Origin of the sequence: Cellulomonas sp. PhB150 (genome assembly GCF_003755175.1) — a bacterium.
In the GTDB taxonomy this organism is placed as follows: Bacteria; Actinomycetota; Actinomycetes; order Actinomycetales; family Cellulomonadaceae; genus Cellulomonas.
On record NZ_RKHX01000001.1, the window covers coordinates 1 to 55,501 of the forward strand.

58 protein-coding genes (1 of these 58 cut by a window edge) are annotated in these 55,501 nt (G+C 72.9%); 39 read left to right on the plus strand and 19 right to left on the minus strand.

The window, feature by feature from the left end:
• Window positions 1–2,313: 2,313 nt before the first annotated feature.
• The 12 genes from EDF34_RS00005 to EDF34_RS00060 all read left to right on the plus strand — a co-directional run bounded on the left by EDF34_RS00005 (window position 2,314) and on the right by EDF34_RS00060 (window position 15,062).
• Window positions 2,314–3,111, plus strand: coding sequence for a hypothetical protein (locus tag EDF34_RS00005; RefSeq protein WP_233575105.1), 798 nt, complete (start codon window positions 2,314–2,316; stop codon window positions 3,109–3,111).
• Window positions 3,108–4,133, plus strand: a complete 1,026-nt coding sequence (locus EDF34_RS00010) for an HAD-IIA family hydrolase (RefSeq protein ID WP_123369357.1) — start codon at window positions 3,108–3,110, stop codon at window positions 4,131–4,133. The genes EDF34_RS00005 and EDF34_RS00010 overlap by 4 nt, the downstream gene beginning before the upstream one ends.
• Window positions 4,134–4,218: 85 nt before the next feature.
• Window positions 4,219–4,428 (plus strand): hypothetical protein, encoded by a 210-nt coding sequence (locus EDF34_RS00015; protein ID WP_233575106.1) that lies wholly within the window; start codon window positions 4,219–4,221, stop codon window positions 4,426–4,428.
• A 21-nt stretch (window positions 4,429–4,449) separates the two neighbouring features.
• Window positions 4,450–5,319 (plus strand): TlyA family RNA methyltransferase, encoded by an 870-nt coding sequence (locus tag EDF34_RS00020; RefSeq protein WP_123370574.1) that lies wholly within the window; start codon window positions 4,450–4,452, stop codon window positions 5,317–5,319.
• Window positions 5,316–6,188, plus strand: coding sequence for an NAD kinase (locus EDF34_RS00025; RefSeq protein ID WP_123369359.1), 873 nt, complete (start codon window positions 5,316–5,318; stop codon window positions 6,186–6,188). The genes EDF34_RS00020 and EDF34_RS00025 overlap by 4 nt, the downstream gene beginning before the upstream one ends.
• The gene (recN, locus tag EDF34_RS00030) at window positions 6,185–7,927 is read left to right on the plus strand and encodes a DNA repair protein RecN (RefSeq protein ID WP_123369360.1); all 1,743 of its coding nucleotides are present in this window, start codon (window positions 6,185–6,187) and stop codon (window positions 7,925–7,927) included. The genes EDF34_RS00025 and recN overlap by 4 nt, the downstream gene beginning before the upstream one ends.
• 6 nt (window positions 7,928–7,933) lie before the next feature.
• The gene (gene steA, locus EDF34_RS00035) at window positions 7,934–9,121 is read left to right on the plus strand and encodes a putative cytokinetic ring protein SteA (protein ID WP_123369361.1); all 1,188 of its coding nucleotides are present in this window, start codon (window positions 7,934–7,936) and stop codon (window positions 9,119–9,121) included.
• A 49-nt stretch (window positions 9,122–9,170) separates the two neighbouring features.
• Window positions 9,171–10,193 (plus strand): copper transporter, encoded by a 1,023-nt coding sequence (locus EDF34_RS00040; protein WP_123369362.1) that lies wholly within the window; start codon window positions 9,171–9,173, stop codon window positions 10,191–10,193.
• Window positions 10,194–10,195: 2 nt separating this feature from the next.
• Window positions 10,196–11,062, plus strand: a complete 867-nt coding sequence (locus EDF34_RS00045) for a hypothetical protein (RefSeq protein ID WP_123369363.1) — start codon at window positions 10,196–10,198, stop codon at window positions 11,060–11,062.
• Entirely contained in the window at window positions 11,059–12,672 is a 1,614-nt protein-coding gene (murJ, locus tag EDF34_RS00050; protein ID WP_123369364.1) for a murein biosynthesis integral membrane protein MurJ, read from the plus strand. The genes EDF34_RS00045 and murJ overlap by 4 nt, the downstream gene beginning before the upstream one ends.
• Window positions 12,673–12,744: 72 nt before the next feature.
• Window positions 12,745–14,415, plus strand: a complete 1,671-nt coding sequence (locus EDF34_RS00055; protein ID WP_123369365.1) for a CTP synthase — start codon at window positions 12,745–12,747, stop codon at window positions 14,413–14,415.
• A complete protein-coding gene (locus EDF34_RS00060) occupies window positions 14,415–15,062 on the plus strand; it encodes an NUDIX hydrolase (RefSeq protein WP_123369366.1) in 648 nt (215 codons plus the stop codon). Before EDF34_RS00055 ends, EDF34_RS00060 begins: the two co-directional genes overlap by 1 nt.
• 71 nt (window positions 15,063–15,133) lie before the next feature.
• On the opposite strand, the gene EDF34_RS00065 is transcribed toward EDF34_RS00060, so the two are convergent.
• From EDF34_RS00065 to EDF34_RS00090, 6 genes are all read right to left on the minus strand, one after another.
• Complete coding sequence (locus EDF34_RS00065) at window positions 15,134–15,730, minus strand: superinfection immunity protein (protein WP_123370575.1); 597 nt, start codon at window positions 15,728–15,730, stop codon at window positions 15,134–15,136.
• A 58-nt stretch (window positions 15,731–15,788) separates the two neighbouring features.
• Entirely contained in the window at window positions 15,789–16,601 is an 813-nt protein-coding gene (locus EDF34_RS00070) for an ABC transporter permease (RefSeq protein ID WP_123369367.1), read from the minus strand.
• Window positions 16,601–17,605, minus strand: coding sequence for an ATP-binding cassette domain-containing protein (locus EDF34_RS00075; RefSeq protein ID WP_123369368.1), 1,005 nt, complete (start codon window positions 17,603–17,605; stop codon window positions 16,601–16,603). Before EDF34_RS00075 ends, EDF34_RS00070 begins: the two co-directional genes overlap by 1 nt.
• 67 nt (window positions 17,606–17,672) lie before the next feature.
• Window positions 17,673–18,632 carry a heme A synthase gene (locus EDF34_RS00080; RefSeq protein WP_123369369.1) on the minus strand — a complete coding sequence of 320 codons (960 nt, stop codon included), beginning with the start codon at window positions 18,630–18,632 and terminating at the stop codon, window positions 17,673–17,675.
• 81 nt (window positions 18,633–18,713) lie between these two features.
• A complete protein-coding gene (locus EDF34_RS00085) occupies window positions 18,714–19,478 on the minus strand; it encodes an ABC transporter permease (RefSeq protein ID WP_123369370.1) in 765 nt (254 codons plus the stop codon).
• Window positions 19,475–20,389 (minus strand): ABC transporter ATP-binding protein, encoded by a 915-nt coding sequence (locus EDF34_RS00090; protein WP_123369371.1) that lies wholly within the window; start codon window positions 20,387–20,389, stop codon window positions 19,475–19,477. The genes EDF34_RS00085 and EDF34_RS00090 overlap by 4 nt, the downstream gene beginning before the upstream one ends.
• 191 nt (window positions 20,390–20,580) lie before the next feature.
• On the opposite strand from EDF34_RS00090, the gene EDF34_RS00095 reads away from it, so the two are divergent.
• The 10 genes from EDF34_RS00095 (at window position 20,581) to EDF34_RS00140 (ending at window position 28,231) form a co-directional block, all read left to right on the plus strand.
• Complete coding sequence (locus EDF34_RS00095; RefSeq protein ID WP_123369372.1) at window positions 20,581–21,330, plus strand: metalloregulator ArsR/SmtB family transcription factor; 750 nt, start codon at window positions 20,581–20,583, stop codon at window positions 21,328–21,330.
• On the plus strand, window positions 21,327–22,766 hold the full coding sequence (sufB, locus tag EDF34_RS00100) for a Fe-S cluster assembly protein SufB (RefSeq protein WP_123369373.1): 1,440 nt from the start codon (window positions 21,327–21,329) through the stop codon (window positions 22,764–22,766). Before EDF34_RS00095 ends, sufB begins: the two co-directional genes overlap by 4 nt.
• Complete coding sequence (gene sufD / locus EDF34_RS00105) at window positions 22,766–24,061, plus strand: Fe-S cluster assembly protein SufD (protein ID WP_123369374.1); 1,296 nt, start codon at window positions 22,766–22,768, stop codon at window positions 24,059–24,061. The genes sufB and sufD overlap by 1 nt, the downstream gene beginning before the upstream one ends.
• The gene (locus EDF34_RS00110) at window positions 24,058–24,390 is read left to right on the plus strand and encodes a non-heme iron oxygenase ferredoxin subunit (RefSeq protein WP_118767315.1); all 333 of its coding nucleotides are present in this window, start codon (window positions 24,058–24,060) and stop codon (window positions 24,388–24,390) included. Before sufD ends, EDF34_RS00110 begins: the two co-directional genes overlap by 4 nt.
• Window positions 24,391–24,404: 14 nt before the next feature.
• Entirely contained in the window at window positions 24,405–25,166 is a 762-nt protein-coding gene (gene sufC, locus EDF34_RS00115; RefSeq protein WP_123369375.1) for a Fe-S cluster assembly ATPase SufC, read from the plus strand.
• Between the two features lie 106 nt (window positions 25,167–25,272).
• Window positions 25,273–26,571 (plus strand): SufS family cysteine desulfurase, encoded by a 1,299-nt coding sequence (locus tag EDF34_RS00120; RefSeq protein ID WP_123370576.1) that lies wholly within the window; start codon window positions 25,273–25,275, stop codon window positions 26,569–26,571.
• Window positions 26,568–27,056: a Fe-S cluster assembly sulfur transfer protein SufU gene (gene sufU / locus EDF34_RS00125; RefSeq protein ID WP_123369376.1), complete on the plus strand. Its 489-nt coding sequence runs from the start codon at window positions 26,568–26,570 to the stop codon at window positions 27,054–27,056. The genes EDF34_RS00120 and sufU overlap by 4 nt, the downstream gene beginning before the upstream one ends.
• On the plus strand, window positions 27,053–27,364 hold the full coding sequence (locus tag EDF34_RS00130) for a metal-sulfur cluster assembly factor (RefSeq protein ID WP_123369377.1): 312 nt from the start codon (window positions 27,053–27,055) through the stop codon (window positions 27,362–27,364). Before sufU ends, EDF34_RS00130 begins: the two co-directional genes overlap by 4 nt.
• A 97-nt stretch (window positions 27,365–27,461) precedes the next feature.
• Window positions 27,462–27,884 (plus strand): NUDIX hydrolase, encoded by a 423-nt coding sequence (locus EDF34_RS00135; protein WP_123369378.1) that lies wholly within the window; start codon window positions 27,462–27,464, stop codon window positions 27,882–27,884.
• Window positions 27,881–28,231, plus strand: coding sequence for a DNA polymerase ligase N-terminal domain-containing protein (locus EDF34_RS00140; RefSeq protein ID WP_123369379.1), 351 nt, complete (start codon window positions 27,881–27,883; stop codon window positions 28,229–28,231). The genes EDF34_RS00135 and EDF34_RS00140 overlap by 4 nt, the downstream gene beginning before the upstream one ends.
• Before the next feature lie 9 nt (window positions 28,232–28,240).
• Here EDF34_RS00140 and EDF34_RS00145 read toward each other — a convergent pair whose 3' ends face one another.
• The 4 genes from EDF34_RS00145 to EDF34_RS00160 are packed head-to-tail and all read right to left on the minus strand — an operon-like array spanning window position 28,241 to window position 31,122.
• On the minus strand, window positions 28,241–29,113 hold the full coding sequence (locus EDF34_RS00145; RefSeq protein ID WP_123369380.1) for a neutral zinc metallopeptidase: 873 nt from the start codon (window positions 29,111–29,113) through the stop codon (window positions 28,241–28,243).
• Window positions 29,114–29,157: 44 nt separating this feature from the next.
• Window positions 29,158–29,790, minus strand: a complete 633-nt coding sequence (locus tag EDF34_RS00150; protein ID WP_123369381.1) for an energy-coupling factor transporter transmembrane protein EcfT — start codon at window positions 29,788–29,790, stop codon at window positions 29,158–29,160.
• On the minus strand, window positions 29,787–30,503 hold the full coding sequence (locus EDF34_RS00155; RefSeq protein WP_123369382.1) for an energy-coupling factor ABC transporter ATP-binding protein: 717 nt from the start codon (window positions 30,501–30,503) through the stop codon (window positions 29,787–29,789). The genes EDF34_RS00150 and EDF34_RS00155 overlap by 4 nt, the downstream gene beginning before the upstream one ends.
• A gap of 1 nt (window position 30,504) precedes the next feature.
• Window positions 30,505–31,122 (minus strand): biotin transporter BioY, encoded by a 618-nt coding sequence (locus tag EDF34_RS00160; protein ID WP_123369383.1) that lies wholly within the window; start codon window positions 31,120–31,122, stop codon window positions 30,505–30,507.
• A gap of 191 nt (window positions 31,123–31,313) precedes the next feature.
• Between EDF34_RS00160 and EDF34_RS00165 the strand changes: the two genes are divergently transcribed.
• Window positions 31,314–32,912 (plus strand): ABC-F family ATP-binding cassette domain-containing protein, encoded by a 1,599-nt coding sequence (locus EDF34_RS00165; protein WP_123369384.1) that lies wholly within the window; start codon window positions 31,314–31,316, stop codon window positions 32,910–32,912.
• A 4-nt stretch (window positions 32,913–32,916) separates the two neighbouring features.
• On the opposite strand, the gene EDF34_RS00170 is transcribed toward EDF34_RS00165, so the two are convergent.
• From EDF34_RS00170 to EDF34_RS00180, 3 genes are read right to left on the minus strand one after another with little or no spacing between them, the layout of a single operon-like run.
• Entirely contained in the window at window positions 32,917–33,831 is a 915-nt protein-coding gene (locus EDF34_RS00170) for an SURF1 family protein (protein WP_123369385.1), read from the minus strand.
• Window positions 33,828–34,064 (minus strand): hypothetical protein, encoded by a 237-nt coding sequence (locus EDF34_RS00175; RefSeq protein WP_123369386.1) that lies wholly within the window; start codon window positions 34,062–34,064, stop codon window positions 33,828–33,830. The genes EDF34_RS00170 and EDF34_RS00175 overlap by 4 nt, the downstream gene beginning before the upstream one ends.
• The gene (locus EDF34_RS00180) at window positions 34,061–34,393 is read right to left on the minus strand and encodes a DUF3099 domain-containing protein (RefSeq protein ID WP_123369387.1); all 333 of its coding nucleotides are present in this window, start codon (window positions 34,391–34,393) and stop codon (window positions 34,061–34,063) included. The genes EDF34_RS00175 and EDF34_RS00180 overlap by 4 nt, the downstream gene beginning before the upstream one ends.
• A gap of 112 nt (window positions 34,394–34,505) precedes the next feature.
• Between EDF34_RS00180 and EDF34_RS00185 the strand changes: the two genes are divergently transcribed.
• From EDF34_RS00185 to EDF34_RS00195, 3 genes are read left to right on the plus strand one after another with little or no spacing between them, the layout of a single operon-like run.
• Window positions 34,506–35,243 carry a beta-ketoacyl-ACP reductase gene (locus EDF34_RS00185; protein ID WP_123369388.1) on the plus strand — a complete coding sequence of 246 codons (738 nt, stop codon included), beginning with the start codon at window positions 34,506–34,508 and terminating at the stop codon, window positions 35,241–35,243.
• A gap of 35 nt (window positions 35,244–35,278) precedes the next feature.
• Window positions 35,279–36,049 carry an enoyl-ACP reductase FabI gene (gene fabI / locus EDF34_RS00190; RefSeq protein ID WP_123369389.1) on the plus strand — a complete coding sequence of 257 codons (771 nt, stop codon included), beginning with the start codon at window positions 35,279–35,281 and terminating at the stop codon, window positions 36,047–36,049.
• 15 nt (window positions 36,050–36,064) lie between these two features.
• The gene (locus EDF34_RS00195) at window positions 36,065–36,583 is read left to right on the plus strand and encodes a histidine phosphatase family protein (RefSeq protein WP_123369390.1); all 519 of its coding nucleotides are present in this window, start codon (window positions 36,065–36,067) and stop codon (window positions 36,581–36,583) included.
• Between the two features lie 4 nt (window positions 36,584–36,587).
• Here EDF34_RS00195 and serB read toward each other — a convergent pair whose 3' ends face one another.
• Both serB and glgC read right to left on the minus strand, forming a co-directional pair.
• Entirely contained in the window at window positions 36,588–37,223 is a 636-nt protein-coding gene (gene serB / locus EDF34_RS00200; RefSeq protein WP_305038116.1) for a phosphoserine phosphatase SerB, read from the minus strand.
• Window positions 37,224–37,277: 54 nt separating this feature from the next.
• Complete coding sequence (glgC, locus tag EDF34_RS00205; protein ID WP_123369391.1) at window positions 37,278–38,519, minus strand: glucose-1-phosphate adenylyltransferase; 1,242 nt, start codon at window positions 38,517–38,519, stop codon at window positions 37,278–37,280.
• Between the two features lie 110 nt (window positions 38,520–38,629).
• Between glgC and glgA the strand changes: the two genes are divergently transcribed.
• Window positions 38,630–39,856 (plus strand): glycogen synthase, encoded by a 1,227-nt coding sequence (gene glgA, locus EDF34_RS00210; protein WP_123369392.1) that lies wholly within the window; start codon window positions 38,630–38,632, stop codon window positions 39,854–39,856.
• A 4-nt stretch (window positions 39,857–39,860) separates the two neighbouring features.
• Here glgA and EDF34_RS00215 read toward each other — a convergent pair whose 3' ends face one another.
• Window positions 39,861–40,634: a hypothetical protein gene (locus tag EDF34_RS00215; protein ID WP_123369393.1), complete on the minus strand. Its 774-nt coding sequence runs from the start codon at window positions 40,632–40,634 to the stop codon at window positions 39,861–39,863.
• Window positions 40,635–40,731: 97 nt separating this feature from the next.
• Between EDF34_RS00215 and EDF34_RS00220 the strand changes: the two genes are divergently transcribed.
• The 11 genes from EDF34_RS00220 (at window position 40,732) to EDF34_RS00270 (ending at window position 53,858) form a co-directional block, all read left to right on the plus strand.
• Window positions 40,732–41,517, plus strand: coding sequence for an ABC transporter ATP-binding protein (locus EDF34_RS00220; protein WP_123369394.1), 786 nt, complete (start codon window positions 40,732–40,734; stop codon window positions 41,515–41,517).
• A gap of 94 nt (window positions 41,518–41,611) precedes the next feature.
• Window positions 41,612–42,043: an NfeD family protein gene (locus tag EDF34_RS00225; protein ID WP_123369395.1), complete on the plus strand. Its 432-nt coding sequence runs from the start codon at window positions 41,612–41,614 to the stop codon at window positions 42,041–42,043.
• A gap of 54 nt (window positions 42,044–42,097) precedes the next feature.
• Window positions 42,098–43,273, plus strand: a complete 1,176-nt coding sequence (locus tag EDF34_RS00230) for an SPFH domain-containing protein (RefSeq protein ID WP_123369396.1) — start codon at window positions 42,098–42,100, stop codon at window positions 43,271–43,273.
• Window positions 43,274–43,312: 39 nt separating this feature from the next.
• Window positions 43,313–44,002 (plus strand): TetR/AcrR family transcriptional regulator, encoded by a 690-nt coding sequence (locus tag EDF34_RS00235; protein ID WP_123369397.1) that lies wholly within the window; start codon window positions 43,313–43,315, stop codon window positions 44,000–44,002.
• Window positions 44,002–45,744: an ABC transporter ATP-binding protein gene (locus EDF34_RS00240; protein WP_123370578.1), complete on the plus strand. Its 1,743-nt coding sequence runs from the start codon at window positions 44,002–44,004 to the stop codon at window positions 45,742–45,744. The genes EDF34_RS00235 and EDF34_RS00240 overlap by 1 nt, the downstream gene beginning before the upstream one ends.
• Window positions 45,741–47,714: an ABC transporter ATP-binding protein gene (locus EDF34_RS00245; protein ID WP_123369398.1), complete on the plus strand. Its 1,974-nt coding sequence runs from the start codon at window positions 45,741–45,743 to the stop codon at window positions 47,712–47,714. Before EDF34_RS00240 ends, EDF34_RS00245 begins: the two co-directional genes overlap by 4 nt.
• An 82-nt stretch (window positions 47,715–47,796) precedes the next feature.
• Window positions 47,797–50,676, plus strand: a complete 2,880-nt coding sequence (locus EDF34_RS00250; protein WP_123369399.1) for a hypothetical protein — start codon at window positions 47,797–47,799, stop codon at window positions 50,674–50,676.
• 18 nt (window positions 50,677–50,694) lie between these two features.
• Entirely contained in the window at window positions 50,695–51,999 is a 1,305-nt protein-coding gene (locus tag EDF34_RS00255; protein WP_123369400.1) for a sugar MFS transporter, read from the plus strand.
• Between the two features lie 23 nt (window positions 52,000–52,022).
• Complete coding sequence (locus tag EDF34_RS00260; RefSeq protein WP_233575228.1) at window positions 52,023–52,832, plus strand: RNA methyltransferase; 810 nt, start codon at window positions 52,023–52,025, stop codon at window positions 52,830–52,832.
• A gap of 265 nt (window positions 52,833–53,097) precedes the next feature.
• Window positions 53,098–53,277, plus strand: a complete 180-nt coding sequence (locus EDF34_RS00265; protein ID WP_148076539.1) for a hypothetical protein — start codon at window positions 53,098–53,100, stop codon at window positions 53,275–53,277.
• Between the two features lie 191 nt (window positions 53,278–53,468).
• Window positions 53,469–53,858, plus strand: a complete 390-nt coding sequence (locus tag EDF34_RS00270; RefSeq protein WP_123369402.1) for a PPOX class F420-dependent oxidoreductase — start codon at window positions 53,469–53,471, stop codon at window positions 53,856–53,858.
• Window positions 53,859–53,863: 5 nt separating this feature from the next.
• Here EDF34_RS00270 and EDF34_RS00275 read toward each other — a convergent pair whose 3' ends face one another.
• Both EDF34_RS00275 and EDF34_RS00280 read right to left on the minus strand, forming a co-directional pair.
• On the minus strand, window positions 53,864–54,325 hold the full coding sequence (locus EDF34_RS00275; protein WP_123369403.1) for an SRPBCC domain-containing protein: 462 nt from the start codon (window positions 54,323–54,325) through the stop codon (window positions 53,864–53,866).
• Window positions 54,322–54,663 (minus strand): helix-turn-helix transcriptional regulator, encoded by a 342-nt coding sequence (locus EDF34_RS00280; RefSeq protein ID WP_123369404.1) that lies wholly within the window; start codon window positions 54,661–54,663, stop codon window positions 54,322–54,324. The genes EDF34_RS00275 and EDF34_RS00280 overlap by 4 nt, the downstream gene beginning before the upstream one ends.
• An 82-nt stretch (window positions 54,664–54,745) precedes the next feature.
• Between EDF34_RS00280 and EDF34_RS00285 the strand changes: the two genes are divergently transcribed.
• Window positions 54,746–55,156: a hypothetical protein gene (locus tag EDF34_RS00285; RefSeq protein WP_123369405.1), complete on the plus strand. Its 411-nt coding sequence runs from the start codon at window positions 54,746–54,748 to the stop codon at window positions 55,154–55,156.
• Here the strand turns inward: EDF34_RS00285 and EDF34_RS00290 are convergent.
• Window positions 55,153–55,501, minus strand: the 3' portion of a protein-coding gene (locus EDF34_RS00290; protein ID WP_123369406.1) for a YbaK/EbsC family protein. The gene runs 218 nt beyond the window's last position; 349 of the gene's 567 nt are visible here — the last part of the coding sequence; the start codon falls outside the window, past its right edge; the stop codon is at window positions 55,153–55,155. The genes EDF34_RS00285 and EDF34_RS00290 overlap by 4 nt on opposite strands.

The following is a 55,501-nucleotide window of genomic DNA, read 5'->3' on the forward strand; positions in this document are numbered from 1 at the left end:
GGTACTGCACTCGCCAGGGTGTGGGAGAGTAGGACGCCGCCGGACATCATTCAGCAAAGAGCCACCCCTTCGGGGGTGGCTCTTTCTGTTTCCCCAAGCATTTCTCTTCCTGCCCGCCCGGCACACCGGGCACCACGCCCCGCGCACCAACTCCCCACACCGAGTGCTGCCCTTGACGCACCAGTGCGCCCCAAACAACGGTCGCACTCGACAACGATGAGTAGCACTCGCGGCTCGTGCACGAGCAGACGGTGCTCGTCGAGCGCGCAGCGGACCGTGGAGTACGCAGACGCCGGCGTCTTCGACGCCGGCGAGGGGCGCGCCGTCTCTGGGCCCAGCGCCCGCGGCGTTGCCCGCGGGGGCGTTCTCCTCCGCGTCGTGCTGCGACGCGCGGTCGTTGCTGCAGCTGTGAGCTTGGTGTCCACTGTGAGTTCGGTCATCGTTCCGGTGGGTGTTCTGTCGCGCTTCCACGCTCAGCGGGGTCCTATTCGACTTTTCGCGCGTGCGCGGGGGCTCGAAGGAGCCTTCGGCGCACTGGTATCGGTGGGCGTGGGCGGCGGCGATTCGGGTAGATGGCCATGCAGTGGGATGATGAACGTTGATTCCGGCGAGGAGAGTACACAGATGAACAGCGACAACCGGGCAGGGCGTACCCCCGACGACAACAACAGGTCGGGCGACGCACGCCGCGGAGGACCGGCGCAGTCGGGCGATGGCCGACGCGACGGCCGCAGCGGTGGCCCGGGTGGTTCATCCCGTGGCTCGTCGGGCGGATATGGCTCGGTGCGTGGTTCCGGCCGCGACGACCGACGTGGATCGACGGGATCGTCGGGTCGTCCCGCGACCGGTGGACGCCCCGCCTATGGGCAGAGCAGCGACCGTCCTCGTTCGGGCGACCGTCCCTCCTATGGGCAGAGCAGCGACCGTCCCCGCACGGGCGACCGTCCTTCCTACGGCGACCGTCAGCGTGATGACCGCGGTGGCCGCCCGTCGTACGGGCAGAGCGGCGACAGGTCACGGCAGGGGGATCGCCCGAGCTACGGCGACCGTCCCCGCACCGGTGACCGTCCCGCTTCGGGCGGACGTCCGCCCTACGGCCAGAGCGGTGACCGTCCGCGGACCGGCGACCGTCCTTCCTACGGTGACCGTCCGCGTGACGACCGCGGTGGCCGTCCGGCCTATGGCCAGAGCAGCGACCGCTCGCGCGACGACCGCGGTGGCCGTCCCTCGTACGGGCAGAGCGACCGCCCGCGCAGCGACCGGCCGTCGTACGGCGACCGTCCCTCGTCGGGCGACCGCCCTCGCACGGGCGATCGTCCGTCGTCGGGCGACCGCCCTCGCACGGGCGATCGTCCGTCCTACGGCGACCGTTCGCGTGACGACCGTGGCGGCCGTCCCTCGTACGGGCAGAGCGGCGACCGCCCTCGCACGGGTGACCGTCCTTCCTACGGCGATCGACCGCGCGACGACCGCGGTGGCCGCCCGGCCTCTGGGCAGAGCAGCGACCGCCCTCGTAGCGACCGCCCGTCCTACGGCGACCGCCCCTCGCGCCCCGCGTCGGGCGAGCGTGGTGACCGCCCCTCGTACGGCGACCGCGGTGGCCGTCCGGCCTACGGGCAGAGCGCTGATCGCCCTCGGAGCGGCGATCGTCCTTCCTACGGTGACCGCCCGCGCAGCGACCGGCCGGCATCGGGTGGCCGTTCGTCGTACGGCGATCGCCCGTCATACGGCGATCGCCCGTCATACGGCGATCGTCCGTCGTCCGGCGACCGCCCGTCACGCCCCGCATCCGGTGACCGTCCGCGCACGGACCGTGCGGCCTCGGGTGACCGTCCGTCGTACGGCGACCGCCCGCGCCCGGGGGACCGGCGCCCGATCGCCGGCGAGCGGTCGAGCCACCGTCCGCGCACCGAGGGCGAGGCCGCCAGCAGCCAGCGCCCCGCTCGGTCGTCGGACGGCCCGCCTCGCGGCGATCGTCCCTCGTACAGCCCTCGTCCCGAGACGAGCAATCGACCCGCGACCGGTGACCGCCGCCCGCCGCGCGACCGGGATGACCGGCCCGACGCCCGTCGTGGCGACCGGTCGGATCGCCCGCAGGGCTCGTACGCGGGCCGCGGTTCGAGCGACCGTCCGACGTCGAACCGATCGTTCGGCGACAGCCGTGCGCCCGGCCGCGACGACGACCGCCAGTCCCGTCCGCCGCAGGACCAGCGGACGCCCGCGCCGCTGATCCCGGACGACGTCACGTTCAGCGACCTGGACCGGGCCGCACGCGCGCCGCTGCGGACGCTGACCAAGGACAACGCCGAGCGCGTGGGCCGTCACCTGGTGATGGTCGGCCGCCTGATCGACGACGAGCCCGAGCTGGCCTACGAGCACGCGCAGGCCGCCGTGCAGCGCGCCGGCCGTGTCGACGTGGTCCGGGAGGCTGCCGGTCTGACCGCCTACCGCACGGGCCGCTACGCCGAGGCGCTGCGCGAGCTGCGCACCGTCCGGCGGCTCAACGGCTCTTCCGAGCACCTGCCGATCATGGCGGACTGCGAGCGAGGGCTGGGCCGCCCGGAGCGGGCGATCACGCTGTCCCAGGAGCCCGAGGCGGAGACCCTCGCGGCCGACGGGAAGGTCGAGCTCGCCATCGTCGTCAGCGGCGCGCGGCTCGACCTCGGCGAGCCCGACGCCGCCCTGGCGACGCTGGCCTCGCCGCTCGTCCGCGGCGCCAAGGGCGTGCTCGCGGTGCGGGTCGCGCAGGCTCGCGCGACCGCGCTGGAGGCCGCCGGCCGGGCCGACGAGGCCGCGGCCGAGCTGAGCTCGTACAGCGCGGCTCAGCTGACCGAGGCATCGGGCGGAGTCGAGGAGGACGAGGACGACGTGGTCGTCTTCGACCTGGACGAGGACGACGACGAGACCGACGGCGACGACGACGAGTCGGCCAGCCCGGAGTCGGACGATGACACGTCGGACGACGACACCTCGGACGACGACGGGCCGGTCGATGCCGCTCCAGACGATGCCGCTCCAGACGATGCCGCTCCGAACGATGCCGAGTCCGTGGACGACGAGCCCGAGGCCGCTGCAGGTGAGGCGACCGACCAGAGCGAGGAGAACCGGTGAGCGCAGGTCTGATCGGGTCGACGACCCCCCTCGTCGACCGCTACGACCTGGCGCTCGTCGACCTCGACGGCGTGGCCTACAAGGGTCACGAGCCGATCGTGCACGCGTCCGACAGCCTGACCGCCGCGCGTGCGCGAGGGATGCGTCTCGTCTTCGTGACGAACAACGCGTCGCGCGAGCCGGGCTCCGTGGCGGACCAGCTGACCGGGCTGGGCATCGCGACGGAGCCGGCCGAGGTCATGACGGCGGCGCAGGCGGCGGCCCAGCTGCTGCGCACGCGCCTGGCCGAGGGCTCCAAGGTTCTCGTCGTGGGCGGCGCGGGCCTGATCACCGCGGTGCGCGAGGCCGGGTACGTCGTCGTCTCGTCGGCCGACGACGAGCCCGACGCCGTGGCGCAGGGCTTCGCGCCCGAGGTGGGCTGGAACCAGCTCGCGCAGGCCGCGTACGCGATCGAGCGCGGTGCGTGGCACGTGGCGTCGAACCTGGACCTGAGCATCCCGACGGCGCACGGCATCGCGCCCGGCAACGGGTCGCTCGTCGCCGCCGTGCGCGCCGCGACCGGTGTGGTGCCGGACAGCGCGGGCAAGCCGGCGCCGACGATGTACCACATGGCCGTCGAGCGGGCGGGTGCCCGTGAGGCTCTCGTGGTCGGAGACCGGCTGGACACCGACCTCGCCGGTGCACGGTCGGGTGGCTTCGCCGGGCTGCACGTGCTGACGGGCGTGAGCTCGGCCCGCGACGACGTGCTCGCGGTGGCCGGCGAGCGCCCGCACTACATCGGCGCCGACCTCCGCGCGCTCCTCGAGACCCATCCCGAGCCGCAGGCCGGACCCGAGGGCTGGTGGACGTGCCGCGAGGCGTCGGCCCGCGTGGTCGACGGCGCACTGGAGCTCGGCCGGGGCTCGAGCACGGACGACCTCGATGTCGTCCGCGCGGCGTGCGCGGCGGCCTGGGCCGCGGTGGACTCCGGCGTCGAGGTCGACCCGTCGAGCGTTCCTGAGCTCGCGGTCGCCGAGGGCTGACGCAGGTCGCAGCCTGGGGATGTCGGCCGACCTGTGTCGGCCTCGCCAGGTAGCGTGGGGCCGTCCGTGTCGACGAGGAGGATCAGTGAGCGAAGGCGTGGTGCCCGGTCCCCGGGTGCGTGCGAGCGAGCCGGTCGACGACGCGTCGCACACCGGCCCCACCGGTGACGACGCGGTCGACGAGGCCCTGACGGCCCTGGTCGGCATCGAGCAGCAGCCGCTGCGCGCCCACGTGGCCGTGTTCGACGCCGTGCACGGCGCTCTGCAGGACCGCCTGGCCGACGCGGAGGCCTGACCCCTCGTGACGACCCCCGCCATCCCCGGGCCGGCGCGCGCCGCGCAGCCCGAGCCCGCCGGCACCACGACGCGTCTCGACACCGAGCTCGTCCGCCGTGGCCTGGCCCGGTCGCGCCGAGAGGCGGCCGAGCTGATCGCGGGAGGCCGCGTGCAGGTTCGGGGCAAGGTCGCCGGACGCAGCTCCATGCAGGTGCAGGACGGCGACGAGGTCGAGGTCGAGGGCGACGCGGACGACCGTGGCTACGCCTCGCGCGGCGCTCACAAGCTCGTCGGCGCGCTGGACGCGACCGGGATCCGGGTCGAGGGTCGGCTGTGCCTGGACGCGGGTGCGAGCACCGGAGGATTCACGGACGTCCTGCTGCGCCGCGGGGCGCGACGGGTCGTGGCTGTCGACGTCGGGCACGGGCAGATCATCGACCGGCTCCGCGACGACGAGCGCGTCGACGTCCGGGAGGGCGTCAACGTGCGCGAGCTGCGGGCCGGGGACGTCGACCCGGCCCCGGACCTCGTCGTCGCCGACCTGTCCTTCATCTCCCTGACGATGGTGCTGCCGGCGCTCCAGGCAGTCGCGGCCCCCGACGCCGACCTGCTGCTCATGGTGAAGCCGCAGTTCGAGGTCGGCCGGGAGCGGCTCGGGTCCGGGGGAGTCGTGCGCAGCCCCGAGCTGCGGTCGGACGCCGTGGTCGAGGTGGCGCGCGCCGCGGCGGGGTGGGGCCTGACGACGCACGCGGTCGTGCGCAGCCCGCTCGAGGGGCCGAGCGGGAACGTGGAGTTCTTCCTGTGGCTGCGGGCGACGGCGCCGGGTGACGGGCTCGACGGCCAGGTCGACGAGGACGGGATCCGCGCGGTCGTGACCGGGCAGCCCGCACAGCAGGGAGGCACCGCATGACCCGCCGCGCGCTGGTCGTCACGCACAGCGGCCGCGAGGTCGCCGTCGCCGCGACAGCGGAGGCGATCCGTGGGCTCGAGGACGCGGGCTTCACGCTGGTGCTCGCCCAGGAGGACACCGACGCCACCGACCTGCCGTCCTTCGACCTCGCGGTCGTGCTCGGCGGCGACGGCACGATCCTGCGCGCAGCGGAGCTCACGCGCGGCACCGGCGTCCCCCTGCTCGGCGTGAACCTCGGGCACGTCGGGTTCCTCGCCGAGAGCGAGCGTGACGACGTCGGCGAGTCCGTGCGGCGGCTGACGGTCGGTGACTTCTCGGTGGAGGAGCGCGGGACGCTCGACGTCCGGGTCATCCGCCCCGACGGCAGCGTCGGCACCGGCTGGGCCCTCAACGAGGTCGCGCTGGAGAAGGTGGACCGCTCGCGCATCCTCGAGGTCGCCGTCGAGGTCGACGGCCACCCGCTGTCCTCGTTCGGGTGCGACGGCATCGTCGCCGCGACCGCGACGGGCTCGACGGCGCACGCCTTCTCGGCCGGTGGCCCGGTCGTCTGGCCCGACGTGGACGGCATGATCCTCGTCCCGCTCTCTGCCCACGCGCTGTTCGCGCGCCCGCTCGTCGTGGGGCCGCGCAGCATGCTCGCCGTCGAGGTGCTCGAGCGTTCGCCTGCTGCTGGTCTGGTGACCTGCGACGGCCGACGACAGCTCGAGGTGCCGGTGGGGTCGCGGGTCGAGGTGACGCGCGGTGAGACCCCGGTGCTGCTCGCGCGGCTCAACCCCGCGCCGTTCACCACGCGGCTGGTGCAGAAGTTCGGGCTTCCCGTGGCCGGCTGGCGCGGCGGCGCCGGACCCGAGGGGAGGGCGGACCGTTGATCGAGGAGATCCGGATCGCCGACCTCGGCGTGATCGGGCGCGCGCACGTCGAGCTCGGCGCGGGGCTGACGGTCCTCACCGGCGAGACCGGTGCCGGCAAGACCATGGTGCTCACCGCGCTCAACCTCCTGCTCGGCGGCAAGGCCGACCCAGCGACGGTCCGGACGGGCGCCGCGTCGGCGTCGGTCGAGGGTCGCGTGCTGCTGGGTGGCGACCAGCCGGCGATCCAGCGTGCCGCCGAGGCGGGCGCGGAGCTCGACGACGACGGGTCGCTCGTCCTCGTGCGGACGGTCGGAGCGACGACCGACGGGGGAGCGGGCCGTTCGCGGGCGTTCCTCGGCGGACGCTCCGTGCCGCAGGGCGTCCTCGGCGAGCTCGCGGAGCACCTCGTCACGGTGCACGGTCAGGCCGACCAGGCCCGCCTGCGCTCGCCCGCGCACCAGCGTGAGGCGCTGGACGCCTTCGTCGGCAGCGACCACGCGGCGACGCTCGCGAGCTACCGCACGGGGTGGGCCGAGCGCGCGCGCGTCGACGCCGAGCTCGCCGACCTGGTCAGCCGGGCGCAGGACCGCACCCGCGAGGCCGAGCTGCTGCGGCTCGGGATCGCCGAGGTCGAGCGCGTCGACCCGCAACCCGGCGAGGACGTGGAGCTGGCGGCCGAGGCCGAGCGGCTCGCGCACGCCGAGGACCTGCGGACGGCGGCGACCACCGCGCACGCCGCGCTCGTGGGCGACGCAGACAGCGGGTCGGTCGAGCTCGTCAGCGCCGTCGACCTCGTCGAGCAGGCCAAGCGCGCGCTCGAGCACGCGGGCAGCCACGACCCCGCCCTCGCCGCGCTCGCCACGAGGGTCGCGGAGGCCGGCTTCCTGCTGGCCGACGCCGCCACCGAGATCTCGGTCTACATCGAGGACCTCGCCGCGGACCCGCGCCGGCTCGACGCGGTGCACCAGCGGCGCGCCGAGCTCACGACCGTGACGCGCAGCTACGGCGCCGACGTGGCCGAGGTGCTCGCCTGGGCGGACGCCGCGGGCCGGCGGCTGCTCGACCTCGACGGGGGCGACGAGCGGATCGAGGAGCTGCGCGCGCGCCGCGCCGAGCTCGACGACGCGTTGACCGCGGACGCGTCGCGCCTGACCGCCGCACGCGCCGACGGCGCGCAGCGGCTCGCGAAGGCGGTGACGGGAGAGCTCGCCGGCCTCGCGATGGGCGGGGCCGAGCTGCGCGTCGCCGTCGAGCCCGCCGACGAGCCGGGGCCGCACGGCGCCGACCGCGTCGAGATGCTGCTGGTCCCGCACGCCGGTGCGCCGCCGCGGCCGCTCGGCAAGGGAGCCTCGGGCGGTGAGCTCTCGCGCGTCATGCTCGCGCTCGAGGTCGCGCTCGCGACCGCCCCGGACAGCGGCGCGTCGAGGCCCGGCACGTTCGTGTTCGACGAGGTCGACGCCGGCGTCGGCGGCCGCGCGGCGGTCGAGGTCGGGCGGCGGCTCGCGGCCCTCGCCAAGGACTCGCAGGTGCTCGTCGTGACCCACCTCGCGCAGGTCGCGGCGTTCGCCGACCACCACCTGGTGGTGACCAAGTCGAGCGCCGGAGGGGTCGACGTCGTCACCGAGTCGGACGTGAGGTCGGTCACTGACGAGGACCGCGTCCGCGAGCTCGCCCGCATGCTCTCGGGTCAGGACGACTCCGACGCCGCGCGGACGCATGCCGCAGAGCTGCTCGCGCAGTCCGCCGTGGGACGATGACAGGCGATGAGATCAAGCCTGCGCAAGCGCTCCGCCCTGCCCGAACCCGGCGTCGTCGCCGGTTCGGCCCGCGTCGACCCTCGGACCAAGGCGCTGACCAAGCGTCTCAAGCCCGGTGACATCGCCGTCATCGACCACGAGGACCTGGACCGCGTGTCTGCCGAGGCACTCGTCGCGTGCCAGCCGGTCGCGGTGCTCAACGCCGCTCGGTCGACGTCCGGCCGCTACCCGAACCTCGGTCCGGAGATCCTCGTCGGCGCGGGCATCCCGCTCATCGACGACCTCGGTGCCGACGTCATGGCGATCGCCGAGGGCCACCGCCTGCGCATCGTGGACGGCAGCGTCTACGACGGTGACGAGCTCGTCGCCGAGGGGGTCGAGCAGACCGCCGCGACCGTCGCGCTCGCGATGGAGGAGGCCCGTGCGGGGCTGTCCGTCCAGCTCGAGTCGTTCGCCGCGAACACGATGGACTACCTGCGCCGCGAGCGGGACCTGCTCCTCGACGGCGTCGGCGTCCCGGACATCGCGACCGAGATCGACGGCCGCCAGGTCCTCATCGTCGTGCGCGGGTACCACTACAAGGAGGACCTGGTCACCCTCCGCCCGTACATCCGGGAGTACCGCCCCGTCCTGATCGGCGTCGACGGCGGCGCCGACGCGATCCTCGACGCCGGCTGGAAGCCCGACCTGATCGTCGGTGACATGGACTCGGTGTCCGACCGTGCCCTGGGCTGCGGCGCGGAGGTCGTCGTGCACGCGTACCGCGACGGGCGCGCGCCGGGCCTGGAGCGCGTCGCCGCGCTCGGCGTCCCGCACGTCGTCTTCCCTGCGACCGGCACCAGCGAGGACGTCGCGATGCTGCTGGCCGACGACAAGGGCGCCGAGCTCATCGTCGCCGTCGGCACGCACGCCACGCTCGTCGAGTTCCTCGACAAGGGCCGCTCCGGCATGGCCAGCACGTTCCTGACGCGACTGCGCGTCGGCAGCAAGCTCGTCGACGCCAAGGGCGTCTCGCGCCTCTACCGGCACCGGATCTCCAACCTCCAGCTCACGCTCCTGGTCCTCGCCGGCCTGCTCGCCCTCGGGGTCGCCCTCGCGGCGACGTCCGCCGGGCAGACGCTGTTCGGCCTGACCGGAGCCCGCTTCGACGACTTCACCTCCTGGGTCGGCTCCCTGTTCGGGGGCAGCGCGTGACCGCGCCGCACCGCCGACACCACCTCACTTCCGACGGAGAGAACGCCCCGTGATCGACTTCCGCTACCACGTCGTCTCGCTCATCTCGGTGTTCCTGGCGCTCGCCGTCGGCATCGCGCTGGGTGCCGGACCGCTCAAGGAGACGATCGGCAACACGCTCACCGGCCAGGTCGAGCAGCTGCGCAACGAGAAGGACGCGCTGCGCTCGGACCTGGACGCGACCAGCTCGGACCTCGCCGACACGCGCAGCTACGTCGACGCCGCCGGCCCGCAGCTCCTGGCCGGGGCGCTCACCGACCGTCGCGTCGTCGTCGTCCAGCTCGGCACGGTCGCCGACGCCGAGAGCACCGCGATCGACGACCGCCTGACGCAGGCCGGCGCGACGATCACGGGTCACGCGACGCTGACCGACGCCTGGGCCGACCCCGACCAGCGCAGCTTCCGGCAGGCCCTGGTGGGGAACCTCCTGCAGTTCCTGTCGCCCGCCCCCGACCAGGGCGCCGACCTCGAGACGCAGCTCGCGACGGCCCTCGTGCAAGGGCTCGTGGGCACCGACCCGGCGGCGCCGGACAAGCTCACGCAGGACGCGTCCTACCTGCTCGAGATCCTCTCGACGGGCGACAACCCGCTCGTCACGTTCGCGGACCCCATCACGACCGGTGCCGACGCCGTCGTCGTGGTCGCACCGACCCCGGCGAAGGAGACGTCCGACGCCTCACCGACGGCAGCACCGACCGAGGACGACCTCGAGCCGCAGCTGGCCGTGCTCAGCGCCGCGCAGAAGTACTCCGAGGGCGCCGTCCTCGCCGACGGCCCGCGCGGCGCGGGGGCGCTGACCGACACGATCCTCGGCGACGACGCGCTGGCGGGCACGCTGACCACCGTCTCGGACACGGCCGTCGTCACCGCGCAGGTGAACGTCCCGCTCGCGCTCGCCGGCCGGATCGCGGGGACCAACGGGCACTACGGCTTCGGCAGCGACGAGACCGTGGTGCCGGACGCCGTGACGCTGCCGCCCGTGGACCGGACGCCCGTGGCGCCGAGCTCCGACGACTCCAAGTCGGACGGCTGACCGTGCCCGTCGTGCGTCGGGTGCTCGCGGGGGTCGTCGGCGCCGTCACGACGTCGGTCGTGCGCGGCGCGCTCGACCAGCAGGCGCCCGGGGGACAGGCGCGCTGGACGCGCACCAACCACCGCGGCGAGCCCGTCAGCATGCTCGAGGGTCCGGCGGTGGCCGCAGGTCTGCTCGCGGGGCTGGCCGTCGGGGCGCCGAACGCCCGGGGCGCGGCGGCGCTCACCGTGGCGACCGGCGCGGCCGCCGCGTTCGGGATCGTCGACGACCTCGCCGAGGACGCCTCCGCGAAGCGCAAGGGCCTCAAGGGCCACCTCGGGGCGCTCGCCCACGGTGAGCTCACCACGGGCGGACTCAAGGTGCTCGGCATCGGCGTCGGAGCACTCGCCGCGGCGACGCTGGCGACGCCGCGGCGCGAGGGCGTCGGGACCGTGGGCCGGCTCGTCGACATCGGCACGTCGGGCGCGCTCATCGCGCTCAGCGCGAACCTGGTGAACCTGCTCGACCTGCGCCCGGGTCGGGCGCTCAAGGCCGCCACGCTCGTCGCCGGACCCCTCACGCTCGCACCGGGCGCCGGCGGCGGCGCGGCCGCGGCGATCGGCGGGGCCGCGTACGCCGCGCTCGACGAGGACCTGGCCGAGACCGACATGCTCGGCGACGGCGGAGCCAACGCGCTGGGTGCGGCGCTGGGCACCGCGCTCGTGCTCAGCGCACCGCGGCCCGTGCGACTCGCTGCCCTCGCGGTGACGGCGGCCCTGACGGTCGCGAGCGAGAAGGTCAGCTTCACGAAGGTCATCGAGTCGACGCCCGTGCTGCGGGAGGTCGACGCCTGGGGCCGACGACCCGTCCACACGCCCGCCGCGAGGTGAGCCCCGCCGCGCGCCGCGCGCTGACCGGGCTGGCCGGCGCAGCCGCGATGATCGCGGCCGTCACGGTGCTCAGCCGCCTGCTCGGCTTCGGTCGCTGGCTGACCCAGTCCTGGGCGCTGAGCGCCGGCACGATCAGCGACGCCTACAACGCCGCGAACCTGCTTCCCAACGTGCTGTTCGAGGTGGCCGCCGGCGGAGCGCTCGCCGGTGCGCTCATCCCGCTGCTCGCCGCCCCGATCGCCCGGGCCGACCGCCGCGAGATCGACGCCACGGTCTCCGGAGCCGTCGGGTGGACCCTGCTCATCCTCGTGCCGCTCGCGGGGCTCCTGGCCGCCCTCTCGGGCCCCCTGGCGGCCGTGCTGGTCGACGACGACCCCGCGAAGCAGTCGATCGTCCGGTACTTCGTGCTCGTGTTCGCGATCCAGGTGCCGATGTACGGCCTCGCGGTGCTGCTGTACGCGGTCCTGCAGGCGCACAAGCGGTTCTTCTGGCCTGCATTCGCACCGGTGCTCGCCTCGCTCGTGACCATCGCGTGCTACGTCGGGTACGCCGCGCTCTCGAACGGCGAGGTCTCGGACCCCGCCGGGCTCGACGACGGCGCGCTCGAGGTCCTGGCGTGGGGGACGACGCTCGGGGTGGCCGCGATGTGCCTGCCGATGCTGGTCCCGGTGCACCGACTCGGCGTCCGGATCCGCCCGACCCTGCACTTCCCGCCGGGCGTCGGGGTGCGGCTGCGCTCGCTCGCCCTGGCGGGCGTGGGCTCGGTCGCGGCGCAGCAGCTCGCGACCCTGACGATCATCATCGTGACGGCGAAGTTCTGGGGGCAGCCCGGGACGCTGACGATCTACCAGTACGCGCTGCAGGTGTACCTGCTGCCCTACGCGGTGCTGGTGGTGCCGCTCGCGACCTCCACCTTCCCGCGCCTGGCCGCGCGCGCCGCGGCGGGGGACCGGGACGGGTTCGCCCGGACCTCGAGCGCCGTCACGCGCGGCGTGGTCGCGGCCGCGGCCGTCGGGGCGGGCGCCGTGGTCGCCGGCGGGTACGCGGTGGGGACGATCTTCGCCAACCTCACCGGGAACCCCGACGTCGGCCCGCAGATGGGTGCCGCGCTGACCGCGATGGTGCCCGGCCTCGTCGGCTTCGGCGTGATGTTCCACGCGTCGCGGTCCCTGTACGCGCTGGAGCGCGGGCGGGCCGCGGTCCTGGCGAACGTCGTCGGCTGGGGCACGATGATCGTCGCCATCGTCGTGATGGTGGTCGCGGGCGCTCCGGACAGCCGCGCGCTGGTCGGGATCGCGGCGGCCAGCACCCTCGGGATGACGGCAGGCGGCGTCGTCGCGCTGGTCGCGCTGGGCCGTGCGGCGGGCCGCGACGCGCTGCACGGGCTGGTCCGCACCGTCGTCGTGCTCGTGGTCGGCGCCACCGTCGGCGCGGTGGCCGGGCGCTGGTTGGCCGACACCGTCCAGGACGTGGGCGGGACCGGCACCCTGACCGCGGTCGGGGCGGCGGCGGGGGCGGCGGTCCTCGCTGCCGTGATCGCCGGCGCGATGCTCGTGGCCGCCGACCGGTCCACCATCACCGGTGTGCTGCAGGCCGACCAGGCGCGTTGACCGGCTCCGGTGACCCGACTCACGTCGCCGAACGCTTCGGGATCGGGCGAACTGTGGGTAGGCTGGAATCCCGTGACAGAGCGCGCGCATCGACTCTCCGGGCGGTCGGATTCCACGACCCGGCACATCTTCGTCACCGGGGGTGTCGCATCTTCCCTCGGCAAGGGCCTGACGGCGAGCAGCCTCGGCCGACTCCTTCGCTCCCGTGGCCTCCGCGTCACGATGCAGAAGCTCGACCCGTACCTCAACGTGGACCCGGGCACCATGAACCCGTTCCAGCACGGTGAGGTCTTCGTCACCGAGGACGGCGCGGAGACCGACCTCGATGTCGGCCACTACGAGCGGTTCCTCGACGTCAACCTCGTCGGCTCGGCCAACGTGACCACCGGGCAGGTGTACTCGCAGGTCATCGCCAAGGAGCGGCGCGGCGAGTACCTCGGCGACACGGTCCAGGTCATCCCGCACATCACCGACGAGATCAAGTCGCGGATGCGGTCGCAGGCGGACGACGACGTCGACGTGATCATCACGGAGATCGGCGGCACGGTCGGCGACATCGAGTCGCAGCCGTTCCTCGAGGCGGCCCGCCAGGTCCGCCACGACCTGGGGCGCGACAACTGCTTCTTCCTGCACATCTCCCTGCTGCCGTACATCGGCCCGTCGGGCGAGCTCAAGACGAAGCCGACGCAGCACTCCGTGGCCGCGCTGCGCAGCATCGGCATCCAGCCCGACGCGATCGTGCTGCGTGCGGACCGCGACGTGCCCGAGAGCATCAAGCGCAAGATCGCCCTGTTCTGCGACGTCGACGTCGAGGGCGTCGTCGTCGCGAAGGACGCGCCGAGCATCTACGACATCCCGCGCGTGCTGCACTCCGAGGGCCTGGACGCCTACGTCGTGCAGCGCCTCGGCCTGCCGTTCCGTGACGTCGAGTGGTCGGGCTGGGACGACCTGCTGCACCGCGTGCACCAGCCGGCGCACCAGGTCGAGGTCGCGCTCGTCGGGAAGTACATCGACCTGCCCGACGCCTACCTCTCGGTCACCGAGGCGCTGCGCGCCGGTGGCTTCCACCACGACACCAAGGTCGTCATCCGCTGGGTCACGTCCGACGACTGCCAGACCCCCGAGGGGGCCCGGAGCGCGCTCGAGGGCGTCGACGCCGTGCTCGTCCCGGGTGGCTTCGGCGTGCGCGGCATCGAGGGCAAGCTCGGCGCGCTGCGCTGGGCACGGGAGAACCGCGTGCCGACGCTCGGCATCTGCCTCGGGCTGCAGTGCATGGTCATCGAGTACGCGCGGACCGAGCTCGGTCTCGAGGGTGCCTCGTCGTCGGAGTTCGACACCGACCCCGCGCACCCCGTCATCGCGACGATGGCCGAGCAGCTGACGATCGTCGGCGGCGAGGGCGACCTGGGCGGCACGATGCGCCTGGGCTCGTACGAGGCGAAGCTGACCCCCGGGTCCGTGGTGGCCGAGGCCTACGGCTCCGAGCACGTCACCGAGCGGCACCGCCACCGGTACGAGGTGAACAACTCGTACCGCGGCCAGCTCGAGGAGGCCGGCCTGGTGATCTCGGGGGTCTCGCCCGACACGTCGCTGGTCGAGTTCGTCGAGCTGCCGCGCGACGTGCACCCGTACTACGTGGCGACGCAGGCGCACCCGGAGTTCAAGTCGCGCCCGACCAAGGCGCACCCGCTGTTCTCCGGCCTCATCGGCGCGGCGCTCGCGCAGCGGGGTGACGACGCCTGATGACGTCCACGCCGGACGGCGCCGCCTCGCCTGCGACCGGTCGAGGCGGCGCCAGCCCGGCCGACGTGCCCGCACCGCGTCCCGTGCTCACGCACACCCTCATCCACGAGGGCCGGGTCTGGGACCTCGTCTCGGACGAGGTGGACCTCGGGGACACGACGGTCGTCCGCGAGTGGGTCGACCACCCGGGCGCCGTCGCGGTCGTCGCCCTCGACGACGAGGACCGGGTGCTGCTGCTCTCGCAGTACCGGCACCCGGTGCGCAGCGAGCTCTGGGAGCCGCCCGCTGGCCTGCTCGACGTCGAGGGCGAGCCGCACGTCGCAGCGGCCGCGCGCGAGCTGGCCGAGGAGGCCGATCTGGTGGCGGCGTCCTGGTGGCGTCTCGTCGACTTCTACACGACCCCCGGCGGCTCGTCCGAGCGGATCGTCGTGTTCCTCGCGCGCGGGCTCAGCCCTGTGCCGGACGACGAGCGCTTCGTGCGGACCGACGAGGAGGCGACGATGGTGCCTGTGTGGGTGCCGTTGGACGACGCGGTGGACGCCGCTCTGGCCGGTCGGCTGCACAGCCCGACGGCCGTCACCGGCGTCCTGGCTGCGGCGGCTGCGCGGGCGCGCGGCTGGACCTCGCTGGAGCCGGTCCAGCTCTGACGACGCGAGTCGCGCGTCGAGAGGACACCGACGGCCCGGGAGCACCACGCTCCCGGGCCGTCGCCGTCACGTCAGGGCGCCCGGTGCCCCGTCCAGGCGCGGCCGTCCCAGTACTCCTGGCCGTAGCCCGCCGGTGAGGCGTACCACCCGGCCGGTGCGGGAGCAGGCTGCTGGCCGGTCGGGTACCCCGGCGGCACGTACTGCGTCGCCACCATGACGTTCACCGGCGCGAGCACGCGCACCGAGTGCGACTGGCAGGCCATCACCAGCGCGGCGACCCAGCCGATGAACGACCACCCGAGGAAGAGGTTCAGCAGCCCGATCGCCGCCTGGTTCGACCGGCCGCGGGTCGCGGCGATCGCCCACGGCAGCATGTACCCGACGGTGAACGCCGCGCCGACCCACGCGATGATCAGCACGGCCGCGCTCGCCGGTCGCTGGTCGGTCTGGACCTGCGGGCCCGCCCACGCCGTCGCGGAGGGCTGGGGACCCCAGGCGCCGGGCGGCGGGGCCGTGGCGACCCCGTAGCCCGGCTCGACCGCCGGCCCGTGCTGCGCAGGCGGGGCCGCGGGGACGACCGACCGCCCGGCGACGACGGGGATCGGCCGCGTGACCGGGTCCGACTTGGTGAGGTCGATCGGGGCGGTGCGGTCGTCGTCGCTGCTCATGTGCGTGGCGCGCTCTCTCGTCGGTGGCCGGCGTCGGGTGCCAACCTAGCGGCCGGGCTCATCGGCTCGTGCTGCGGCGGTACTGGGCGTTGGCGAGCGGGATGAAGACGATCACCAGGACCACGGACCAGATCAGCGTGTAGAGGCCCGCGTGCTGCAGGGGCCACGACGTCGGCTCGGGCACCCCGGCCGGGATGTTGCCGAACAGCTCGCGCGACGCCTGCGTGACCGCCGAGACGGGGTTCCACTCCGCGAACGTCTGGAGCGGGCCCGGCAGCGTGTCGAGCGGGACGAAGGTGTTGGCCACGAAGGTGATCGGGAAGATCACGATGAACGTCGCGTTGTTGAACACCTCGACGCTCGGCACGAGCATCCCGAGCCACGCCATCACCCACGAGATCGCGTAGGCGAAGACCAGCAGCAGGAGGAACCCCGCGGCCGCCTCGCCGAACGAGCTGTGGATCGCCCAGCCGACCAGGAGCCCGGTGAGCGCCATGACGATGAGCACCAGGACGTTGTTGACGACGTCGGACATCGTGCGGCCGGTCAGCACCGCCGAGGGCGCCATCGGCAACGACCGGAACCGGTCGATGATGCCCTTCTTGATGTCCTCGGCGAGCCCCGCCCCCGTGATCGTGGCGCCGAAGATCACGGTCTGCGCGAAGATCCCCGCCATGAGGAACTCGCGGTACGCCTTGGGGTCCGTGCCGCCGGGCACGTCGATCGCCCCGCCGAAGACGTAGGCGAACAGCAGGACGAACATGATGGGGGACAGCGTCGTGAAGACCAGCAGGTCCGGCACGCGCTTGATCTTGATGAGGTTGCGCTTGGCGACGACGTAGGCGTCGCCGATCACGTGAGGGACGGCCATCACGCACCTGCCTTCGTCGTCTCGGCCTGGGCCTCGTCCTCGGCCAGGCGGCCCGTGAGGGACAGGAACACGTCGTCGAGCGTCGGGCGGCGCAGGCCCACGTCGTCGAGCCTGAGCTCGACCTCGTCGAGCCGGCGCAGCGCCTCGGTGAGGACCTGCGCGCCGCCGGTGACCGGCATGAGCAGCCCACGCCGCGAGGCGTCGAGGACGGCCGGTGAGACCCCGAGCGGCTCGAGCAGCCGGGCGGCCTCGTCGAGCCGGTCCGCGTCCTGCACGGTCAGCTCGAGCCGCTCGCCGCCGACCTGGCTCTTGAGCTGGTCGGACGTGCCCTGCGCGATGATCCGGCCGTGGTCGATGACCACGATCTCGTCGGCCAGCAGGTCCGCCTCCTCGAGGTACTGCGTGGTGAGCAGCAGCGTCGTGCCGCCCGCGACGAGGTTCTGGATGACCTCCCACATGTCCGCGCGCCCGCGCGGGTCGAGGCCGGTCGTCGGCTCGTCGAGGAAGATCACCGGCGGGTCGGCCACCAGCGCGCCGGCCAGGTCGAGCCGGCGACGCATGCCGCCCGAGTACGTCTTGGACGGCCGGTCCGCGGCGTCCTCGAGCCGGAACGACGCGAGCAGCTCACGCGCCCGCTCACGGGAGCGTTTGGCGCCCAGGTGGTAGAGCCGCCCGATCATGTCGAGGTTCTCGAAGCCGGTGAGGTACTCGTCGACCGCGGCGTACTGCCCGGACAGGCCGATCCGCCGGCGGACGTCGCGCGGCCGCTTGAGCACGTCCACGCCGGCGACCTCGGCGCTGCCCTCGTCGGGCCGGAGCAGGGTGGTCAGGATGCGGACGATGGTGGTCTTGCCGGCCCCGTTGGGGCCGAGGAGTCCGAGCACGGACCCGGTCGGGACTGTCAGGTCGACGCCGTCGAGCGCCGTGACGTCCTTGTAGCGCTTGACCAGTCCTCGCGCGGAGACAGCAGCGGAGGCGGCCGGTGTGCCGGTGGTGGAGGTCATGTCGTGAGACTAGATGTGACCTCCGACACGGTCACGCACAAACCGGGACGGACGCGATCGAGGAGCCTCAGACGCTCTCGACGGCCCGGGCGGCGGGCAGGCCCTGCGCGGCGACCGGGCCCCGGGTGCGCGTCGCGAAGACGAACGACGAGACGCCCGCGGTGAGCAGCGCGGCGCCGAGCATGTGGAGGTTGACGAGCCAGATCGGCAGCCCCGTGTAGAGCTGCACGTACCCGACGGCTCCCTGCGCGAGCGTCACGACGACCAGCAGGAGGGCCGAGGTCCACAGCCGCCCGCTCGCGCCGGCCCGGCGCAGCCGGACCACGACCACCGCGAGCACCACGAGGAAGGCCCACACCGACGCCGCGTGCACCTTGGCCATGACCCAGGGGTCGACGGCGAACCGGTAGCCGACGTTCTCGTCGCCCGAGTGGGGTCCCGCGCCGGTGACCACCACGCCGAGCGTGAGCACGACGGCGGTCAGCACCACGAGGACCCGGACCAGCGTCCGCGTCGTCGGGTCCACGAGCGACGTCGACGGCGCGTCCCCCTCGCGGAACCGGAACATCAGCCAGGTCGACAGCGCGACGAGGGTCATCGAGATGAGCAGGTGGGTCGCGACGATCGCCGGGTTGAGGTGGAAGAGCACGGTGATCCCGCCGATGACGGCCTGCGCCAGGACCCCCAGCAGCGGGGTGGCCGCGAGCCAGCGGTAGGAGCGGGGCCGGCTGCGGTCGGTGGCGACGAGCAGGGCCACGAGGACCGCGATCACCAGCAGGACGCCCGTCAGGGTGCGGTTGCCGAACTCGATCAGGGGGTTGATCGACATCGCGCGGTGGAACTGCGGCGTGAAGCTGCCCGGCTCGCACTCGGGCCACGTCGAGCAGCCGAGGCCGGAGCCCGTCAGGCGGACGGCGCCGCCGGTGACGATGATGCCGATCTGGGCGATCGTGTTGGCCACCACGACAGGCCAGCCGAGGCGCGGACGCAGCCGGTCGAGGAGGTCGGACGCAGGGCTCAGGCTCACGCGTCCAGCCTACGGTCGGCTCGGGCCGCGCCGGGCACGTCGCGGGGACCGCCGCCAGCGAGGCTCGTCACACGCCGCGCGTCAGTGCCAGCGGAACAGGCGTGCTGCTCCCCACCCGAGCGCCGCGGTCCAGCCGACGAGCACGACGACGGACCACGCGGGCAGCGTGCCGTGCTGGAGCGCCTGGCGCATCGCCTCGCCGAGGGCGCCGGACGGCAGCAGGAGCGCGAGGTGCTCGAGCGGTCCCGGCAGCCGGTCGGCCGGGACGATGACGCCGCCCGCCAGCGCGAGCAGCAGCAGCGCGAGGTTCGCGACCGCCAGGACGGCCTCGGCGCGCAGCGTCCCGGCGACAAGCAGCGCGAGCGACGTGAACGCCGCCGCCCCGAGCAGCATCGCGACGATCGCGAGGAGCACGCCGACCGCGTCGGGCCGCCACCCGAGCAGCACGGCCGTGAGCCCGATGACGAGCACCTGCACGGTCCCGACGACGAGGACGCCGGCGATCTTCCCCACGAGCAGCCCGCCGCGGCCCAGCGGGGTCGTGGACAGCAGGCGCAGGACGCCGTTGCGACGGTCGAACGCGGACGCGATGGCCTGGGACGTGAACGACGAGGTCATCACGGCCAGCGCGAGAACGCCGGGCGTGAAGAAGTCGATCGCGCTCATGCCGTCGGTGTCGATGTCGAGCACGTCGACCTGCGTGAGACCGATCAGGACCAGCACCGGGACGATGATCGTGACCAGGAGCTGCTCGCCGTTGCGCAGGATCGCCCGCGCCTCGAAGTCGGTCTGCGCCAGGACGCGGCGCCAGGACGGGGCGGCGCCCGCGTGGGGGGTCGTCGTCATCGCAGCTGCCGTCCCGTCAGGTCGAGGAAGACGTCCTCGAGGGTGCGGCGACCCACGGTCAGCCGGGTCGCGAGCACGTCGCGCTCGGCGAGCCACGAGGCCAGGGCCGCGACGGTCGTCGGGCCGACCGCTCCCACGACGACGTACGAGCCGGGCGACGGCTCGGTGACGACCAGGTCCGGGCCGAGCGCCGCGCCCAGGTCGAGGCCGGGGGAGGCGTCGAGCCGCAGCGTGTGGTCGTCGCCGTCCGAGACGAGGTCGCGCACGGACCCGTGCGCGATGACGCGGCCCTGGTCGATGACCGCGACGTGGTCGGCCAGGTCCTCCGCCTCGTCCATGAGGTGCGTGGTCAGGACCACCGCGACGCCCTCGTCGCGCAGCTCGCGCACGAGGTCCCACACGGCGTGCCGCGACTGCGGGTCCATGCCCGCGCTCGGCTCGTCGAGGAACACGAGCTCGGGGCGCCCGACGATCGCCGCGGCGAGCGCGAGCCGCTGCCGCTGGCCACCGGACAGTCGCCGCACGGTCGTCCGGCCGAACGAGCCGAGCCCGAGGCGTTCGGTCAGCTCGCCGAGGTCGCGCGGGTCGGCGTACATCCGCGCGACGTGCGCGAGCATGTCCTGCGCGCGGATGCCGGTGGGCAGGCCGCCGTCCTGCAGCATCACCCCGACGCGCGGCCGCAGCTCGGCGGCGTCGGTCAGCGGGTCGCGGCCCAGGACGCGCACGGAGCCCTCGTCGGCCTGGCGCAGCCCTTCGCAGCACTCGATCGTGGTCGTCTTGCCGGCGCCGTTCGGGCCGAGCACGGCGGTCACCTGACCGGGGTGGGCGACCAGGTCCAGCCCGTCGACGACCGCTCGGCCGCCGTAACGCTTGACGAGACCACGGATCTCGAGCGCGGGGGAGTCGGGCACGAGAGGTGAGTCTAGGTGTGCGGGGTGCCCCGGCACGCCCGGGATCAGCGCCCGCACGCGTTGTGACGTCCGCCACGACCACCCGCGCGAAGGTTCACCTTGCTTGCGGGGAGTGAATTCGGCAACAAGGATGTTGCCAATATTGCGACCTCCCCCAGGACGCGATCACCGACGGCCCCCAGGAGGTGGACATGAGCGTGACATCGCCCGCTGCCGTCCGCCACGAGGCGGCCGACCCCGACGCCGGGACGCGCCAGCGCGTGCTGCAGCTCATCGCGTCGTCCGGCCCGGTGGCCGCACCCGAGATCGCCGCGAGCCTGGACCTGACGCCCGCGGCGATCCGCCGTCACCTCGGCGTCCTCGAGCACACCCAGCAGATCGCCGTGCACGAGTCCGTGGGTGTCGGACCCGCTCGCCGTGGCAGGCCCGCGCGCCGCTACGTCGCCACCAACCAGGGCCAGGCCGCCCTCACGCACACCTACTCCGAGCTGGCCGCCGACGCGCTGCGGTTCCTCGCCGCGACCGGTGGGCCCGACGCGGTCGCCGGCTTCGCCGAGCACCGTGTCCGCGAGCTCGAGGAGCGGCTCAGCGCGCCCCTGGCCGCTGCCGCCACGACGACCGAGCGCGTGCAGGCGCTCGCCGACGCGCTGTCGAGCGACGGGTACGCGGCCTCGGCCCGGCCCGCGCCCGGCGGCCACGCGATCCAGCTCTGCCAGGGCCACTGCCCCGTGCAGGACGTCGCCCACGAGTTCCCGCAGCTGTGCGAGGCCGAGGCCAAGGCGTTCTCGCGCCTGCTCGGCGTGCACGTGCAGCGGCTCGCCACGCTGGCCTCGGGAGGCCACGTGTGCACCACGAACATCCCCGTGATCCCCCCGAGTACCCCCGAACAGTCCCTGAACACCGCAGGCCCCGTGCTCGCCCCGGAAGGAACGATCGCATGAGCGCACCGACGCAGGACCCGGCACAGCCGATGACGCAGGACGAGGCCATCGCCTCGATCGGCAGCTACAACTACGGCTGGCACGACGCCGACGCCGCCGGAGAGGTCGCCACGCGCGGCCTGTCCGAGGCCAAGGTGCGCGAGATCTCCGCGCTCAAGAACGAGCCCGAGTGGATGCTCAAGACGCGCCTGAAGTCGTTGCGCCTGTTCGAGAAGAAGCCCATGCCCTGGTGGGGCTCCGACCTGTCGGGCATCGACTTCGACAACATCAAGTACTTCGTGCGGTCCACGGAGAAGCAGGCCACCAGCTGGGAGGACCTGCCCGAGGACATCAAGAGCACGTACGACCGCCTGGGCATCCCCGAGGCGGAGAAGCAGCGTCTCGTCGCCGGCGTCGCCGCGCAGTACGAGTCCGAGGTCGTCTACCACCAGATCCAGGAGTCGCTCGAGGAGCAGGGCGTGATCTTCCTCGACACGGACACCGCCCTGCGGGAGCACCCGGAAATCTTCGAGCAGTACTTCGGCTCGGTCATCCCCCCGGGGGACAACAAGTTCGCGTCGCTCAACACGGCCGTCTGGTCGGGCGGCTCGTTCGTCTACGTGCCGCCGGGCGTGCACGTCGAGATCCCGCTGCAGGCCTACTTCCGGATCAACACGGAGAACATGGGCCAGTTCGAGCGGACGCTGATCATCGCCGACGAGGGCTCCTACGTGCACTACGTCGAGGGCTGCACCGCGCCGGTGTACTCGAGCGACTCACTGCACAGCGCCGTCGTCGAGATCATCGTCAAGAAGAACGCGCGCGTCCGGTACACGACCATCCAGAACTGGTCGAACAACGTCTACAACCTCGTGACCAAGCGGGCGACCGCGGCCGAGGGTGCCACCATGGAGTGGGTCGACGGCAACATCGGCTCGAAGGTCACCATGAAGTACCCGGCGATCTACCTCATGGGCGAGCACGCGCGCGGCGAGACGCTGTCGATCGCGTTCGCGGGCGAGGGCCAGCACCAGGACGCCGGCGCCAAGATGGTGCACGCCGCGCCCCACACGTCGTCGTCGATCGTGTCCAAGTCCGTCGCCCGCGGCGGCGGTCGCACGTCCTACCGCGGTCTGGTGCAGGTGCTCGAGGGCGCCCACCACTCCGCGTCGAACGTGCTCTGCGACGCGCTCCTGGTCGACCAGATCTCCCGCTCCGACACCTACCCGTACGTCGACGTCCGCGAGGACGACGTGTCGATGGGCCACGAGGCCACGGTGTCCCGCGTGAGCGAGGACCAGCTGTTCTACCTGATGTCCCGAGGCATGGCCGAGACCGAGGCCATGGCGATGATCGTGCGTGGGTTCGTCGAGCCCATCGCGCGTGAGCTGCCCATGGAGTACGCGCTCGAGCTGAACCGCCTCATCGAGCTGCAGATGGAAGGTTCCGTCGGCTGATGACGACCACTACTGATCTCCTGTCCACGGACCACTCGCGGGCCACCGCCGACGGGACCCACACCCACGGCGTCGGCGGCACGCCGGAGTCCTCGCGCGCCTCGCGGCCGACGAGCTTCGACGTGTCCAGCTTCCCCGTGCCCACCGGACGCGAGGAGGAGTGGCGCTTCTCGCCGATCAACCGCCTCGCGCCGCTGTTCGCCGCGGACACCGACGGCATCCTGGCCGGCCACGGCGTGCTCACGACGGTCGTCGAGAGCCCCGAGGTCACGGTCGAGATCGTCGACCGCGGCGACGAGCGCCTGGGCCTGGCCGGGAAGCCGGGTGACCGGACCGCCGCAACCGCGTGGGCCTCGTTCCCGCGTGCCACGGTCGTCACGATCCCGCGGGAAGCCGTGGCCTCCAAGGTCACCTCGATCCGCATCGAGGGTGTCGAGGGAGCGGGCGTGCACGACGCGCCGCTCGAGCCGTCCGCCTCGCACCTCGTGGTCCGCGCCGAGCCGCTCTCGCAGGCCGTCGTCGTCATCGACCACGTCGGGCACGCCGCGCTCACCGAGACCGTCGAGATCGTGGCGGAGGAGGGCTCGCACCTCACCGTCGTGACGGTGCACGACTGGGCCGCCGGCTCGGTGCACGCCTCCTCGCACCGCCTGCGCGTGGGCCGCGACGCGACCGTCAAGCACATCGCCGTGACGCTCGGCGGCGACGTCGTGCGCATCACGCCCGACGCCGAGTTCGTCGGCGAGGGCGCCTCGGTGCAGATGCTCGGCCTCTACTTCGCCGACGCCGGCCAGCACCAGGAGCAGCGCCTCTTCGTCGACCACGCCGTCCCGAACTGCATCAGCCGCGTCACCTACAAGGGCGCGCTGCAGGGCAAGGGCGCGCACACGGTCTGGGTGGGCGACGTGCTCATCCGCGCCGCCGCCGAGGGCACGGACACCTACGAGCTCAACCGCAACCTCGTCCTGACGGACGGCGCGCGGGCCGACTCGGTGCCCAACCTCGAGATCGAGACCGGCCTCATCGAGGGCGCGGGCCACGCGTCCGCGACCGGTCGATTCGACGACGAGCAGCTCTTCTACCTGCGCGCGCGCGGCATCCCCGAGCCCGACGCGCGTCGCCTCGTGGTGCGCGGCTTCTTCGCGGAGCTGCTGCACGAGATCGGCGTGCCCGAGGTCGAGGAGCGTCTCATCGCCGCGATCGAGGCCGAGCTCGAGGCGTCGATGGTGGCCCTGGACAGCACCACGGCCGAGGGCGCTGCTGCGGCGGGCGCGGCGGTGCTGGAGGACGCATGACCGCTCAGCTCGCCTGCTACGCCTCGGACGTGCCCACCGGCGGCACGCTGAGGGTCGAGCTCGAGGCCGAGTCCGGCACCGTCGAGGTCGCGCTGGTGCGCGACGACGACGGTGAGCTGCACGCCATCAGTGACATCTGCTCGCACGGCGCCGTCTCCCTCTCGGACGGCGAGGTGGAGGGCTGCACGGTCGAGTGCTGGCTGCACGGGTCGAGCTTCGACCTGCGCACCGGCAAGCCGCTGAGCCCGCCCGCCATGACCCCCGTGCCCGTCTACCCCGTGACCGTCGACGGCGAGCGTGTGCTCGTCGACGTCGACGCCCCCTTGTGAGCTAGGAGAACCGCATGTCCACCCTCGAGATCCGCGACCTGCACGTCAGCGTCGAGACCAAGGAAGGCGCCAAGCAGATCCTGCGCGGCGTCGACCTCACCGTCCGCAGCGGCGAGACGCACGCGATCATGGGGCCCAACGGCTCCGGCAAGTCGACGCTCGCGTACTCGCTCGCGGGCCACCCCAAGTACACCGTCACGGGCGGCACCGTCACGCTCGACGGCGAGGACGTCCTCGCACTTTCGGTCGACGAGCGCGCCCGCGCCGGCCTGTTCCTGGCCATGCAGTACCCGGTCGAGGTCCCCGGCGTCTCGGTGTCGAACTTCCTGCGCACCGCCAAGACGGCCATCGACGGCGAGGCGCCCGCGCTGCGCACGTGGGTCAAGGACGTCCGCTCGGCCATGGACAACCTGCGCATGGACCCGGCGTTCGCCGAGCGTTCCGTGAACGAGGGCTTCTCCGGCGGCGAGAAGAAGCGCCACGAGATCCTCCAGATGGAGCTCCTCAAGCCCAAGTTCGCGATCCTCGACGAGACCGACTCGGGCCTCGACGTCGACGCGCTGCGGATCGTCTCCGAGGGCGTCAACCGCGTCAAGGAGAACCCGGACGTCGGCGTGCTGCTGATCACGCACTACACGCGCATCCTGCGGTACATCACCCCCGACTTCGTCCACGTGTTCGTGGATGGCAAGGTCGCCGAGGAGGGTGGCCCGGAGCTGGCCGACCGCCTCGAGAACGAGGGCTACGACCGCTTCCTGACGAGCACCACGGTCTGATCCGCTGCCGCCCGACGAGCCCCCGCGGGGCTCGTCGGGCAGCACGGTCCGACGGACGACGAGAGGTGGGGACGACGTGACCAGCACGATCGAGGCGCCGCACACGATGAGCGCGACCGAGCTCGCCGCCGTGCGAGCGGACTTCCCGCTGCTCGAACGCACGCTGCGCGACGGCCGTGCCCTCGTCTACCTCGACTCCGGGGCCACCTCGCAGAAGCCCGACGTCGTCCTCGACGCCGAGCAGGACTTCTACCTCCAGCGCAACGCCGCCGTGCACCGCGGCGCGCACCAGCTCGCCGAGGAGGCCACCGAGGCGTTCGAGGACGCCCGCGCGCGCGTCGCCCGGTTCGTGGGCGTGGACGACGACGAGATCGTCTGGACCACCAACGCGACCGCCGGCATCAACCTCGTCGCCTACGCGATGTCGAACGCGTCGCTGGGCCGCGGGGGAGAGGCGGCCCGCCGCTTCGCGCTCGCGCCGGGCGACGAGATCGTCGTCACCGAGGCCGAGCACCACGCGAACCTCGTGCCGTGGCAGGAGCTCGCGGCCCGCACCGGTGCCGTGCTGCGCTGGATCGGCGTGTCCGACGACGGCCGGCTGCGCGTCGACCAGCTCGACCAGGTCGTCGGCCCGCGCACCCGCGTCATCGCCTTCACGCACGCCTCCAACGTCACGGGCGCCATCACGGACGTCGCGCCGTTCGTCGCCGCGGCTCGCCGCGTCGGCGCGCTCACGGTCCTCGACGCGTGCCAGTCGGTGCCGCACCTGCCCGTCGACCTGCACGAGCTCGGTGTCGACTTCGCCGCGTTCTCGGGCCACAAGATGTTCGGCCCGACGGGCGTCGGCGCGCTGTACGGACGCCGCGAGCTGCTCGCCGCGATGCCGCCCGTCACGACCGGCGGCTCGATGGTCGAGGTCGTCACCATGGAGGCCACCACCTACGCGCCGCCGCCGCAGCGGTTCGAGGCCGGCACCCAGATGGTCTCGCAGGCGGTCGCCATGGGCGCCGCCGCCACCTACCTGTCCGACATCGGCATGACCGCGATCGCCGAGCACGAGGCCCACCTCGCGCGCCTCCTGCTCGACGCCGTCGCCTCCGTGCCCGGCGTGCGGGTCATCGGCCCGACCGACACCGCCGACCGGCTGGCGACCGTCTCGTTCGTCGTCGACGGCGTGCACGCGCACGACGTGGGCCAGGTGCTCGACGACGCCGGCGTGGCCGTCCGGGTCGGCCACCACTGCGCGCAGCCGCTGCACCGCCGGTTCGGCGTCGCCGCCACGGCCCGAGCGAGTGCGGCCGTCTACACGACCGACGAGGAGATCGAGGTGTTCCGGGAAGCCTTGAGCGGGGTCCGGGCGTTCTTCGGTCTGGAGGCACCCGCCTCGAACGAAGGAGCAGCATGACGACCGCGATGGAGCAGCTCTACCAGCAGGTGATCCTCGACCACGCGAAGCACCCGCACGGCCGCGGCCTCGCGGTCGCACCCGTGTCCGGCGTCCTGTCCGCCGAGTCGCACCAGGTCAACCCGACCTGCGGCGACGAGGTCACCCTCCAGGTCGACGTCGACGACTCGGGTGTCGTGCGGGACGTGCGCTGGGAAGGCCAGGGCTGCTCGATCTCGCAGGCCTCGGTCTCCGTGCTGCACGACCTCGTCGTCGACCAGCCGCTCGCCACGGTCGGCGACCTGGGCGCCACGTTCCGCGCGCTCATGCAGACCAAGGGCGCGGGCCTCGGCGACGAGGACGCGGAGGACGCGCTCGGCGACGCCAACGCGTTCACCGGCGTCGGCAAGTTCTCGGCGCGCGTCAAGTGCGCCCTGCTCGGCTGGGTCGCCCTCAGCGACGCACTCATCAAGACCGGCGCCAGTGCCGACAAGGAGAACGCATGACCACCACAGTTGCCGACGTCGAAGAGGCCATGCGCGACGTCATCGACCCGGAGCTCGGCATCAACGTCGTCGACCTGGGTCTCGTCTACGGCATCGTGCTCGACCAGACGAACACCGCCGTCATCGACATGACGCTCACGTCCGCGGCGTGCCCGCTGACCGACGTCATCGAGGACCAGTCCGCGCAGGCCCTCGACGGCCTGGTCGACGGGTTCCGCATCAACTGGGTCTGGATGCCGCCGTGGGGTCCCGAGAAGATCACCACGGACGGCAAGGAGCAGATGCGGGCCCTCGGCTTCAACATCTGAGCCCCCCGACCTCGAGCCCTCGTCGACGCGATCGACGGGGGCTCTCGTCGTTCACCGCAGGCCTGCACGGTGGGAGGCACCGCACTACTGTCGACGGATGCATCTGCGGGTGGCCGCCTACGCGGTCGTGATCGACTCCGAACGGATCCTGCTCTCCCGGCTGCGCGAGACTCGCGCCCGCTGGACGCTGCCCGGGGGCGGGATCGACCCCGGCGAGCACCCGGCCGACGCCGCAGTGCGCGAGGTGCGCGAGGAGACGGGGTACGACGTCGAGCTCGACGAGCTGCTCGGCATCGACTCGATCGTCATCGCCGGGCCCGACCTCGACGAGCCAGCCGACGACGACCTGCAAGGGCTGCGGATCGTCTACCGCGCGCACGTCGTCGGGGGCACCCTGCAGGACGAGGCCGACGGCAGCACCGACGCCGCGGCGTGGATCGACCTGGCGGACCTGCCCACGACGGCCACCGTCGAGCTCGTCGACGCGGCGCTCGCAATGCTGGTGGTTCCCCGCGCGTGACAGCCCGCCCGTCTTTCGTCCTGCACGACCACCGCGTGCCGCGGCCGCACTTCGACCTGCGGCTGGAGGAGGGCGGCGTGCTCCGGTCGTGGGCCGTGCCCCGGGGGCTGCCGACACGTCCCGGGCAGCCGCGGCTGGCGATCGCCGTACCCGACCACGACCTGGACCACCTCACGTACACGGACGACACCAAGCTCATCGCGGACCACGGGTGGTGGGAGCTGGTCGATCGTGACGACCGCCGGACCGTCTTCGTGCTGCACGGACTCCGCGGCGCGATCCGCTACGCGTTGATCACCACCGACGACGGGCTCCTGCTGAGCCGCACCAAGGAGCAGCCGCACTGACCCGCCGCGTCAGAGCGAGTCGGCCGCGAACGTGTCGCAGGCCTCGAGCGTGCCCTTCTCGTAGCCGCGCGTGAACCAGCGCTGACGCTCCTCGCTGGACCCGTGGGTCCAGGTGTCCGGGTTCACCGAGCCGCCCGACTGCTCCTGGATGTGGTCGTCGCCCACGGCCGCGGCCGTACCGAGCGCGTTCTGGAGCTGCTCGGCGGTGATCGGGGCCAGGTACGGCTCCTTCGTCTCGGGGTTGATCGTGGACGCGGCGTCGCCGGCCCACATGCCCGCGTAGCAGTCGGCCTGCAGCTCGACGCGGACCGAGTCCGACTCGGCTCCCGTGCCGCCGCGGTCGGCCTGGTCCATCACCCCGGTGATGTTCTGGATGTGGTGGCCGTACTCGTGCGCGGTGACGTACTCCTCGGCCAGAGGGCCGTCCTCGCCGCCGAACTGGCTCTCGAGCTCGTCGTAGAAGCTCACGTCGAGGTAGATCGTGGCGTCCGGCGGGCAGTAGAACGGGCCGCTCGCACTGGTCGCGTCGCCGCAGCCCGTGGAGACCGCCTGGGTGAACGACTGGATGTCGGGCTGGCTGAACTCGACACCGGCCGCGGTGAGGGTGGTGTCCCAGTACGTGTCGAGCGCGTACGCCGTGGCGGCGAGGCGGCACTGGCGGTCGGTGTTGGCCTGCTCGACGGAGCAGCTGCCCAGCGTGCCCGTGCTCGCCTCGGGGGCGGCGCTGCCGTCGGTCCCGCCGCCCAGGTCGACGCCGGTGAACAGGTACACGAGCACGACGATGAGCCCGACGGCACCTCCGCCGCCCGCGACGACCTTCCCGCGCCCGCCACCGGTCTTCACGCGGCCGCCGCCGAAGCTGCCGTCTCCCTGGAATGTCACGGGCCGACGGTAGTGGCAGCCGCGGCAGCCCGCTCGGTGGAGGCTCAGTCCTCGCCGAGGCCGCGCGCCGCGAGGGCGTCTCCCGTGGCACGCGCGTGCGCGACCATCCGCACGGCCGAGGGGACCAGGACCGCGCGGGGGTCGCGCTCGAGCCCCCGGGCGCGGGCCGCGTCGCGAGCCTCGAGCGAGGTCTGGACCAGCACCGGGATCGTCCGCAGGAACAGGCCGCAGGCCAGGGCGAACGTCTCGGGGGACAGCCCGACGTGCCGCAGCGGCCGCGCGAGGCGCGCGAGCACCTCGAGCAGCGCGTCGGCCCGGGTGGTGGCCGTGACGATCGTGGCGAGCAGGACGAGCGCGACGATGTCGAGGACGACCTCGAGTCCCGCCGCCCAGCCGCGGATCCACCACTGGTAGAGCCCGACGAGCGACACCGCCACGAGCGTGCCGAGCAGCCCACGCGTGGTCCGGTGCCACGGCACCCGCGAGACGAGCTGGGCGACGACGGCGACACCCAGAGCGACGACCGCCGAGACCGGGCCGTGAGCGACGCTCACCAGGATGCCGGCGAGCGCGAGGCCCGCGAGCTTGGCACCCGGGGGACAGCGGTGCAGCACGCTCTTGCCGGGGTGGTAGAGCCCGAGCGGCCCCGCCCACGGCTGGCGCAGGGGCTTGCTCACGCGCGCAGCCGGGTCATCAGCGCGCGGTAGTGCGCGACCGCCTCGGCGGGTTCGCCGTCGTGGACGACCCGGCCGTCGTCGACCACCAGCACGCGGTCGGCGCGCGCGGCCGCCTCGAGGTCGTGCGTCACGACGACCACCTGCTGGTCGAGCCCGTCGAGCAGGTCGTCCACCACGGTCCGCCACCGCAGGTCGAGCAGCGTGGTGGGCTCGTCGCACACCAGGATCGCGGGCTCGACCGCCAGGACCGAGGCGAGGGCGAGCAGCTGGCGCTGGCCCCCGGACAGCACGTGCGCGGGCACCTCGGCCCGGTCCGCGAGCCCGAACCGAGCCAGGGCGGCGCGGGCAGCCGCGTCCCGTTCGTCGGCCGACATCGGCAGGCGCCGCAGCGAGAGCGCGACGTCCTCGAGCGGGGTGGGCATGACGATCTGCGCGTCCGGGTTGGTGAACACGAACCCGACCCGACGCCGCACCGCGCGCCCGTCGGCCGCGGTGTCGAGCCCGTCGACCCGCACCGTGCCCGAGGCGGGCAGCACGAGCCCGTTGAGCAGCCGGGCGAGCGTCGACTTGCCCGAGCCGTTCGCGCCGATCACGGCGATCCGTCGCTCGGCCAGGCGCAGGGTGACCGGCCCGAGCAGGCGCACCACGCGGTCGGCGTCGCCCGCGGGGTCGGGGCTGAACGCCGTGACGAGGACGTCGTCGAGCTCGATCAACTCAACGCCTGTTGCGCAGCAGGTCGGGGTACGCGCGGAAGAGGGTCAGGGCCACGGCGGCCGCGGCGGCGTTCTTGATGATGTCGCCCGGGAGGTAGACGACGTCGATCGCGACGGCCGCGCCCAGGTCGAGGTCCAGCTTGACCATGAGCCCGATGATGCCGCCGACGTGGATGGTGAGCAGCGAGCCGAACACGCCCGCGGAGAACAGGACCGTCCAGCGCGCGTAGCCGACCGAGCGGGCGGCGGGCGTCGCGAGCAGGCCGGCGAGCGCGGCACCGAACGGGAACGCGAGCAGGTAGCCGGCGGACGGCTTGCTCAGCACGCCCAGTCCGCCCGTGGCCTCGGCGAAGATCGGCACGCCGGCCAGCCCGACCGCGAGGTACAGCAGCACGGCGAGCGCGCCGCGTCGCCAGCCGAGGACCAGCCCGGACAGGATCACGGCGAACGTCTGCAGCGTGATCGGGACGCCCGAGCCGGTCGGGATGCCCGGCAGGATCGCGCACACCGCGATGAACGCCGCGAACGTCGAGATCAGGGCGATGTCAGTGGTGACGCTGCTGCGGGCGACAGCCGGGGCGGGCAGCGAGTCGGCGGTGTCCTTCGTGATGTCGGTCATGGAAACCTCTGTCCTGTTTCGTGTGCGGGGCTCGAGCAAGGCGTCGTTCGGGGCGTCGTGCGGGCTTCCAGCAGGGCAGTCGCTCACGCCGGCGGTGCCGGCGGCAGTTCGAAACGCTAGCCGGTCGTAGACTTGCTGGCGTTTGTGCCCGCGGCCAAGACCCGTGCGGCCTTCTCGGAGGAAACCATCAAGTGATCACCGCCCAAGCGGTCGAGCTGCGCATCGGCGCACGCGTCCTGCTCGAAGAGTCGTCCTTCCGCATCGCGGCCGGCGACCGCATCGGCCTCGTCGGACGCAACGGCGCCGGCAAGACGACGCTGACCAAGACCCTCGCGGGCGAGACGCTGCCCACGGGCGGCCAGATCGTGCGGTCGGGCGACGTCGGCTACCTGCCGCAGGACCCGGCCTCCGGCGACCTCGAGCAGCTCGCGATGGACCGGGTGCTCTCGGCGCGCGGCCTCGACGAGATCGTCAGCGCGCTGCGCAAGACCGAGACCGCGATGGCGAGCGAGGACGACGCGGTGCGTGACGCGGCGATGGACCGCTACTCGCGCCTCAACGCCCGCTTCGACGCGGCCGGCGGCTACGCCGCGGAGTCCGAGGCGCACATCATCACCTCGAACCTGGGCCTCGACGACCGCGTGCTCGGCCAGACGCTCGGGACGCTCTCGGGCGGCCAGCGCCGCCGCGTCGAGCTCGCGCGCATCCTGTTCTCCGGCGTCGACACGCTGCTGCTCGACGAGCCGACCAACCACCTCGACGCCGACTCGATCCTCTGGCTGCGCGACTACCTCAAGGCGTACCCGGGTGGCTTCGTCGTCATCTCCCACGACGCCGACCTGCTGCGCGCCACGGTCAACAAGGTCTTCCACCTGGACGCCAACCGCTCGCAGCTCGACCAGTACGCGCTGGGCTGGGACGCCTACCTCCAGCAGCGCGAGACGGACGAGAAGCGCCGCCGCCGTGAGCGCGCCAACGCAGAGAAGAAGGCCGCGACGCTGCTGGCGCAGGCCGACAAGATGCGTGCCAAGGCCACCAAGGCCGTCGCGGCGCAGAACATGGCCCGCCGTGCCGAGCGCATGCTGTCCGGCCTCGAGGCCGCGCGCGTGTCCGACAAGGTCGCCCGCCTGCGGTTCCCCGACCCGGCGCCCTGCGGCCGTACGCCGCTGACCGCCACCGGCCTGTCGAAGACGTACGGGTCGCAGGAGGTCTTCACGGACGTCGACCTGGCGATCGACCGCGGCTCGCGCGTCGTCGTGCTCGGGCTCAACGGCGCCGGCAAGACGACGCTCCTGCGGATCCTGGGCGGCATCGATCAGTCCGACACGGGCAGCGTCAACCCGGGCCACGGCCTCAAGCTCGGCTACTACGCGCAGGAGCACGAGACGCTCGACCTGACGCGCACGGTCGTCGAGAACCTGCGGTCGGCCGCGCCCGACCTGACCGACACCCAGGTGCGCTCAGTCCTCGGCTCGTTCCTGTTCTCGGGCGACGACGCCGACAAGCCGGCCCGCGTCCTGTCGGGCGGGGAGAAGACCCGGCTGGCGCTGGCCGCGCTGGTCGTCTCGTCGGCCAACGTCCTGCTGCTCGACGAGCCCACCAACAACCTGGACCCGGCCTCGCGCGAGGAGATCCTCGCGGCCCTGCGCGGCTACACCGGCGCGGTCGTCCTGGTCTCGCACGACGAGGGCGCGGTGCAGGCGCTCAACCCCGAGCGCGTGCTGCTGCTGCCGGACGGCGACGAGGACATGTGGGGCAACGACTACCTGGACCTGATCTCGCTGGCCTGACGCCTCAGTCGCGCTCGGACCGGAGCTGGGCGTCCACCAGGGCGTCCTCCTCGGCCTCGGCGCGGCCGTCGCGGCGGCGCGAGGTGTGCACGCGCTCGGGGCGAGGTCCGCGCGGTGCGCGGGGCGCCCACGGGTCGGGGTCGACGGGGGCGGCCGGCTCGTCGACGCCCTCGAGGACCTCGCGGCGCGCGAGGAGCCCGAAGCCGACCAGCGAGCCGAGCGCGAACACCCACCACTGGAACGCGTACGACAGGTGCGAACCGGGGTCGATGCTGGGCTCGGGCAGCGTTCCCGGCATCGGGGTGACGGCGGGCGACTCGGACACGAGGCCCCCGTACGCCTGCCACGCGGTCCCGTCGACGCCCGCGACGTCGAGCACCTCGTCGACGGCGATCGCCTGGACCTGGCCGGCGGGCGCCCGGCGGGTGGAGTCGGGCTCGTCGGCGCGCAGCCGGACGGTGATCGTCACGTCGCCCACCGGGGGCGCCGGCGCGACGACGTCCGCGTCCGCGTTCTCGCCCGTCGGCACCCAGCCGCGGTCGACGACCAGGACGGTGCCCGCGTCGGTGGCGGCGGCCGCGGTGCCGGCGGACGAGTCGTCGACGACGAACGGGACCAGCACGTGGTACGCCGGCGTGCCGTCGGCCGGCCGGTTGCGCAGCTCGACGGTCTGGTCGGGCAGGTAGTGCCCCGAGACCAGGACGGGCTTCCAGACGAGGTCGTCCGGGACCGCCTGGTCGGGGGAGAGCACGCTCGACAGCGGCACCGGGTCGGCGCCGAAGTTGTCCATCACGATCGCGATCTGGGCGTCACGCCACTCGTGCCGGTGCCACTGCCACCGGCCCAGGAACACGCATGCCGTGGCAAGTGCCACGGCGAGCAGGCAGAGCCCGACGGCGCGGCGGACGACCGGTCTCACGTGGCCGCGCCCTCGAGGGAGTCGGCCGGCACCACCGAGCGCAGGAAGCCGCGCGTCTCGAGGAACTGCGACAGGTGCTCGAGGTGGTCGTCGCACGCGACCCACACCTTGCGCCGCTCCGTGGTGTGCAGCTTGGGGTTGTTCCACAGCAGGCCGTGGGTCGCCTCGGCGCGGCAGCTCTTGGCGGAGCAGATCATCTCGTCGACAGGGTCGGGCGTGAACAGCAGGCTCATCGCGGCCCGCTCCCGAGGTGGCCGGCGTCGCGGGGGCCGGGCCCGATCTCGCGCGGGTCGATGAACGTCGTGTCACCGTCGCGCCGCTCGCGGCCGGCGTTGGCCAGGATCACGGCGATGTACGGCAGGACGACGGCGCCGACGATGAGGATCACGGACGCCCAGCGGGGGATGTGCGCCCAGGTGACGACCGCGACGGCGAAGCACAGGACGCGGATCCCCATCTGGATCAGGTACCGCTTCTGGCGCCGGGCGACGTCCTCGGCGAGCGGTTCGGGCGCGGACGTGATCCGGGGGATCTCGGGTCCGTCCTGCTTGCGCACGCTCACCACCTGATCCTAAGTCCGCGCGGGAGTTGTGCATCTCCCACAACCCGGCGCGACGAACCTGTGCCCGGACGGTCCCGCACCAGGCGGGTGGGCTCGGATAGCGTCGTGTCCCGTGCCTGAGACTTCCGACAACATCGCCCCCAGTACACCCCGCAGCGTCCTGATCACGGGCGCGAACCGCGGCATCGGCCGCGCGATCGCCGAGCGCTTCGTCGCCGCCGGGGACAAGGTCGCCACCATCTACCGCTCGGGCGACCTGCCCGAGGGCGTGCTGGGCGTGAAGGGTGACATGCGCGACAGTGCGTCGATCGACGCCGCGTTCACCGAGATCGAGGCCGCGCACGGCCCGGTCGAGGTGCTCGTCGCGAACGCCGGCATCACGCGCGACCAGCTGCTCATGCGGATGTCCGACGAGGAGTTCGACGACGTCCTGGACGTCAACCTCAAGGGCGCCTTCCGCTGCGCCCGGCGCGCGAGCAAGGGCATGATCCGCCTCCGCCGCGGCCGCATCATCCTCATCTCCTCGGTCGTCGGGCTGTACGGCTCGCCCGGCCAGGTCAACTACTCCGCCTCCAAGGCGGCCCTCGTCGGCGTGGCCCGCTCGATCACCCGTGAGCTCGGGGGACGCGGCATCACGGCGAACGTCGTGGCGCCGGGCTTCATCGACACCGACATGACCCGGGCGCTGCCCGAGGCCACCCAGAAGGCCTACGTCGACTCCATCCCTGCCGGTCGCTTCGCGCAGCCCGACGAGGTCGCGGCCGCGGTCGAGTTCCTCGCGTCACCCGGCGCCGCCTACATCTCGGGAGCCGTGATCCCGGTCGACGGTGGCCTGGGCATGGGCCACTGACCTCTTCCTGGTACGAAAAGAACGGAAAACACCTCATGGGTCTGCTCGAAGGCAAGAAGCTCCTCGTCACCGGTGTCCTCACCGACGGCTCGATCGCGTTCCACGTCGCGCGCCTGGCCCAGCAGGAGGGCGCCACCGTCGTCCTGACCTCGTTCGGCCGCCAGTTCCGGCTCACGCAGGCCATCGCGCGGCGTCTGCCCGCTCCCGCCGAGGTGGTCCAGCTCGACGTCACGTCCGACGAGGACCTCGCGGCCCTCGCCGACCGCCTGCGCGAGGTCGGCTTCGACTCGCTCGACGGCGTCGTGCACTCGATCGGCTTCGCGCCGCAGTCCGTCATGGGCGGCAACTTCCTCGCGGGCGAGTGGGCCGACGTGGCCACCGCGCTGCAGGTGTCGGCCTTCTCCCTCAAGTCGCTCGCGGTCGCGGCCCAGCCGCTGCTGACCCGCGGCTCGTCGGTCGTCGGCCTGACGTTCGACGCCTCGTTCGCGTGGCCGGTCTACGACTGGATGGGCGTCGCGAAGGCGGCCTTCGAGTCGACGGCCCGTTACCTCGCGCGCGACCTCGGCCCCTCGGGCATCCGGGTCAACCTCGTCTCGGCCGGCCCGATCCGCACCACCGCGGCCAAGTCGATCCCCGGCTTCGAGACGATGGAGGGCGGCTGGCCCGAGCGCGCCCCGCTCGGCTGGGACGTCACCGACCCCGAGCCCACGGCCCGCGCGGTCGCGGCGCTGCTGTCCGACTGGTTCCCGGCGACGACGGCCGAGATCGTGCACGTCGACGGCGGCGTGCACGCCATGGGCCTGTGATGGGACGCTGAGCCGGTGACCGCACCGCTCGACCGCCGCCTCGTCCTGCTCCGCCACGCCAAGGCGGAGCACCCGGAGAAGGTGGACGACCACGAGCGCGCCCTGGCCCTGCCCGGCCGACGACAGGCCGGCCGGGTCGGGAGCGCGATGACGGAGGCCGGCGTCGCGCCGGACCTGGTGCTGTGCTCGACGAGCCTGCGCACGCGGCAGACCTGGGACCTGGTCCGCGCCGGGCTGGCCGTCGAGCCGCCCGTCGAGTTCCGCGAGGAGGTCTACCTCGCGGGTGCCTCGGCGCTGCTCGCGCTCGTGCAGGCCGTTCCCGACGAGGTCCGCACGCTGCTCGTCGTCGGCCACGAGCCGACGATGTCGCACGCCGCCGAGCTGCTCGCCGGGCCCGGCTCGGAGGAGGCCGCCTACCGGCGCGTGCAGGTGGGGGTGCCGACCGCGAGCTGGTCGGTCCTCGAGTCGCCCGCGAGCTGGGCGGACTGGGCGCCGGCGGAGTCCGTGCTCGTGGGGCTGCACACGCCCGGCTGACCGGTCAGCGCGCGAAAGGCTCCAGCGCGAGGACCGCGTCGAGGCGCTCCTCGACGACGGCGTCCGCCTGCGCGGCGACCACGGGCTTCGCGTTGAACGCGATCCCGAACCCGGCGGCGGCCAGCATGTCGAGGTCGTTCGCGCCGTCGCCGATCGCGACCGTGTCCTCGAGCGCCACGCCGGACGCCGCGGCGTAGTCGGCCAGCGCGACGGCCTTCGCGGCCCGGTCCACCACGGCACCGGTGACCCGGCCGGTGAGGACGCCGTCGGTCACCTCGAGCGCGTTCGCCCGGGTCAGGGTGATGCCAAGGGATGCCGCCAACGGCCCGACGACCTCGATGAAGCCGCCGGACACGAGCCCGACGGCCCAGCCCCGAGCCTGCAGCTCCGCGACGAGCTCGCGCGCTCCGGGGGTCAGCTCGACCTCGGCGAGCACGTCGTCGAGCACCGAGACCGGCAGCCCGGCCAGTGTGGCGACCCGCTCGTGCAACGACGCGGCGAAGTCGATCTCGCCGCGCATGGCCCGCTCGGTGATCTCCGCGACCAGCTCCTGCGAGCCCGCGCGCGCGGCCAGCATCTCGATCACCTCGCCGGTGATGAGGGTCGAGTCGACGTCCATGACGAGCAGGCGGGGCTTCACGTCGCGCACGCTACCGACTCCCGCGCACACCCGGCGGCGCTGCCCACGGAGAGGTCAGTCGTGGATGATCGTGCCCTTGGGGACGACGGTGATGCCCGAGTCGCTGATCGTGAAGCCGCGCGCGAGGTCGTGCTCGCGGTCCAGTCCGATGCGGGCGCGCTCGGGGACGATGACGTTCTTGTCGATGATCGCGCGGTGCACCTGCGCGTACCGCTCGACGTGCACGTTGTCCATGAGGACCGAGTCGGTGACCTGCGCCCACGAGTGCAGCCGCACGCCCGGTGACAGGACCGAGCCCGAGACCGTCGCGCCCGAGACGACGACGCCGGGGGAGACGATCGAGTCCGCGGCGTGGCCCATCCGGCCCGCACCGGCGTGCACGAACTTGGCCGGGGCCAGGCCCGTGTAACCCGTGAACAGCGGCCACTCGTCGTTGTACAGGTTGAACACGGGCTCGATCGCGATGAGGTCGGTGTTCGCCTCGTAGTACGCGTCGAGCGTTCCCACGTCGCGCCAGTAGTCGCGGTCGCGCGGCGTGGAGCCGGGCACGTCGTTGCGCAGGAAGTCGTAGACGCCCGCCGTGCCGCGCTCGACGAAGTAGGGCGCGATGTCGCCGCCCATGTCGTGCCGCGACGTGGCGTTCTCGGCATCGGCGGTGACCGCCGCGACCAGGGCGTCGGCGTTGGCGACGTAGTTGCCCATCGAGGCGAGGATCTCGCCGGGGGAGTCGGCCAGGCCGACGGGGTCGGTCGGCTTCTCGCGGAACGCGGCGATCCGGGTGGGGTCGCTCGGGTCGACCTCGATCACGCCGAACTGGTCGGACTCCTCGATGGGCTGGCGGATCGCGGCGACCGTGAACTCGGCACCGGAGGCGATGTGTGCGTCGACCATCTGGGAGAAGTCCATGCGGTAGACGTGGTCGGCGCCGACGACGACGACGATGTCCGGCCGCTCGTCCTCGATGATGTTGAGGCACTGGTAGATCGCGTCCGCGCTGCCCAGGTACCAGTGCTTGCCGACGCGCTGCTGCGCGGGGACGGCGGCGACGTAGTTGCCCAGCAGCGGCGACATCCGCCACGTCTTGGACACGTGGCGGTCCAGGCTGTGGGACTTGTACTGGGTGAGCACGATGACGTGCAGGTAGTGCGAGTTGATGACGTTCGACAGGGCGAAGTCGACGAGGCGGTAGATCCCCCCGAACGGCACCGCCGGCTTGGCCCGGTGGGCGGTCAGCGGCATGAGTCGCTTGCCCTCTCCACCTGCAAGGACGATTGCGAGGACGCGCGGCGCTGCCATGTCGACGACCCTAGGCCCCGCGCCGCTGTCAGGCGAGGCGTGACCGCGGCGGCACGCTAGCGTGTCGCGGGTGACCGGCCGTCAGGGCCGGCGTGGACCTGGAGGTTCCGTTGCGTGTCGATCTGCTGACCCGTGAGTACCCGCCGCACGTGTACGGCGGCGCCGGGGTGCACGTGGCGGGGCTGACCGCGGTGCTGCGGCGCACGATCGACGTCCGCGTGCACTGCTTCGACGGGCCGCGCGACGAGCCCTCCGTGCTGGGCTACGGCGTGCCGACCGAGCTCCGCGGCGCCAACGCCGCGCTGCAGACCCTCGGGGTCGACCTCGAGATGGCCGACGCGGTCGGGCGCGTGGGCGACGACGGCGTCGCGAGCGACCTGGTCCACTCGCACACCTGGTACGCGAACTTCGGCGGCCACGTCGCCTCGATGCTGCACGACCTGCCGCACGTGATCACCGCGCACAGCCTCGAGCCGCTGCGCCCCTGGAAGGCCGAGCAGCTCGGCGGCGGTTACGCGCTGTCCAGCTGGGTCGAGCGCACCGCCTACGAGGCAGCCGCCGCGGTCATCGCGGTCAGCGGCGGCATGCGCCAGGACATCCTGCGCTCGTACCCCTCCATCGACCCCGACCGCGTGAAGGTCGTGCACAACGGCATCGACCTCGACGGCTGGAAGCGCCCGACGAGCGAGGCGGACCTGGCCGCCGCCGACGCGACCGTGCGCGGGCTCGGCATCGACCCGACCCGCCCCGCGGTCGTGTTCGTCGGGCGCATCACCCGCCAGAAGGGCCTGCCCTACTTCCTGCGCGCCGCCGAGCAGCTGCCCCCCGAGGTGCAGCTGGTGCTGTGCGCCGGGGCCCCGGACACCCCGGCGATCCTCGCCGAGGTCACGGGCCTGGTCGACGAGCTGCGCGCCAAGCGCTCGGGCGTGGTCTGGATCGAGCAGATGCTGCCCCGTGCCGAGCTCATCGCGGTGCTGTCCGCCGGCACGGTGTTCGCGTGCCCGTCGATCTACGAGCCGCTCGGCATCGTCAACCTCGAGGCCATGGCCGTGGGGCTGCCCGTCGTCGGGACCGCCACCGGTGGGATCCCGGAGGTCGTCGACGACGGCGTCACCGGCTGGCTCGTGCCGATCGACCAGGTGCAGGACGGCACCGGCACGCCGATCGACCCGGAGAAGTTCGTCGCGGACCTCGCAGCGACGCTCAACGAGGCGGTCAGCGACCCGGCCCGCGCGCACGCGTGGGGGCTCGCGGCGCGGACGCGGGTCGAGGACCACTTCTCCTGGGACGCCATCGCGACCCGCACGCTGGACGTCTACCGGGCGGCGACGGCCTGAGCCCTCAGGGTGTCGGGAACGTCGACGCGGCCGCGATCGCGCGCCGCGACATCCGGTCGACGTCGCGCAGGGCCGCCGAACGCTGGTCGGCCTGCCACAGGCTGACGGCGCCGCCGTCGTCGCGCGTCGCCAGCGCCACGATGGCCCGCAGCCGCGCCGCGCTGCCCAGCACGCGCGCGTGCCGGCCGTCGAGGTGGTCGGGCATCCGCCAGCGCGGCAGCGCGCCGTCGCGCAGGGCGGCGATCTGGTCGGCGTCGTCGTCCTGCCAGCGCGCCACGTCGAGCCGGACCAGCGCCTCGGTCACGGTGATGAGGCCCTGGCGCAGGTCGCGGTCGGCGTCCTGCAACGAGCCGTTGCGCCCCACGGTCGCCAGGCGCCAGTCCGGCACGGGCGTCGAGTGCCAGGTCACGAGGTGGCCGGGCTCGTAGGCGGAGCCGAACTGCTCGACCTCCGGCACCAGCGCGACGCAGGTCGAGGGGGTGCGGACGAGCAGGCACTCGCCGGCGTCGATCGCGGCGGCGCTCACGGCCGCCGGCGCCGCACCGGCATCGCCCGGCGCGAGGACGAGCGCGGCCACGTCGACCGGCCCGGCGCCCCAGGAGTCGATCGCCTCGCCGAGGGGCACCGGGGAGTCGTCGCCGCTGATCACCTCGTGCGGCTCGTCGTCGCCCTGGACCGCGCGCAGCAGCGCCGTGCGGTCGGTCCGCGCTCCCGACGGGTCGGGGGCGAGCCACAGGGCGAGCAGCACGGAACGGGGCAGCTCGAGGACGTCGCTCACGCGGACAACGGTAGGCGAGGTCGGCGCGCGGGGGCCCGTGAGCCAGGACACGTGCGCCGCTGCGGGCAGGCCCGCGCCGGGCCGTTAGGGTCATGCCATGACCGACGTGCTCGACCTGCAGGCCGTGACGATCCGCCGGGGGACGACGACGATCCTCGACGACATCTCGTGGACGGTGCGCGAGGGGGAACGGTGGGTCGTGCTGGGCCGCAACGGCGCCGGGAAGACGACGTTGCTGCAGGTCGCCTCCGGCCGCATGCACCCCACCGGCGGGACCGCGGACCTGCTCGGCGAGCGGCTCGGCCGCGTCGACGTCTTCGAGCTGCGCCCCCGCATCGGGCTGTCCAGCGCCGCGCTCGCGGACCGCATCCCGTCGGGCGAGACGGTGCGCGACGTCGTGCTCACCGCGGCGTACGGCGTGACCGGACGCTGGCGCGAGACGTACGAGGAGCTCGACGAGTCGCGCGCGACGGACCTGCTGCGCGCCTTCGGGGTCGACCACCTCGGCGAGCGGTACTTCGGGACCCTGAGCGAGGGCGAGCGCAAGCGCGTCCAGATCGCCCGCTCGCTCATGACCGACCCCGAGCTGCTGCTGCTCGACGAGCCTGCCGCGGGGCTCGACCTCGGCGGCCGCGAGGAGCTCGTCGCGGCGCTCGCCGAGCTCGCCGCCGACCCGAGGTCGCCGGTCCTCGTGCTGGTCACCCACCACGTCGAGGAGATCCCGCCCGGGTTCACGCACCTGCTGCTCCTCAAGGACGGCCGCGTGCACGCCGCCGGTCCGGTCGACGAGGTCCTCACCGCGCAGACGCTGTCCGGTGCGTTCGGGCTCGACCTCACCGTCGACCGCAACGGCGACCGCTGGTCCGCGCGGGCCGCGGGCTGAGGAAAACCCCACAAGTTCGCAAAGCAGTCGTCTAGGATCGGTACAAGAGCCCGATCCACCCAGGACCGGGCGCGGCCGAAGGGGGCTGCATCCCATGGACTGGTTGTGGTGGATCGGCGGGGCGTTCGCGCTCGGCATCCTGGAGATGCTCTCGCTCGACCTCGTGCTGATCATGCTCGCCGGCGGAGCAGTCGCCGGAGGTGTCGCCAGTGCGGCTGGGGCGCCCGTGTGGCTGCAGTTCCTGGTGGCAGCCCTGACCGCCGTCGTGCTGCTCGCGACGCTGCGCCCCTGGCTCCTGCGCCGGCTCAGGAGGCGCGTCCCGCTCGAGGAGACCAACGCCGCCGCGCTCGTCGGCAAGGGCGCCGTCGTCGTCTCGACCGTGACGCTCGAGGGCGGCCGCGTGAAGCTGGACGGCGAGGTCTGGAGCGCGCGCACCAGCACCCCCGAGGCGCTGCCCCCCGGCTCGCAGGTGCGGGTCGACCGCATCGACGGCGCGACGGCCGTCGTCGCACCCGCCGCGGGCTGACCCACCGCACTTCCCCGCAGCCGCGGGGCATCCGATCGAAGACCTGGAGGATTCATGGACGACCCCAGCGGCGGCCAGATCGCCCTGTACATCGTGCTCGGACTGGCCGTGCTGTTCGTGATCATCGGGCTGATCCGGGCGGTGCGGATCGTCCCGCAGACCGTCGCGGTGCTGGTCGAGCGCCTCGGTCGCTACTCGCGGACCCTGGACGCCGGCCTGCACCTGCTGATCCCGTTCGTCGACCGTGTCCGCGCAGGGGTCGACCTGCGCGAGCAGGTCGTGTCCTTCCCGCCGCAGCCCGTGATCACCTCGGACAACCTGGTGGTCAGCATCGACACGGTCATCTACTTCCAGGTGACCGAGCCGAAGGACGCGGTCTACGAGATCGCCAACTACATCACCGGCATCGAGCAGCTCACGGTCACCACGCTGCGCAACGTCGTCGGCTCGATGGACCTCGAGCAGACGCTGACCAGCCGCGACCAGATCAACGGTCAGCTGCGCGGCGTGCTCGACGAGGCGACCGGGCGGTGGGGCGTGCGCGTCAACCGCGTCGAGCTCAAGTCGATCGACCCGCCGGACAGCATCAAGGGCTCGATGGAGCAGCAGATGCGTGCCGAGCGTGACCGCCGCGCCACGATCCTGACGGCCGAGGGTGTCAAGCAGTCGCAGATCCTCACGGCCGAGGGTGAGAAGCAGGCCGCGATCCTGCGGGCCGAGGGCAACGCGCAGTCGGCGATCCTGAACGCCGAGGGCGAGGCGCGGGCCATCCTGCAGGTGTTTGACGCGGTGCACCGCGGGGACGCCGACCCCAAGCTGCTGGCCTACCAGTACCTGCAGGTGCTGCCCAAGATCGCGCAGAGCCCGTCGAGCAAGATGTGGTTCCTGCCGTCCGAGCTCAGCGGCGCGCTCGGTGCGTTCGCGAAGGGCTTCGCCGGCGGCGACGACGAGGGCGGGCCGTTCGGGAGCAGCCGGCCCGCGGGGGAGTCGCCCCTCAAGGACGACCTCCCGCCCACCACGCTGACCGATCCGGCGGTGGCCTTGGCCGAGGCCAAGCGCGAGTCCGCGGCCGCGACGGCCGACGCGACGAGCGCAGGCAACCTCAGCGGCCGCCCGTTCGACGCGGGTGCCGAGCTGGGCCAGCGTCCCGGGCAGGGCGCGGCGCCGCTGCGGCCCACGACCGAGGCGACGCCGTCGCTGCAGAAGCCGGAGGACTCTGCGCCGGAATGATCTGGCGGAGTGAGTGCTCACTCAGTTAGTGTCGGCCGTATGGCCACACCCGCAGTCGAGAGCGGCGCGACCCGGACGGGTCGCGCCGCTCCGCTGCCTCCCGACGAGCGGCGCCGCGCGATCCTGCACGACGTGCGGGCGCTCGTGCTGGACCGCGGCGCGGCCGTCACCACGCGTGAGCTCGCGCTGGCGGCGGGCGTCTCCGAGGGCACGCTGTTCCGCGTGTTCGACGACAAGGTCACCCTGCTGCGCGAGACCGTGCACGCGGCGGTGGACCCGGTCGCGGTCGTCCCGGCCCTCGACGCGATCGACCGGGACCTCCCGCTCGACGAGCGCCTGACCCGGATCCTGGAGATCGGCTTCGAGCGCATCGGCGAGACGATGCGCTGGTTCGCGGTCCTGCACGAGCTCGGTCGCCTCGAGCCGAACCCGCAGGACCTGCTCGAGCAGCGGCGCAGGACCCACCGCGAGTGGGCGCAGCACCAGCAGGCGGGCCAGCTCGAGGTCCGTCTCGCCGTCGCGCGCGTGCTCGAGCCGGATGCCGCGGCGCTCGCCCGCCCGGTCGACCAGGTGGTCGCCCTGCTGGACGTCGTCCTCGTCGGCGCCGCGATGCAGCAGGGCGAGGCCGCGCGCCGCGGCACCACCGCGAACATCCCCGCCATCGACGTCCTCGTCACCCACTTCCTGCACGGCGCACTCGCCCCGTCCACCACCAGGAGCCCGTCATGATGCTCGTCCGACTGCTGCGGGAGCACCTGCGCCCGTACCGCGGTGCCGTCTACGCGATCGTCGCGCTGCAGCTCGTGCAGACGATGGCCACGCTCTACCTGCCGAGCCTCAACGCGCGGATCATCGACGACGGCGTGGCCGCCGGCGACACCGACGAGATCATGCGGCTCGGCGGCGTGATGCTCGCGATCAGCTTCCTACAGGTCATCTGCGCGATCGTCGCGGTCTACTACGGCTCGCGGACGGCCATGGCGTTCGGGCGTGACGTGCGCGGCAGGCTGTTCGGCCACGTGCAGACGTTCTCCGCGCAGGAGGTCGGCAAGTTCGGCGCCCCGACGCTGATCACCCGCACGACGAACGACGTCCAGCAGGTGCAGATGGTCGTGCTGATGACCTTCACCTTCATGATCATGGCGCCGATCATGCTCATCGGCGGCGTCGTCATGGCACTGCAGGAGGATGCGAAGCTCTCCTCGATCTTGCTGTTCGCCGTCCCCGTGCTCGGCGTCACCGTCGGCCTCATCGTGTCCCGGATGGTGCCGTACTTCCGGCAGATGCAGAAGCGCATCGACGCGATCAACCGGGTGCTGCGCGAGCAGATCGCCGGCGTGCGCGTGGTGCGGGCCTTCGTCCGCGAGGAGCGCGAGTCGCGCCGGTTCGGCGAGGCGAACACCGCGCTCTACACGACGTCGCTGCGTGCCGGGCAGCTCATGGCACTGATGTTCCCCGTCGTCATGCTGGTGCTCAACGCGACGAGCGTCGGCGTGCTGTGGTTCGGCAGCCACCGGGTCGACAACGGCATGCCGGTCGGTGCGCTCACGGCGTTCCTGTCCTACATCGCCTACATCCTCATGGCCGTGATGATGAGCACGATGATGTTCGTCATGGTCCCGCGGGCCATGGTCTCCTCGGACCGCATCACCGAGGTGCTCGACACCACCACCACCGTGCACTCGCCGATCAAGCCCGTCGCCCTGCCCACGGGCTCCGATGCCCGTCCCGGGCTGCTCGAGCTGCGGGACGTCGAGTTCCGCTACCCGGGCGCCGAGGCCGCGGTGCTGCGCGGCGTCGACCTCGTGGCCGAGCCGGGCAGGACCACGGCGATCATCGGCTCGACCGGGTCCGGCAAGACGACGCTGCTCAACCTCGTGCCCCGCCTGTTCGACGTGACCGGCGGCCGCGTGCTGCTCGACGGCGTCGACGTGCGCGACCTCGACCCCGAGGACCTGTGGGCGCAGGTCGGCATCGTCCCGCAGAAGCCGTACCTGTTCTCCGGGACCGTGCGCTCCAACCTCGAGTACGGCAAGCCCGGAGCGAGCGACGACGAGCTGTGGCACGCGCTCGAGGTCGCCCAGGCCCGCAGCTTCGTCGAGGCTCTGCCCGAGGGGCTCGACGCGCCGATCTCGCAGGGCGGCACCAACGTCTCGGGCGGCCAGAGACAACGGCTGGCCATCGCCCGGGTGCTGGTCAGACGGCCGCACCTGTACCTGTTCGACGACTCGTTCAGCGCGCTGGACTACGCGACCGATGCGGCCCTGCGGCGGGCGCTCGTGCCCGAGACCCGGGACGCCGCGGTGCTGATCGTCGCGCAGCGCGTGGCCACCATCCGGCACGCCGACGCGATCGTGGTGCTCGAGGAGGGCGCGGTGGTGGGCGTCGGCACGCACGCCGAGCTCCTCGAGTCGAACCAGACGTACCAGGAGATCGTGTACTCGCAGGTCAGCGCGGAGGAGGCAGCATGAGCGCGCAGCAGACCGTCCCGCGCCGGCCCCCGCAGCGCGGCCCGGGCCCGATGGGCGGCATGGGCGTGCCCGGGGAGAAGTCGAGCAACTTCACGGCGTCCGGCAAGAGGTTCCTGCGCGAGCTGCGGCCCGAGGTCGCCCGCATCGTGCTGGTCCTCGTGCTCGCCGTGGCCTCCGTGGTCCTCGCGGTCATCGGCCCCAAGCTCCTGGGCAACGCGACGAACGTGATCTTCGCGGGATTCGTGGGGAACCTGCCGCAGATGCAGCAGTTCGTCGGCCAGTCCCAGGAGCAGGTTGTCGCCGCGCTGCGGGCCTCCGGGCAGGACACGTTCGCCGACACGGTCTCCGGCATCCCCGGGCTCGTGCCCGGGCAGGGCATCGACTTCGGTCACCTGCGCGGGATCCTCGTCGTCGTCCTGGTCATCTACGTGGGCTCCTTCCTGTTCGGCTGGGCCCAGGGGCGGATCACCGCGGGCGTGGTGCAGCGCGTGGTCCTGCGCCTGCGTGCGGACGTCGAGGCCAAGCTCGGCCGACTGCCGCTGAAGTACCTCGACTCCCACCCGCGGGGCGAGCTGCTCAGCCGCGTCACCAACGACATCGACAACGTCGCCCAGACGCTGCAGCAGACGCTCAGCCAGCTCATCACCTCGGTGCTGACGGTCGTCGGCGTGCTGATCATGATGTTCTGGATCTCGCCGCTGCTCGCGCTGGTCGCGCTGATCACCGTCCCGCTGTCGATGATCGTCGCCGCGGTGATCGCCAAGCGGTCCAAGCCCCAGTTCATCGAGCAGTGGGCGGGGACCGGGCGGCTCAACGCGCACATCGAGGAGATGTACACCGGCCACACGCTGGTCACGGTGTTCGGGCGCCAGCACGAGGCGGCCGAGGTGTTCGCCGAGCGCAACGACAAGCTCTACGACGCGAGCTTCAAGGCCCAGTTCATCTCCGGCACGATCCAGCCGGCGCTGGGCTTCCTCGCCAACCTCAACTACGTCATCGTGGCCGTCGTCGGCGGCCTGCGCGTGGCCTCCGGGACCATGACGCTCGGCGACGTGCAGGCGTTCATCCAGTACAGCCGGCAGTTCACCCAGCCGATCACGCAGATCGCGAGCATGGCCAACCTGCTGCAGTCCGGCATCGCCTCGGTGGAGCGCGTGTTCGAGCTGCTGGACGCCGACGAGCAGGAGCCGGACCCGGACCCGGCCGAGCAGCTGCCCACGCCCGTCCGCGGCCGCGTCGCGTTCGAGCACGTCGCGTTCAGCTACTCGCCCGACAAGCCCCTCATCGAGGACCTCTCGATCGTCGCCGAGCCCGGTCAGACGATCGCGATCGTCGGGCCGACGGGTGCCGGCAAGACGACGCTGGTCAACCTGCTCATGCGGTTCTACGAGGTCGACGCGGGCCGGATCACGCTCGACGGGGTCGACACGCGTGCCACCACCCGTGACGCGCTGCGCTCGCAGATGGGCATGGTCCTGCAGGACACCTGGCTGTTCGGCGGGTCGATCGCGGACAACATCGCCTACGGCGTCGAGCAGGCGACCCACGAGCAGATCGTCGCCGCGGCCGAGGCCACGCACGTCGACCGGTTCGTGCGGACGCTGCCCGACGGCTACGACACGGTGATCGACGACGAGGGCGCGAACGTCTCGGCGGGGGAGAAGCAGCTGCTCACCATCGCGCGCGCGTTCCTGGCCGACCCGACGATCCTCATCCTCGACGAGGCCACGTCGTCGGTCGACACCCGCACCGAGGTGCTCGTGCAGCAGGCGATGAACGCGCTGCGCGTGGGGCGGACGTCGTTCGTCATCGCGCACCGGCTCTCGACCATCCGCGACGCCGACATCATCCTCGTGATGGAGAACGGTGCGATCGTCGAGCAGGGCTCGCACGACGAGCTCCTCGCGGCCGACGGCGCGTACGCGCGGCTGTACGCGAGCCAGTTCGCGGCGGCGGTGACCGAGGAGTAATCCGGGCATAGCGGGCATGCCGGGTCTCCCGATAACGTCGTGACGCCCCTGGTCGCAGGGGCGCGACGCGAGGGAGACCGGCATGCGCCCGCTGGTGCGGATCCTGGGCCGGTCGGCGGCGCGTGCCGCCCAGCATGCACAACTGCCGTCGCCCGACGTGCTCGAGCTGCGGGTGCACGGCGTCGCGAACACGCCGCCCGCAGCGATGCTCGGGCTCGACCCGACGCAGATCGAGCAGGTGGACGGCGACGCGCTCGGCAGCTTCTGGGCGGCGACGCCGCGCGCGCTGGGCACCGAGCGCCCCGCGGGCGACCCGCGGGTCCCGCCGCCCGGCGTCCGGCGCGAGGGCTACTCGTGGGGCGCGATGGCCCGCCTCTCGACCGTTCCGGCCCTGGGCAAGGCGAGCGGCCTGGTCGCGGGCGTCATCCGGGCGCTGTGGGTGCTGATCATCCCGTTCGGCCTGGCCAACGTCGCGTACTGGACGCGGGACGCCGACGAGCCCACCGGCCGCCGCTCGTCGGCCGCGGGCGGGCTGGTGCGGCTCTTCGGTCTCGCGCTGACGCTGCTGTGGGTCGCGACGACCGCCACGGTCGCACTCGGCATCGTCGGCGCGCAGTGCTACGGCCCGCGCACCACGCTCGACGTGGCCGTCCCCGGGCAGGGGACCACGAGCGTCGACTACGTGCTGACCTGCTCCGCGCTGCCCGACCAGCTCGACTCGTGGGCGCGCTGGTCGTCCGGGTCGCGCACGGCCGTGCTCGCCGTCCTGGCCGCGGCGGCGGTCCTCGCCCTCGCCGCGGTCGGCTCGACGGGCCGGCTGCGCTACGAGCGGCGGATGTCGGGGACCAAGGCGCGCGGGCTGGCCACCGGGACCGCGATGGACGACGGCAAGGTCTGGCCCATGCTCGCCCGCCCGGGCTTCTGGACCCACGCCAAGCGCTCGTCCGTGCTCTGGTACCAGCACCTGTCGGCCGCGTTCGCCCTGCTCGCCGTGCTGCTGGCGTGGCACTTCCTGTACCGCGACGAGCCCGAGTGCTGGGACGCGACCGGGTTCGGCGCGCGGGGCTGTCTCGGTCCCGACGTGTGGACGGCGTCGGGGAACGGGTCGTGGGCGGTCATGGTCGCCGTCGGCGTGCTGCTGCTCGTGGTCGTCGCGTTCCGGGTGGCGCGCGTGCGGCTCGACCCGCTCCCGCACGGCGCCTCGCGAGCCGCCGCGACGTCCGACGCCGAGGTGTCGCGCGCACCCGACGCCGCCCTGTTCGGCGTGGGCTTCGCACTGTTCGGGTGGGCTGTCGTCGTGGTGGCGGGCAGCGGCGACGAGCCCCTGCGGCCGAGCGACCCGGCGGCGGTGCCGTTCCTCGGGCTCGCCGCGGTGCCGAGCCTGCTCATCGGGCTCATGGTGGTGCTGTGCGTCGCGTCGGTCGGGCTGCGCTCGCGACTGCGGGCCGCGGTGTGGGCGCCGTGCGTGGTGGTCGCGGTCGGGGGAGCGGTGACGGCGCTGCTGTGGCCGGACGGCGCCGGCGGGGTCGTCTCACGCTCGGTCACCGGGGTGGCGTTCGTCGTGCTGCTCGTCGTGGCCGTCGTCGCAAACGCCCGGCACCGCACGCGCTCGCGCGAGGGCTGGTCCGGGCGTGGCCCGTTCGTCCTGCTCGCCACGTCGGCCGGCATCGCAATGGTGCTCAGCGCGGCGACGGTCCTCGGTGTGGTCGCCTGGCTGCAGGCTCCGGGTGCCCCGGAGAACGCGAGCGTCCCCGCGCAGGTCACGGCCGCGCTGAGCGAGGTGGCCGCCGCGGACCGGCTGCGCGACCCGGTGACCGTCGAGGTCGCCGCGCCGGTGCAGCTCGTCACGCCGCCGGGGTACGTCGAGTTCGCCGTCATGAGCGTCGCCGTGATCGCCGTCCTGGCGGTCCTGATGATCGTGCTGTCGGCGCGCATGGGGGCGCTGCGCTCGCGGCCGCTGCCCGTCATCCCCGGGGACGCGCCGCCCGCCACGCCGGACAAGGGAGTCGACCAGGCGATCCAGCGCGGGCGTCGGCACGCCGCCCTGGCGCACCGTGCCGAGCGCATCGTCGGCGTGGTCGGGACCGCGTTCTTCCTCGCCCTGGTCGGCACGCTCCTGCTGCCGGATCCCGACGAGCAGGTCGCCGGCTTCTGGGGCGACGTGTGGGACCTGGGCGTGCAGTGGTCGACGAAGGCAGTGGTGCTGGCGTTCGGGCTCGTCGTCGCCAGCGTCGTCGGCGCCGGTTCCAAGAAGTCCCTGGCCCGGCCCTGGGGGCTGCTGTGGGACCTCATGTGCTTCCTGCCGCGCGCCGCGCACCCGTTCGCCCCGCCCTGCTACGCGGAGCGGGTCGTGCCCGAGCTGCGTGCCCGCATCGACACCTGGCTGGGCGACGACCTCGACCCCGCCTCGGTGCCTCCGAGCCAGCGCCGCTCGTTGCAGGGGCGGCGCGTGGTCATCTCGGCGCACAGCCTCGGCGGCGTCGTCGCGGTCGCCGCGCTGCTCGCCCGCTGGGACGGACCCGCAGGGCCGAACGACGACCGCGTCGCGCTGCTCACCTACGGCACGCAGCTGCGCGCGTACTTCGGCCGGTTCTTCCCCGAGCTGTTCGGTCCGGCGGTGCTGGGGACCCACCCGGTCGCGCCCGCGCGGCTGTGGGCCGCCGACCCGTGGGCGGCGCCGCTCCCTGCGGACGCCGCGCCGGACGCCATCACCGTCGTCGAGTCCCTGACCACTCCGGGTCACCCGACCCGGTGGCGCAGCCTGTGGCGGCGCACGGACTTCATCGGCTTCCCCGTCGACGCGTACTCGGCGGACGGGACCGGCATCGACCACCCCGCTCAAGAGGTCGACGACGTCGCCTACCTGCTGACCATCGCCGCGCACAGCGGGTACCCGAACGCGCCCGAGTACCGCGGACAGCTCGACGAGCTCGTCGGCCTGCTGCGCAACGACGGCCCCTAGCGGCCCTATCCTCGGCACATGCCCGGAGATCCGCAGGTCGACGCGGTACAGAAGCACGCCGGGTTCCACCGCGACCCGCTGACCTTCGCGTTCTACGGCAACTTCGTCATCTGGGGCTGGCTGCTGTACAGCTTCAACCCGAGCGTGACGCTGCTGGCCGACGACTTCGACATCTCCCTGGCGCAGGCGGGTCTGCACGGCACGGCGATGGCGGGCGGAGGCATCGTCGCCGCGTTCCTGTCGCCGCGGCTCGTCCGCCGCTGGGGTCGCCGCACGGCGCTCTTCATCTCCTACGCGGCCATCACCGTCGGCATCCTCGCCCTGATCACGGCGAAGGACCTGCCCTCGAGCCTGACCGCCGTCCTCGTCCTGGCGATCGGCGGCAACATCGCGATCAGTGCCGCGCAGCCCGGGCTCGCGCTGCACCACGGCCCGGCCGCGTCGGCCGCCGTGACCGAGGCCAACGGCGTCGGCTCGTCGATCGGGCTCGTCGGACCGCTCGCCGTCGGGGTGTGCGTCGCGATCGGCTGGGGCTGGCGTCCCGCCGTCGCCGTCACGGTCCTCATCGCCGCGATCACGGCCGTGATGCTCGCGCGGATGCCGGTGGGCGGCGCGATGACACCGCCCGCACGCCGCGCGCATGCGGGGGACACCTTGCGCGCCGACGGCGAGCAGCCGCTGCTCGGCTCCGTCGAGGCGCTGGCCGTGGCCGTCGTCGACCCGACCGACCCGCACGACGACGCCGCTGACCGCCGCGCGCTGAACCGCCTGCCCGCCTGGTGCTTCCTGGTCTCGGTGGTCGCGGCGATCGCGCTCGAGATGACGACGACCTACTGGTCCACCGACCTCGTCCGCGAGCAGACCGGGGCCGGCGCGGGCATCGCCGCCGCCACGACCGCCGGGCTCGTCGCGGGCATGTCGGTGATCCGCTTCGTCATGGGGCCGATCTCGCTGCGGATACAGCCCGCGCTGATCCTGGTCGCCGGTTTCGTCGTCTCGATCGGCGGCTGGGCGATCCTGTGGACCGCGACGACCCCCGCGGTCGCGATCCTCGGTCTGTTCGTCACCGGGCTCGGCTTCGGGGTGCAGTACCCGCTGTCGATCTCGCTGCTCATCGCCACCGCTCCGGGAGCCGGCGACGCCGCCCAGTCCCGGGCCACGCTCGCCGGCGGCGTCGCCGTCGGCGTCGCACCGTTCGCGCTCGGCGCGCTCGCGGACGCGGTCGGCATCCACGCCGCGTTCGCGGTCGTCCCTGCCGCCGCCGTGCTCGGCTGCGCCGCGGCCGCGCTCGGTGGCCGGCTGGTGCGCGCGCCGCGCTCCTGACGCCTGGGAGAATCCTCGTCGTGATCGAGCACATCGACGACTCCCGGGACCCGCGTCTCAGCGACTACTTCGACCTGACCGACGTCCGGCTGCGCCGCTCCCGCGAGGCCGCCGAGGGCCTGTACATGGCGGAGAGCTCGAAGGTCATCGGCCGCGCGCTCGAGCTCGGCCACCAGCCGCGCTCGCTGCTGACCACCGAGCGCTGGCTGTACACGTTCGAGGACCTCATCGCGGGCGCGGAGGGCCGGTTCGGGCCTATCCCCGTCTACGTCGGCACCTCCGAGATCGTCGAGCAGCTCACGGGCTTCAACCTGCACCGCGGCGCTCTCGCTGCGATGCACCGGCCGCCGCTGCCGTCGATGACCGACCTCGTCTCGTCCGCCCGGCGCATCGCGGTGCTCGACGGCCTCGTCGACCACACCAACGTCGGCGCCCTGTTCCGCAGCGCGGCCGCCCTGGGCATCGACGCCATCGTCCTGTCCCCGGACTGCGCCGACCCCCTCTACCGGCGCTCCGTGCGCGTCTCGATGGGCGCCGCGCTCACGCTGCCGTACACGCGCGCCACGTCCTGGGCCGCCGACCTGCAGGCGCTGCGCGCGGAGGGCTTCACGCTGGCCGCGCTGGCGCTGAGCGACGACTCGGTCGACCTGGCCGACTTCGCGGCGGACCTGCCCGAGCGCGTGGCATGGATGCTCGGGTCGGAGGGGCACGGGTTGTCGAAGACCGCGCTGGCTGCGGCCGACGTGGTCGTGCGGATCCCGATGGAGATGGGGATCGACTCGCTCAACGTCGCGGCGGCGAGCGCGGTGGCGTTCTGGGCGTCGCGAGAGTGACCCGGTGGGAGCGGCTCCGCGCTGCGTTCGCGCCGCGGGTCGAGCCTGAACCTGTGCTCCCGATGTCGCCCGCGGAGGCGCTGGCGGCGGTCGGCGACACGCTGGCCCCTGTGCGTGCAGCCGCGGGCGTGATCCTGCTCGCTCGGAAGACCTCGACAGCGTCTCGGACCTCCTCGACCGGCTCCTCCTCGATCCCGAGAACACGTTCGTCACCTACGAGACGGCCTTGGCGCTGGTCGCTCGAGGTGATGTCGATGGGCTCCGCTTGGTCGCCTCAGCGCTGGAGCGGGCGGACGAGGACTCTGCCAACTGGCTCGTGGACGCGGTGATCTGCCCGGAGTCCGAGGACGAGTGGTTGCTCACGTCGTCGCTGTTGGACGAGGCCGCCGAGGACGACGACGCGGATGTCGCCGCGGGAGCGGTGCGCCTGCGGGCCTTGATGTGAGCTCGGGCAGGGCCGGACTGGCGGCTCACCGGGGTCTACTTCCTGACCTTCTCGAACCCCGCGAGGGGACGACCCGTGTGAGCCCTTACCGTCAGGGCGGCCAACCGGTCTCGATGATGACGTCGTCGCACTGGCAGCGCAACGGGATTCGTCGCCGCGCGCTGCGCGCCGGACCTGCTTACCGTGCGTGCATGCCCCTCACCACGCGCGCCATCGGCGACGAGAGCTTCGCCTTCCTGACCACCTTCCGTCGCACCGGCGTCGGCGTCCCGACGGCCGTCTGGCTCGTCCGGGACGGCGACGCGCTGCTCGTCACGACGGCGGCGAGCACGGGCAAGGTCAAGCGGCTGCGCAACGACAGCCGCGTCGAGCTGCGTCCGTGCACGCGTTCCGGCAAGGTCGCCGACGACGCCCCCGTGCTCACCGGCACCGCGCAGGTGCGCGACGACCGGGAGATCCTCGACACCGTCACGCGCCTGATGCGCGCGAAGTACGGGCTGCAGTACCGGGTCCTCATGCTCGTCGAGAAGCTCAGCCGCAAGCAGGGCAACCGCGTGATCCTCCGCATCACGCCAGCCTGAGCGCGTCAGCCGAAGACGTGCGGCCCCTGCAGGTGCTCGACCAGCACGTCGAGCGCGCTGACCCAGCCGTCGTAGAAGCTGCCGTCGCCCACCGCGCCCTCGACGCCCTGCAGCTGGAAGGTCATCCTCGTGAGCTCACCCAGCGGCTCGATCGTGACGGTGGCGATCGGGGAGTCGTCCGGGTCGGCGCCCGGCTCGCCCCAGGTGAAGACGAGACGCTCGTGCGGCACGATCTCGCGGTAGACGCCGCCGGTGGGGTAGGCATCGCCGGTCTCGTCGTTGACCATCGTGTAGGCGTAGCGGCCGCCGACCTGCAGGTCGACCTGGACGCTGTCCCGCGGGGTCGTCGCGCCGCGGGGGTGCCACCAGTGCGCCAGCTCGTCGGGGTCGGTCCAGGCGGTCCAGAGCTCCTCCGGGGTCGCATCGATCTCGCGCGTGAGGGTGAAGCCCTTGGTCGTGTCGATCATGGTGTCGCTCCTTGTCGTCGCTTCTCGCGGATCCGTTCCTCGAGCAGGTCGAACCGCTCGTTCCACTCGGCCTTGCGCTCGGCGATCCACGCGGACGCGTCGTCGAGCCCTTCCTCCCGGATGCTGCACTGGCGCCACTGGGCGTCCACGGTCCGCTCGACGAGGCCCGCGCTCTCCAGCACGCCGAGGTGCTGGGAGACCGCCGGTCGGCTGATCGGGTAGGGCGCGGCGAGCTCGCCGACGCTGATCGGCCCGTGGGACAGGCGGGTCAGGATGTCGCGGCGCGTGGGATCGGCCAGGGCGCTGAACACCCGGCTGAGCTCGTCGGTGGCTGGCATGACACTCCGTATGTAAGGAAGTGCTTACACACTAGACCCGGCGGTGATCCGTGACAATGGCTGGCGAGGGGGTGGTGTGAGCGTGGGGGACCTGCTGGTCGTGCTCTCGTCCGTGCCGTTGTCGCTGAGCGTGCTGCTGCTGTTCAACCGGCACGGTGCGCTCGTCGACTGGAGCGGCTCCGTGGGCGCCCTGCGCGGCGTGCGCGTGCGGGGGACGTGCTTCCTCGTCGGGCTCCTCATGCTCGGCGCGGGCCTGACCCTCGGCCTGCAGCAGGGCTGGACCGCCACGTCGGGCGCTGTCGCCGGGTTCGCCGCGGGAGCCATGCTCGTCTTCGCCGCCTACCGTCCGGCGACCGTCTTCGAGGAGCAGGTGGGCCGGCGCCACCGTGCACCGAAGGTCAGGCTCGACCGCGCGGCACGCGCGAGGTCCGCGGCGGCGTTCGGGTGCAGCGCCGTGGCAGCAGTGGTGCTGATCGCGATGGCCGTCTTCTAGGCGAGGGCCAGCCCGTCGACGACCTCGACGCCGGGCATGGCCGCGAGGAGCGCGCCCGGCAGGGCGATCTTCGAGTGCCGCACGCCCGAGCCGATCACCACGATCCCGCCGGCCTCGGGGTCGTCGACCGCGACCCGCGCGTCCAGCAGCAGCCGGTAGTCCTCGGGGAGCCCGACGGGCGTGATCCCGCCGTACTCCATGCCCGACTCGGCCGTCGCGCGGTCCATCGGCAGGAACGAGCACTTGCGCACGTCGAGCAGCCGCTTGACGGTCGAGTTCACGTCGGCCCGCGTCGTGGCTCGCACCAGCGCGGCGGCGATCCTCTCGGTGCCCTCTCGTCGGCCC

What these genes read in the sequence shown, in the direction of transcription:
- EDF34_RS00025 (WP_123369359.1), top strand. Translation starts at nt 5,316, where the DNA reads ATGACCCGCCGCGCGCTGGTCGTCACGCACAGCGGCCGCGAGGTCGCC.
- steA (WP_123369361.1), top strand. Translation starts at nt 7,934, where the DNA reads ATGAGATCAAGCCTGCGCAAGCGCTCCGCCCTGCCCGAACCCGGCGTC.
- EDF34_RS00060 (WP_123369366.1), top strand. Translation starts at nt 14,415, where the DNA reads ATGACGTCCACGCCGGACGGCGCCGCCTCGCCTGCGACCGGTCGAGGC.
- EDF34_RS00065 (WP_123370575.1), bottom strand. Translation starts at nt 15,730, where the DNA reads ATGAGCAGCGACGACGACCGCACCGCCCCGATCGACCTCACCAAGTCG.
- EDF34_RS00070 (WP_123369367.1), bottom strand. Translation starts at nt 16,601, where the DNA reads ATGGCCGTCCCTCACGTGATCGGCGACGCCTACGTCGTCGCCAAGCGC.
- EDF34_RS00075 (WP_123369368.1), bottom strand. Translation starts at nt 17,605, where the DNA reads ATGACCTCCACCACCGGCACACCGGCCGCCTCCGCTGCTGTCTCCGCG.
- EDF34_RS00085 (WP_123369370.1), bottom strand. Translation starts at nt 19,478, where the DNA reads ATGACGACGACCCCCCACGCGGGCGCCGCCCCGTCCTGGCGCCGCGTC.
- EDF34_RS00095 (WP_123369372.1), top strand. Translation starts at nt 20,581, where the DNA reads ATGAGCGTGACATCGCCCGCTGCCGTCCGCCACGAGGCGGCCGACCCC.
- sufB (WP_123369373.1), top strand. Translation starts at nt 21,327, where the DNA reads ATGAGCGCACCGACGCAGGACCCGGCACAGCCGATGACGCAGGACGAG.
- sufD (WP_123369374.1), top strand. Translation starts at nt 22,766, where the DNA reads ATGACGACCACTACTGATCTCCTGTCCACGGACCACTCGCGGGCCACC.
- EDF34_RS00110 (WP_118767315.1), top strand. Translation starts at nt 24,058, where the DNA reads ATGACCGCTCAGCTCGCCTGCTACGCCTCGGACGTGCCCACCGGCGGC.
- sufC (WP_123369375.1), top strand. Translation starts at nt 24,405, where the DNA reads ATGTCCACCCTCGAGATCCGCGACCTGCACGTCAGCGTCGAGACCAAG.
- EDF34_RS00120 (WP_123370576.1), top strand. Translation starts at nt 25,273, where the DNA reads ATGAGCGCGACCGAGCTCGCCGCCGTGCGAGCGGACTTCCCGCTGCTC.
- sufU (WP_123369376.1), top strand. Translation starts at nt 26,568, where the DNA reads ATGACGACCGCGATGGAGCAGCTCTACCAGCAGGTGATCCTCGACCAC.
- EDF34_RS00130 (WP_123369377.1), top strand. Translation starts at nt 27,053, where the DNA reads ATGACCACCACAGTTGCCGACGTCGAAGAGGCCATGCGCGACGTCATC.
- EDF34_RS00135 (WP_123369378.1), top strand. Translation starts at nt 27,462, where the DNA reads ATGCATCTGCGGGTGGCCGCCTACGCGGTCGTGATCGACTCCGAACGG.
- EDF34_RS00160 (WP_123369383.1), bottom strand. Translation starts at nt 31,122, where the DNA reads ATGACCGACATCACGAAGGACACCGCCGACTCGCTGCCCGCCCCGGCT.
- EDF34_RS00175 (WP_123369386.1), bottom strand. Translation starts at nt 34,064, where the DNA reads ATGAGCCTGCTGTTCACGCCCGACCCTGTCGACGAGATGATCTGCTCC.
- fabI (WP_123369389.1), top strand. Translation starts at nt 35,279, where the DNA reads ATGGGTCTGCTCGAAGGCAAGAAGCTCCTCGTCACCGGTGTCCTCACC.
- glgC (WP_123369391.1), bottom strand. Translation starts at nt 38,519, where the DNA reads ATGGCAGCGCCGCGCGTCCTCGCAATCGTCCTTGCAGGTGGAGAGGGC.
- EDF34_RS00220 (WP_123369394.1), top strand. Translation starts at nt 40,732, where the DNA reads ATGACCGACGTGCTCGACCTGCAGGCCGTGACGATCCGCCGGGGGACG.
- EDF34_RS00225 (WP_123369395.1), top strand. Translation starts at nt 41,612, where the DNA reads ATGGACTGGTTGTGGTGGATCGGCGGGGCGTTCGCGCTCGGCATCCTG.
- EDF34_RS00230 (WP_123369396.1), top strand. Translation starts at nt 42,098, where the DNA reads ATGGACGACCCCAGCGGCGGCCAGATCGCCCTGTACATCGTGCTCGGA.
- EDF34_RS00235 (WP_123369397.1), top strand. Translation starts at nt 43,313, where the DNA reads ATGGCCACACCCGCAGTCGAGAGCGGCGCGACCCGGACGGGTCGCGCC.
- EDF34_RS00240 (WP_123370578.1), top strand. Translation starts at nt 44,002, where the DNA reads ATGCTCGTCCGACTGCTGCGGGAGCACCTGCGCCCGTACCGCGGTGCC.
- EDF34_RS00245 (WP_123369398.1), top strand. Translation starts at nt 45,741, where the DNA reads ATGAGCGCGCAGCAGACCGTCCCGCGCCGGCCCCCGCAGCGCGGCCCG.
- EDF34_RS00250 (WP_123369399.1), top strand. Translation starts at nt 47,797, where the DNA reads ATGCGCCCGCTGGTGCGGATCCTGGGCCGGTCGGCGGCGCGTGCCGCC.
- EDF34_RS00255 (WP_123369400.1), top strand. Translation starts at nt 50,695, where the DNA reads ATGCCCGGAGATCCGCAGGTCGACGCGGTACAGAAGCACGCCGGGTTC.
- EDF34_RS00270 (WP_123369402.1), top strand. Translation starts at nt 53,469, where the DNA reads ATGCCCCTCACCACGCGCGCCATCGGCGACGAGAGCTTCGCCTTCCTG.
- EDF34_RS00275 (WP_123369403.1), bottom strand. Translation starts at nt 54,325, where the DNA reads ATGATCGACACGACCAAGGGCTTCACCCTCACGCGCGAGATCGATGCG.
- EDF34_RS00280 (WP_123369404.1), bottom strand. Translation starts at nt 54,663, where the DNA reads ATGCCAGCCACCGACGAGCTCAGCCGGGTGTTCAGCGCCCTGGCCGAT.